55 protein-coding genes (2 of these 55 only partly in view) are annotated in these 55,837 nt (G+C 63.8%); 24 read left to right on the top strand and 31 right to left on the bottom strand.

All coding sequences use genetic code 11. From position 1 onward, the window contains the following. The 6 genes from JQ628_RS28340 to JQ628_RS28365 form a co-directional block, all read right to left on the bottom strand. Nucleotides 1-342, bottom strand: partial view of an ABC transporter permease gene (locus tag JQ628_RS28340; protein WP_212228024.1) — the start only. 456 nt of this gene lie to the left of the window's left edge; the window shows 342 of its 798 coding nt (coding positions 1-342); it begins with the start codon at nucleotides 340-342; the stop codon falls past the left edge of the window. Between the two features lie 241 nt (nucleotides 343-583). Next, a complete protein-coding gene (locus JQ628_RS28345; protein WP_212228026.1) occupies nucleotides 584-991 on the bottom strand; it encodes a F0F1 ATP synthase subunit epsilon in 408 nt (135 codons plus the stop codon). Nucleotides 992-1,103: 112 nt separating this feature from the next. Next, a complete protein-coding gene (gene atpD / locus JQ628_RS28350) occupies nucleotides 1,104-2,546 on the bottom strand; it encodes a F0F1 ATP synthase subunit beta (protein WP_212228028.1) in 1,443 nt (480 codons plus the stop codon). Nucleotides 2,547-2,581: 35 nt separating this feature from the next. Continuing rightward, nucleotides 2,582-3,457, bottom strand: a complete 876-nt coding sequence (locus JQ628_RS28355; RefSeq protein WP_212228030.1) for a F0F1 ATP synthase subunit gamma — start codon at nucleotides 3,455-3,457, stop codon at nucleotides 2,582-2,584. A gap of 87 nt (nucleotides 3,458-3,544) precedes the next feature. Further along, nucleotides 3,545-5,074: a F0F1 ATP synthase subunit alpha gene (gene atpA, locus JQ628_RS28360; protein WP_212228032.1), complete on the bottom strand. Its 1,530-nt coding sequence runs from the start codon at nucleotides 5,072-5,074 to the stop codon at nucleotides 3,545-3,547. Beyond that, a complete protein-coding gene (locus JQ628_RS28365) occupies nucleotides 5,074-5,634 on the bottom strand; it encodes a F0F1 ATP synthase subunit delta (protein ID WP_212228034.1) in 561 nt (186 codons plus the stop codon). The genes atpA and JQ628_RS28365 overlap by 1 nt, the downstream gene beginning before the upstream one ends. A 660-nt stretch (nucleotides 5,635-6,294) precedes the next feature. Between JQ628_RS28365 and JQ628_RS28370 the strand changes: the two genes are divergently transcribed. Beyond that, entirely contained in the window at nucleotides 6,295-6,801 is a 507-nt protein-coding gene (locus tag JQ628_RS28370; protein ID WP_212228036.1) for a septal ring lytic transglycosylase RlpA family protein, read from the top strand. A 251-nt stretch (nucleotides 6,802-7,052) separates the two neighbouring features. Here JQ628_RS28370 and JQ628_RS28375 read toward each other — a convergent pair whose 3' ends face one another. Beyond that, nucleotides 7,053-9,260, bottom strand: a complete 2,208-nt coding sequence (locus JQ628_RS28375) for a primosomal protein N' (RefSeq protein WP_212228038.1) — start codon at nucleotides 9,258-9,260, stop codon at nucleotides 7,053-7,055. A gap of 124 nt (nucleotides 9,261-9,384) precedes the next feature. Between JQ628_RS28375 and JQ628_RS28380 the strand changes: the two genes are divergently transcribed. Continuing rightward, a complete protein-coding gene (locus JQ628_RS28380) occupies nucleotides 9,385-10,356 on the top strand; it encodes a tyrosine recombinase XerC (RefSeq protein WP_212228040.1) in 972 nt (323 codons plus the stop codon). A gap of 101 nt (nucleotides 10,357-10,457) precedes the next feature. After that, a complete protein-coding gene (locus tag JQ628_RS28385) occupies nucleotides 10,458-11,048 on the top strand; it encodes a DUF4337 domain-containing protein (protein ID WP_212228042.1) in 591 nt (196 codons plus the stop codon). Nucleotides 11,049-11,170: 122 nt separating this feature from the next. Here JQ628_RS28385 and JQ628_RS28390 read toward each other — a convergent pair whose 3' ends face one another. The 14 genes from JQ628_RS28390 to JQ628_RS28455 form a co-directional block, all read right to left on the bottom strand. Further along, entirely contained in the window at nucleotides 11,171-11,701 is a 531-nt protein-coding gene (locus JQ628_RS28390; RefSeq protein WP_212228044.1) for a hypothetical protein, read from the bottom strand. Between the two features lie 145 nt (nucleotides 11,702-11,846). After that, nucleotides 11,847-13,244 (bottom strand): dihydrolipoyl dehydrogenase, encoded by a 1,398-nt coding sequence (gene lpdA / locus JQ628_RS28395; protein WP_212228050.1) that lies wholly within the window; start codon nucleotides 13,242-13,244, stop codon nucleotides 11,847-11,849. A gap of 34 nt (nucleotides 13,245-13,278) precedes the next feature. Beyond that, nucleotides 13,279-14,028, bottom strand: a complete 750-nt coding sequence (locus JQ628_RS28400) for an SDR family oxidoreductase (protein WP_212228052.1) — start codon at nucleotides 14,026-14,028, stop codon at nucleotides 13,279-13,281. Nucleotides 14,029-14,106: 78 nt separating this feature from the next. Then, nucleotides 14,107-15,345, bottom strand: coding sequence for a 2-oxoglutarate dehydrogenase complex dihydrolipoyllysine-residue succinyltransferase (gene odhB / locus JQ628_RS28405; RefSeq protein WP_212228054.1), 1,239 nt, complete (start codon nucleotides 15,343-15,345; stop codon nucleotides 14,107-14,109). Between the two features lie 142 nt (nucleotides 15,346-15,487). Beyond that, entirely contained in the window at nucleotides 15,488-18,445 is a 2,958-nt protein-coding gene (locus JQ628_RS28410; RefSeq protein ID WP_212228056.1) for a 2-oxoglutarate dehydrogenase E1 component, read from the bottom strand. Nucleotides 18,446-18,691: 246 nt separating this feature from the next. Beyond that, nucleotides 18,692-19,576 carry a succinate--CoA ligase subunit alpha gene (sucD, locus tag JQ628_RS28415; RefSeq protein WP_212228058.1) on the bottom strand — a complete coding sequence of 295 codons (885 nt, stop codon included), beginning with the start codon at nucleotides 19,574-19,576 and terminating at the stop codon, nucleotides 18,692-18,694. 39 nt (nucleotides 19,577-19,615) lie between these two features. Beyond that, the gene (locus JQ628_RS28420) at nucleotides 19,616-20,095 is read right to left on the bottom strand and encodes a DUF1579 family protein (RefSeq protein WP_212228060.1); all 480 of its coding nucleotides are present in this window, start codon (nucleotides 20,093-20,095) and stop codon (nucleotides 19,616-19,618) included. Between the two features lie 2 nt (nucleotides 20,096-20,097). Further along, on the bottom strand, nucleotides 20,098-21,294 hold the full coding sequence (sucC, locus tag JQ628_RS28425; RefSeq protein WP_212228062.1) for an ADP-forming succinate--CoA ligase subunit beta: 1,197 nt from the start codon (nucleotides 21,292-21,294) through the stop codon (nucleotides 20,098-20,100). A 141-nt stretch (nucleotides 21,295-21,435) separates the two neighbouring features. Then, the gene (gene mdh / locus JQ628_RS28430) at nucleotides 21,436-22,404 is read right to left on the bottom strand and encodes a malate dehydrogenase (RefSeq protein ID WP_212228064.1); all 969 of its coding nucleotides are present in this window, start codon (nucleotides 22,402-22,404) and stop codon (nucleotides 21,436-21,438) included. A gap of 294 nt (nucleotides 22,405-22,698) precedes the next feature. Then, nucleotides 22,699-23,883 carry a cell division protein ZapE gene (gene zapE, locus JQ628_RS28435; RefSeq protein ID WP_212228066.1) on the bottom strand — a complete coding sequence of 395 codons (1,185 nt, stop codon included), beginning with the start codon at nucleotides 23,881-23,883 and terminating at the stop codon, nucleotides 22,699-22,701. A 213-nt stretch (nucleotides 23,884-24,096) separates the two neighbouring features. Beyond that, nucleotides 24,097-24,633, bottom strand: a complete 537-nt coding sequence (gene thpR, locus JQ628_RS28440; RefSeq protein WP_212228068.1) for an RNA 2',3'-cyclic phosphodiesterase — start codon at nucleotides 24,631-24,633, stop codon at nucleotides 24,097-24,099. 245 nt (nucleotides 24,634-24,878) lie between these two features. Next, nucleotides 24,879-25,343, bottom strand: a complete 465-nt coding sequence (locus JQ628_RS28445) for a transglutaminase domain-containing protein (protein WP_212228070.1) — start codon at nucleotides 25,341-25,343, stop codon at nucleotides 24,879-24,881. Continuing rightward, the gene (locus tag JQ628_RS28450; protein ID WP_212228217.1) at nucleotides 25,225-25,527 is read right to left on the bottom strand and encodes a hypothetical protein; all 303 of its coding nucleotides are present in this window, start codon (nucleotides 25,525-25,527) and stop codon (nucleotides 25,225-25,227) included. Before JQ628_RS28450 ends, JQ628_RS28445 begins: the two co-directional genes overlap by 119 nt. Before the next feature lie 55 nt (nucleotides 25,528-25,582). Next, nucleotides 25,583-26,230 (bottom strand): arylesterase, encoded by a 648-nt coding sequence (locus JQ628_RS28455; protein ID WP_433996170.1) that lies wholly within the window; start codon nucleotides 26,228-26,230, stop codon nucleotides 25,583-25,585. A gap of 55 nt (nucleotides 26,231-26,285) precedes the next feature. Between JQ628_RS28455 and JQ628_RS28460 the strand changes: the two genes are divergently transcribed. The 4 genes from JQ628_RS28460 (at nucleotide 26,286) to JQ628_RS28475 (ending at nucleotide 31,236) form a co-directional block, all read left to right on the top strand. Next, a complete protein-coding gene (locus JQ628_RS28460) occupies nucleotides 26,286-27,002 on the top strand; it encodes an ABC transporter ATP-binding protein (protein ID WP_212228074.1) in 717 nt (238 codons plus the stop codon). A gap of 5 nt (nucleotides 27,003-27,007) precedes the next feature. Further along, complete coding sequence (locus JQ628_RS28465; protein WP_433996171.1) at nucleotides 27,008-29,572, top strand: ABC transporter permease; 2,565 nt, start codon at nucleotides 27,008-27,010, stop codon at nucleotides 29,570-29,572. A gap of 242 nt (nucleotides 29,573-29,814) precedes the next feature. Beyond that, nucleotides 29,815-30,606, top strand: coding sequence for a Bax inhibitor-1/YccA family protein (locus JQ628_RS28470; protein ID WP_212228078.1), 792 nt, complete (start codon nucleotides 29,815-29,817; stop codon nucleotides 30,604-30,606). 84 nt (nucleotides 30,607-30,690) lie between these two features. Further along, nucleotides 30,691-31,236, top strand: a complete 546-nt coding sequence (locus JQ628_RS28475; RefSeq protein WP_212228080.1) for a GNAT family N-acetyltransferase — start codon at nucleotides 30,691-30,693, stop codon at nucleotides 31,234-31,236. Between the two features lie 125 nt (nucleotides 31,237-31,361). On the opposite strand, the gene JQ628_RS28480 is transcribed toward JQ628_RS28475, so the two are convergent. The 3 genes from JQ628_RS28480 to acnA all read right to left on the bottom strand — a co-directional run bounded on the left by JQ628_RS28480 (nucleotide 31,362) and on the right by acnA (nucleotide 35,924). Next, nucleotides 31,362-31,733, bottom strand: a complete 372-nt coding sequence (locus JQ628_RS28480; protein WP_212228088.1) for a DUF2794 domain-containing protein — start codon at nucleotides 31,731-31,733, stop codon at nucleotides 31,362-31,364. A gap of 453 nt (nucleotides 31,734-32,186) precedes the next feature. Continuing rightward, a complete protein-coding gene (locus JQ628_RS28485; protein ID WP_212228090.1) occupies nucleotides 32,187-32,951 on the bottom strand; it encodes a DUF1223 domain-containing protein in 765 nt (254 codons plus the stop codon). A 252-nt stretch (nucleotides 32,952-33,203) separates the two neighbouring features. Then, a complete protein-coding gene (gene acnA, locus JQ628_RS28490) occupies nucleotides 33,204-35,924 on the bottom strand; it encodes an aconitate hydratase AcnA (RefSeq protein WP_212228093.1) in 2,721 nt (906 codons plus the stop codon). A gap of 232 nt (nucleotides 35,925-36,156) precedes the next feature. Between acnA and ccmA the strand changes: the two genes are divergently transcribed. The 5 genes from ccmA (at nucleotide 36,157) to JQ628_RS28515 (ending at nucleotide 39,060) form a co-directional block, all read left to right on the top strand. Continuing rightward, complete coding sequence (gene ccmA / locus JQ628_RS28495; RefSeq protein ID WP_212228095.1) at nucleotides 36,157-36,768, top strand: heme ABC exporter ATP-binding protein CcmA; 612 nt, start codon at nucleotides 36,157-36,159, stop codon at nucleotides 36,766-36,768. After that, the gene (ccmB, locus tag JQ628_RS28500; RefSeq protein ID WP_212228097.1) at nucleotides 36,765-37,433 is read left to right on the top strand and encodes a heme exporter protein CcmB; all 669 of its coding nucleotides are present in this window, start codon (nucleotides 36,765-36,767) and stop codon (nucleotides 37,431-37,433) included. The genes ccmA and ccmB overlap by 4 nt, the downstream gene beginning before the upstream one ends. Before the next feature lie 75 nt (nucleotides 37,434-37,508). Beyond that, the gene (locus JQ628_RS28505) at nucleotides 37,509-38,300 is read left to right on the top strand and encodes a heme ABC transporter permease (RefSeq protein WP_212228099.1); all 792 of its coding nucleotides are present in this window, start codon (nucleotides 37,509-37,511) and stop codon (nucleotides 38,298-38,300) included. Then, on the top strand, nucleotides 38,300-38,476 hold the full coding sequence (gene ccmD / locus JQ628_RS28510; RefSeq protein ID WP_212228101.1) for a heme exporter protein CcmD: 177 nt from the start codon (nucleotides 38,300-38,302) through the stop codon (nucleotides 38,474-38,476). Before JQ628_RS28505 ends, ccmD begins: the two co-directional genes overlap by 1 nt. Beyond that, nucleotides 38,476-39,060 (top strand): DsbE family thiol:disulfide interchange protein, encoded by a 585-nt coding sequence (locus JQ628_RS28515; RefSeq protein ID WP_212228103.1) that lies wholly within the window; start codon nucleotides 38,476-38,478, stop codon nucleotides 39,058-39,060. The genes ccmD and JQ628_RS28515 overlap by 1 nt, the downstream gene beginning before the upstream one ends. Before the next feature lie 417 nt (nucleotides 39,061-39,477). On the opposite strand, the gene JQ628_RS28520 is transcribed toward JQ628_RS28515, so the two are convergent. Together JQ628_RS28520 and ftsY are read right to left on the bottom strand one after the other, a co-directional pair. Continuing rightward, entirely contained in the window at nucleotides 39,478-40,080 is a 603-nt protein-coding gene (locus JQ628_RS28520) for a septation protein A (RefSeq protein ID WP_212228215.1), read from the bottom strand. Between the two features lie 128 nt (nucleotides 40,081-40,208). Further along, nucleotides 40,209-41,150: a signal recognition particle-docking protein FtsY gene (gene ftsY, locus JQ628_RS28525; RefSeq protein WP_212228106.1), complete on the bottom strand. Its 942-nt coding sequence runs from the start codon at nucleotides 41,148-41,150 to the stop codon at nucleotides 40,209-40,211. Nucleotides 41,151-41,178: 28 nt separating this feature from the next. Here ftsY and JQ628_RS28530 point away from each other — a divergent pair, with 28 nt between their 5' ends. Both JQ628_RS28530 and JQ628_RS28535 read left to right on the top strand, forming a co-directional pair. Further along, nucleotides 41,179-41,901, top strand: coding sequence for an RluA family pseudouridine synthase (locus JQ628_RS28530; protein WP_212228108.1), 723 nt, complete (start codon nucleotides 41,179-41,181; stop codon nucleotides 41,899-41,901). A 91-nt stretch (nucleotides 41,902-41,992) separates the two neighbouring features. Then, nucleotides 41,993-43,123 carry a DUF2336 domain-containing protein gene (locus JQ628_RS28535; protein ID WP_212228115.1) on the top strand — a complete coding sequence of 377 codons (1,131 nt, stop codon included), beginning with the start codon at nucleotides 41,993-41,995 and terminating at the stop codon, nucleotides 43,121-43,123. Nucleotides 43,124-43,147: 24 nt separating this feature from the next. Here JQ628_RS28535 and mtaB read toward each other — a convergent pair whose 3' ends face one another. Both mtaB and dapF read right to left on the bottom strand, forming a co-directional pair. Next, complete coding sequence (gene mtaB / locus JQ628_RS28540; protein WP_212228130.1) at nucleotides 43,148-44,413, bottom strand: tRNA (N(6)-L-threonylcarbamoyladenosine(37)-C(2))-methylthiotransferase MtaB; 1,266 nt, start codon at nucleotides 44,411-44,413, stop codon at nucleotides 43,148-43,150. Between the two features lie 4 nt (nucleotides 44,414-44,417). Further along, nucleotides 44,418-45,284 carry a diaminopimelate epimerase gene (gene dapF, locus JQ628_RS28545; RefSeq protein ID WP_212228145.1) on the bottom strand — a complete coding sequence of 289 codons (867 nt, stop codon included), beginning with the start codon at nucleotides 45,282-45,284 and terminating at the stop codon, nucleotides 44,418-44,420. A 173-nt stretch (nucleotides 45,285-45,457) separates the two neighbouring features. Between dapF and JQ628_RS28550 the strand changes: the two genes are divergently transcribed. After that, nucleotides 45,458-46,156 (top strand): GyrI-like domain-containing protein, encoded by a 699-nt coding sequence (locus tag JQ628_RS28550; protein ID WP_212228147.1) that lies wholly within the window; start codon nucleotides 45,458-45,460, stop codon nucleotides 46,154-46,156. Beyond that, nucleotides 46,153-46,869, top strand: a complete 717-nt coding sequence (locus JQ628_RS28555) for an SIMPL domain-containing protein (protein ID WP_212228149.1) — start codon at nucleotides 46,153-46,155, stop codon at nucleotides 46,867-46,869. The genes JQ628_RS28550 and JQ628_RS28555 overlap by 4 nt, the downstream gene beginning before the upstream one ends. Before the next feature lie 139 nt (nucleotides 46,870-47,008). On the opposite strand, the gene JQ628_RS28560 is transcribed toward JQ628_RS28555, so the two are convergent. After that, nucleotides 47,009-48,070 (bottom strand): MBL fold metallo-hydrolase, encoded by a 1,062-nt coding sequence (locus JQ628_RS28560; RefSeq protein WP_212228151.1) that lies wholly within the window; start codon nucleotides 48,068-48,070, stop codon nucleotides 47,009-47,011. A 476-nt stretch (nucleotides 48,071-48,546) separates the two neighbouring features. On the opposite strand from JQ628_RS28560, the gene ffh reads away from it, so the two are divergent. The 7 genes from ffh to JQ628_RS28595 all read left to right on the top strand — a co-directional run bounded on the left by ffh (nucleotide 48,547) and on the right by JQ628_RS28595 (nucleotide 54,473). Continuing rightward, the gene (gene ffh, locus JQ628_RS28565; protein ID WP_212228153.1) at nucleotides 48,547-50,091 is read left to right on the top strand and encodes a signal recognition particle protein; all 1,545 of its coding nucleotides are present in this window, start codon (nucleotides 48,547-48,549) and stop codon (nucleotides 50,089-50,091) included. 86 nt (nucleotides 50,092-50,177) lie between these two features. Then, nucleotides 50,178-50,510: a 30S ribosomal protein S16 gene (gene rpsP / locus JQ628_RS28570; RefSeq protein ID WP_212228162.1), complete on the top strand. Its 333-nt coding sequence runs from the start codon at nucleotides 50,178-50,180 to the stop codon at nucleotides 50,508-50,510. A 179-nt stretch (nucleotides 50,511-50,689) separates the two neighbouring features. Next, nucleotides 50,690-51,211, top strand: a complete 522-nt coding sequence (rimM, locus tag JQ628_RS28575; RefSeq protein WP_212228164.1) for a ribosome maturation factor RimM — start codon at nucleotides 50,690-50,692, stop codon at nucleotides 51,209-51,211. A gap of 11 nt (nucleotides 51,212-51,222) precedes the next feature. Then, entirely contained in the window at nucleotides 51,223-51,942 is a 720-nt protein-coding gene (gene trmD / locus JQ628_RS28580; protein WP_212228166.1) for a tRNA (guanosine(37)-N1)-methyltransferase TrmD, read from the top strand. Between the two features lie 109 nt (nucleotides 51,943-52,051). Continuing rightward, entirely contained in the window at nucleotides 52,052-52,432 is a 381-nt protein-coding gene (rplS, locus tag JQ628_RS28585; RefSeq protein WP_212228168.1) for a 50S ribosomal protein L19, read from the top strand. A 341-nt stretch (nucleotides 52,433-52,773) separates the two neighbouring features. Next, entirely contained in the window at nucleotides 52,774-54,180 is a 1,407-nt protein-coding gene (leuC, locus tag JQ628_RS28590) for a 3-isopropylmalate dehydratase large subunit (RefSeq protein WP_212228170.1), read from the top strand. A gap of 92 nt (nucleotides 54,181-54,272) precedes the next feature. Further along, nucleotides 54,273-54,473 (top strand): hypothetical protein, encoded by a 201-nt coding sequence (locus tag JQ628_RS28595; RefSeq protein ID WP_212228172.1) that lies wholly within the window; start codon nucleotides 54,273-54,275, stop codon nucleotides 54,471-54,473. A gap of 75 nt (nucleotides 54,474-54,548) precedes the next feature. Here JQ628_RS28595 and JQ628_RS28600 read toward each other — a convergent pair whose 3' ends face one another. Further along, a complete protein-coding gene (locus tag JQ628_RS28600) occupies nucleotides 54,549-55,115 on the bottom strand; it encodes a hypothetical protein (protein ID WP_212228219.1) in 567 nt (188 codons plus the stop codon). 168 nt (nucleotides 55,116-55,283) lie between these two features. Between JQ628_RS28600 and JQ628_RS28605 the strand changes: the two genes are divergently transcribed. After that, entirely contained in the window at nucleotides 55,284-55,577 is a 294-nt protein-coding gene (locus JQ628_RS28605) for a DUF1330 domain-containing protein (protein ID WP_212228174.1), read from the top strand. 4 nt (nucleotides 55,578-55,581) lie between these two features. Here the strand turns inward: JQ628_RS28605 and JQ628_RS28610 are convergent, their stop codons facing one another. Next, nucleotides 55,582-55,837 carry the 3' portion of a hypothetical protein gene (locus JQ628_RS28610; RefSeq protein ID WP_212228221.1) on the bottom strand. It continues 35 nt past the right edge of the window, so only the last 256 of its 291 coding nucleotides appear in the window; its start codon lies beyond the right edge, outside the window; it ends in the stop codon at nucleotides 55,582-55,584.

The following is a 55,837-nucleotide window of genomic DNA, read 5'->3' on the forward strand; positions in this document are numbered from 1 at the left end:
CGGAATCGGACGAACTGCTTCGACGACCGGTATCAACTGTTCGGATATTGCGGGCCACCAACCGAGAACCACACCAAGAACGGTTCCGATGGCGGCGGCGGCGGCAAAACCGACAACGACACGCTCCAGGCTCGACGCGGCATGAATCAGCAGCGATCCGTCGATCAGCATGTCCCAGAATGTCGCGACCAGCCTGCTAGGAGGCGGCAACAAAAAGGGATTGATAACGTTGAACGTGGCCAGCGCCTGCCATGCAACTATCAGTAGCCCAATTCCGATAAACCTTCGGAATGAGCCGCTCAGCCGCGTCAACTTCATTGCGTTGATTCCACGATCGCCCATTGCTGGTCCCGACAAACCAGCACGTCGATGCAAGTCCCGAGCCATACGACGGCCAGAAAGTGCGCGGAGGAGGTGAGCGAAAACCGCATCGCGCCAGCGTTGGCTGCGATCAGAAGGCCTCGCAGCTTTGAGCTGCAAAAGAATGCCCGAGGTCTTCGCGCAAAAGACTTCAGCGCCCGCCACCATGTGACGAGCGCTGGAATTTCCTTCAAACTTTTCAGGCTATCCGGCTCTCGCCGTCTTAATGCATCGCCGTCGAGCTGAGCGCGATATCGATGCTCTTGAAGTGATCGAGCCGCTCGATCTCGCGGTCGAGCTCGGAGCCGTCCTTCTCCGCGAGCTTTGCTTCCATTTCGGCAATCGTCGCGGCGAATTTGGAACGATCGAGTTCTTCGACCGAGGTCGCGGTGTCAGCGAGGACGGTGAGGCCCTTCTCCGACACTTCGGCAACACCGCCGAGCACGACGATCTTTTGACGCGTGCCGCCGGAGATGATGGTCAGGATGCCCGGCCGCACGGCCGCCACGACCGGCGCATGGCCGGCGAGCACACCGAAATCACCCTCCGCGCCGGGAACGTCGACCTGCTCGACCTCGCCGGAGAAGGCGAGCTTTTCAGGGGAGACCAGATCGAAATGGAAGGTGGCCATGGTGTTTCCGCTTTTTCCATTGTCACCCGCGGGCTTGACCCGCGGGTCCATCGAATAAGAGAACTCTTTCGAGATGGATTGCCGGGTCAAGCCCGGCAATGACGATCAATGCTTACGCCGCTTCAGCAGCCAGCTTCTTGCCCTTCTCGACCGCCTCTTCGATGGTGCCGACCATGTAGAAGGCGGCTTCCGGCAGGTGGTCGTACTTGCCTTCGCACAGACCACGGAAACCCTTGATGGTGTCGGCGAGGTCGACGAACTTGCCGGGCGAGCCGGTGAAGATTTCGGCGACGTGGAACGGCTGCGACAGGAAGCGTTCGATCTTGCGGGCGCGCGCGACCGCGATCTTGTCCTCTTCGGACAGTTCGTCCATGCCGAGAATGGCGATGATGTCCTGTAGCGACTTGTACTTTTGCAGGACCTGCTGAACCATGCGCGCGGTCTGGTAATGGTCCTCACCGACTACCAGCGGCGACAGCATGCGCGAGGTCGAGTCGAGTGGGTCGACCGCCGGATAGATGCCCTTTTCCGAAATCGCGCGGGATAGCACCGTGGTGGCGTCAAGATGCGCGAACGAGGTCGCGGGCGCCGGGTCGGTCAAGTCGTCGGCCGGCACGTAGATCGCCTGCACCGAAGTGATCGAGCCCTTGTGCGTGGTGGTGATGCGCTCCTGGAGCGCGCCCATGTCGGTAGCGAGCGTCGGCTGATAACCCACCGCCGAAGGAATGCGGCCGAGCAGCGCCGACACTTCCGAACCCGCCTGCGTGAAGCGGAAGATGTTGTCGACGAAGAACAGCACGTCCTGGCCCTGGTCGCGGAAGTGTTCGGCGACGGTCAGACCCGTGAGGCCGACACGGGCACGGGCGCCCGGCGGCTCGTTCATCTGGCCGAACACCAGCGCGCATTTCGACTTCACGCTCGGATCGGGATTGTGCGGATCGGCGTTGACCTTGGATTCGATGAACTCGTGATAGAGGTCGTTGCCTTCGCGGGTACGCTCGCCGACGCCGGCGAACACGGAGTAGCCGCCGTGCGCCTTCGCGACGTTGTTGATCAACTCCTGAATCAGCACGGTCTTGCCGACGCCGGCGCCGCCGAACAGGCCGATCTTGCCACCCTTGGCGTAGGGCGCGAGCAGGTCGACGACCTTGATGCCGGTGACGAGAATTTCGGCTTCAGTGGACTGGTCGGTATAGGTCGGCGCGTCCTGGTGGATGGCGCGCTTGGCTTCGGCCTTGATCGGGCCTGCTTCGTCGATCGGCTCGCCGATGACGTTCATGATGCGGCCGAGCGTGCCGTCACCGACCGGAATAGCGATCGGCTGGCCGGTGTCGGTCACTTCCTGACCGCGGACCAGACCTTCGGTGGCGTCCATCGCGATCGTGCGCACGGTGGATTCGCCGAGATGCTGCGCGACTTCCAGAACCAGACGGTTGTTGCCGTTCTTGGTTTCCAGCGAATTGAGAATGGCCGGCAAGTGGCCTTCGAACTGCACGTCGACGACGGCACCCATGACCTGGGTAACGCGACCGATCTGGTTGGCTGCTGTGGCCATGTGATTGTCTCCTTCGATCCGAATTTCGTGCCCGGTCAGACTGCTTCTGCGCCGGAAATAATTTCGATGAGTTCCTTGGTGATCTGCGCCTGACGCGTGCGGTTATAGACCAGCGTCTGCTTGCGGATCATTTCGCCGGCGTTGCGGGTAGCGTTGTCCATCGCACTCATCTGCGCGCCGTAGAACGACGCGTTGTTTTCCAGGAGCGCGCGGAAGATCTGCACCGCCAGATTGCGCGGCAACAGGCTGGTGAGGATCTCGTCCTCTTCCGGCTCGTATTCGTAGGACGTCGCAGCACCGTTCGCCGCGTTCTCTTCGACCACCAGCGGGATGACCTGCTGGGCGGTCGGGATCTGCGCGATCACCGACTTGAACTTCGAATAGAACAGCGTGCAGACATCGAATTCGCCGGCCTCGAAGCGCGCCAGCACCTTGTTGGCGATGTCCTCGGCATTGACGAAGCCGATCTGGCGGACCGAGCGCAGGTCGACGCGCTCGACAATCTGCTTCTCGAAGGTGCGGCGGAGCTGCTCATAGCCCTTGCGGCCGACGCAGAAGAACTTCACTTCCTTGCCCTGGGCCATCAGCGATTGCGCGCGCTCGCGGGCAAGACGCACGATCGCGGAATTGAAGGCGCCGCACAGGCCGCGCTCGCCGGTGCAGACCACCAGCATATGCACCTGATCCTTGCCGGTGCCGGCCAGCAGGGCCGGCGCGCCGGGCGAGCCTGCCGCGGCGGAAGCGATGTTGGAGATCACCGCATCCATCTTGTCGGCATAGGGCCGGGCCGCTTCGGCCGCGGTCTGGGCGCGGCGCAATTTGGAGGCCGCGACCATCTGCATGGCCTTGGTGATCTTCTGCGTCGCCTTGGTCGAGGCGATGCGGACCCGCATGTCTTTCAGTGAAGCCATTCTTCGTTCACCCCGGCGATCCGAATTCGATCGGACCGCAAGCCACTCTGTTCGGCGCGCCCGGCGTCACGCCGGGCGCTGCGCTAATCAAGCAAACGTCTTCGCAAAACCCTCGACCACCGACTTCAGCTTCGCAGCGGTATCGTCGGAGAGGTCGCGGCTGTCGCGGATGGTGTTGAGGATTTCGGCGTTCTTGCCGCGCAGCAGCGACAGCAGGCCCTCCTCGAACGCCTTCACCTTGTTGAGCGGAAGCGGGTCGAGATAGCCGTTGGTGCCGGCCCAGATCACGCAGACCTGCTCTTCCATCTTCAGCGGCGAGAACTGCGGCTGCTTGAGGAGCTCGGTCAGGCGCGAGCCACGGTTGAGCAGGCGCTGGGTCGAGGCGTCAAGGTCGGAGCCGAACTGCGCGAACGCCGCCATTTCGCGGTACTGCGCCAGCTCACCCTTGATCTTGCCGGCGACCTTCTTCATCGCCTTGGTCTGCGCGGACGAACCGACGCGCGACACCGACAGACCGACGTTCACCGCGGGACGGATACCCTGGAAGAACAGGTCGGTTTCCAGGAAGATCTGGCCGTCGGTGATCGAGATGACGTTGGTCGGAATGTACGCCGACACGTCGTTGGCCTGGGTTTCGATGACCGGCAGCGCGGTCAGCGAGCCGGAGCCCTGGTCCTTGTTCAGCTTCGCCGCGCGCTCGAGCAGGCGGGAGTGCAGGTAGAACACGTCGCCCGGATAGGCTTCGCGGCCCGGCGGGCGGCGCAGCAGCAGCGACATCTGGCGATAGGCGACGGCCTGCTTGGAAAGGTCATCATAGATGATGACCGCGTGCATGCCGTTGTCGCGGAAGTATTCGCCCATGGTGCAGCCGGTGAAGGGGGCGATGTACTGCATCGGCGCCGGGTCCGAAGCGGTAGCGGCGACGACGATCGAGTATTCCAGCGCGCCCTGCTCTTCCAGCACTTTCACGAACTGCGCGACGGTGGAGCGCTTCTGGCCGACCGCGACATAGACGCAGTACAGCTTGATGCTCTCGTCGTTCGAGGCGTTGAGCGGCTTCTGGTTCAGAATGGTGTCGAGCGCGATCGCGGTCTTGCCGGTCTGGCGGTCGCCGATGATCAGCTCGCGCTGGCCGCGACCGACCGGGATCAGGGCGTCGATTGCCTTGAGGCCGGTCGCCATCGGCTCACTCACCGATTTGCGCGGAATGATGCCGGGCGCCTTGACGTCGACGCGCATGCGCTTGTCGGCCTGGATCGGGCCCTTGCCGTCGATCGGATTGCCGAGCGCGTCGACAACGCGGCCGAGCAGGCCCTTGCCGACCGGGGTGTCCACGATGGCGCGGGTGCGCTTGACGGTCTGGCCTTCCTTGATCTCGCGGTCGGCGCCGAAAATCACGATACCGACGTTGTCGGTTTCGAGGTTGAGCGCCATGCCGCGCGTGCCGTTCTCGAACTCGACCATTTCGCCGGCCTGGACGTTGTCGAGGCCGTAGACGCGGGCGATACCATCACCGACGGACAGCACCTGTCCGACTTCAGTGACCTCGGCCTCCTGGCCGAAATTCTTGATCTGGTCCTTGAGGATCGCGGAAATTTCCGCGGCGCGGATGTCCATCAGCCTGCCTCTTTCATCGCGTTCTTGATCGAATTGAGTTTGGTGCGAAGCGAACTATCCACCATGCGGCTGCCGAGCTTGACCACAAGACCGCCGATGATGGAGGGATCGACATTCACGTTGAGCGCGACGTCCTTGCCCGTCACTGACTTCAGTGCGGCCTTCAGCGCGTCGAGATTCTTTTCATTGAGCTGTTCGGCGACGGTGACGTCGGCGGTCGCCTCGCCCCTGAATTTTGCCACCAGCGCGCGGAAGGCGCGGATCGTATCGGCCACCGTGAAGAGCCGGCGATTGGAGGTGAGAACCTTGAGGAAGTTGGCGGCAATGCCCGAAATGCCTGCCTTCTCCAGCACTGCGGTGAGCGCTTTCAACTGCGCGTCGGCCGAAAACACCGGGCTGCGAACGAGGCGCTTCAGATCGGCGCTGTCGTTGAGCAGGGCCTCGAATCGTTCGAGGTCGGCCTTGACGGCGTCGATGGATTTTTCATCGCGCGCCAGTTCGAACAAAGCCGTTGCGTAACGGCCGGACACTCCGGAGACGGACGGATCTTCTACAGCCACAGACACGCTCTTTTTTAGCTGTCAAATTCGCAAGGGAAAAACCGTCGCCACGAAGCGGCGCCTAGCGATCCAAGCCCTTGGAATTCAAGCGGGACTTCGATTTTCGACCGGCACGTGACGTGCCAAGACCGTTAAAATCGCGGCTTTGCTAACATAGCGAGCGCGCAGGTGCAACATGACGCGCTTGTGAGCGATGGCTTGTCGCAGACCGATTTTTCGGCGCGGCAAGACGGCAAATTTTTAGGACCGAATCACCCCTCGGATACGGCGCGCCTGCCGCCGTTACACCCTCGGCTCCCGGCCACGGCGCCCTGCGGTCCTCCCGTTCCATAGAAAATTGCATCGGCGAAATGACGGTTTGTGCCGGAACGAATGCGGCTTTCACCTCCACTTGAGCATTACTTGAACAAGTCTTCGCGGCGCAGCATTCTATTATTCAATTCAGTAAACCCAAGTATTGTATTGGTTAATAATTAGTTAAAATGAAGAATTACGGAACATTCCCTGATTATCCAATCGAGTCACAAGATATTTCAGCCTGAGACATTTTGGATTTACTGCCCAATTCATGCCGCATTGCGAAATCAAACGGCGCACCTCTCAACTGGGACGGGGGTTCCACTGGCCACAAATGTGGCAATACTATCAAGGGACTATAGTATGCTCAAAACCAAGAAGAAGTCGGCGCTGGGAAGGGCAACCCGGTCGCGCACCGCGTTCGGTCTCCTTGCCGCAACTCTCCTGGTCGGTGGCAGCGTCACCGAAGCTTCGGCCAAGTCCAGGCACCATCGGCATCACCACCACCATCACCATGTGGCCAAGGCCAAGCCGAGCTCTTCCAACAATTCCTGGCGCGACGCCAATGCGGCTGTCACGTCGGGCGGCGGGCGCAGCTTCTCGGGCGTTGCCTCGTTCTACGGCAATGAATCCGGCAGCAAGACCGCTTCCGGCCAGCGCTTCAACGAGAATGCCATGACGGCGGCTCACCGGTCGCTGCCGTTCGGCACCAAGCTGCGCGTCACCCACAAGGGCCGCAGTGTCGTCGTCACGATCAACGACCGCGGCCCCTTCATCAAGGGACGCGTGCTCGACCTCTCGACCGGCGCCGCGCGCGCGGTCGGTCTGACCTCCTCCGGCGTGGGTCATGTGACCGCCGAGGTCATGTAAGACGACTCACCAGGCGCCGTTTTCCGATTTACAGGAGTTCGGTAAGCGTTGCGTAGCGTAAGGCCGCAGGAATGCTGCGTGCCAGGAAAGCCTGCCGTTGTAATGACGGCAGGCTTTTCGTCGTTATTCCGCGGTCTCTTTCCTCGTCATTGCGAGCGAAGCGAAGCAATCCAGCTTCCTTGGGCCGCGACAAGAAAGATGGATTGCTTCGTCGCTTCGCGCCTCGCAATGACGGCGGAGAGGGCAGCGCGCTACAAAAAGCTCTGCGGATCGATGTCGACTTCCAGCTTCAGATTGCCCTTGGTCTTCGGGCCGCCGGCGAGCCATTCGCGCAAATATTCCGACAGGTCGACATTGCGCAGCGATTTCACCAGCAGGCGGAAGCGGTAGCGGCCCTTGATGACGGCGAGCGGGGCTTCGGCAGGGCCGAGCACCTGGATGCGCTCGTCGAGCGGCGCGACGGCGGCAAGGCGGCGCGCAAAGCTCTCGGCCGTCGGCCGGTCGCCGGCGGAAACGATCAGGCTCGCGAGCCGGCCGAACGGCGGATAGCCGGCGCGTTCGCGCTGCTCGATCTCGCTGGCGTAAAACGCCTCGCGGTCGCTGGCGACGAGCGCCTTCATCACGGGATGTTCGGGCTGATGGGTCTGTAAAAAGCCGACACCGCGGCCCTGCTCGCGGCCGGCGCGGCCGATCACCTGGTTGAGCAGTTGAAAGGTCCGCTCGGCGGCGCGCGGATCGCCGTTGCCGAGGCCAAGATCGGCGTCGACCACGCCGACCAGATTGAGCCGCGGAAAGTTATGGCCCTTCGCCACCAGCTGCGTGCCGATGATGATATCGACGCGGCCTTCGGCGATTTCGTTCAGCTCGGCGCGCATGGTCTCGATCGAGGTGATGAGATCGCTCGACAGCACCATGGTGCGCGCATCCGGGAACAGTGCGGCGGCCTCCTCCTGCAAACGTTCGACGCCGGGGCCGATAGCGGCCAGCGACTCTTCGGCCGCGCAGTTCGGGCAGATGTTCGGGCGCGGCATCGAGAAGCCGCAATGGTGGCAGACCAGGCGCTGGCGGAATCGATGATCGACCAGCCAGGCGTCGCAGATGGTGCAGGCAAAGCGATGGCCGCAGGCGCGGCATAGCGTCAGCGGTGCATAGCCGCGGCGGTTGAGGAACAGCAGTGCCTGCTCGCGCTTTTCGATCGCGAAACGGATCTGCTCGGCGAGCGGCGGCGAGATGAAGCGGCCGCGCGGCGGCGGCGCGCGGCGCAGGTCAATCGCCTCGATCTGCGGCATATGCTGGCCGCCGAAGCGCGAGGGCAGCGCCACGCGCTGGTAACGCCCCTTGCGCGCGTTGACCTCGCTCTCGATCGACGGGGTGGCGGAAGCCAGCACAATCGGGATTTTGGCGATATGCGCGCGCACCACCGCCATGTCGCGGGCATGGTAATGCGCGCCGTCATCCTGCTTGTAGGCCTGGTCGTGCTCTTCATCGACGACGATGAGGCCCAAATCCGCATATGGCATGAACAGCGCCGAACGCGCGCCGACCACGACCGGCGCCTTGCCTTCCGAGATCGCCGCCCAATTGCGCGCGCGGGTGCGCGGCGTCAGCTCCGAATGCCACTCGATCGGGCGCACGCCGAAGCGCTGCGCAAAACGGTCGAGGAACTGGCCGGTGAGCGCGATCTCCGGCATCAGGATCAGCGTCTGCTTGCCGCGCCGGATGGTTTCCGCGATCGCCTCGAAATAGACCTCGGTCTTGCCCGAGCCGGTGACGCCGTCGAGCAGCGCGACATGGAAGCTGCCGCTGGCGGCGAGCGCACGCATCGCATCGACCGCGCTGCGCTGCTGGCGCGAGAATTCCGGCTGGGCGTAATCCGGATCGGGCGGCGGCGGGGGCGGCGCCGGCGGCATCGCCTCCACCTCCAGTGTACCTTCGTCGACAAGGCCATCGATCACGCCGCTGCTGACGCCGGCTTCGCGCGCGGCTTCCGACTTGCCGTGCAACAATCCGTCCGACAGCACCTCGATCAGCCGCCGCCGCGCCGGCGTCATCCGCCGCGGCGGCTCGCCAGCCAGACGCACACCGGTACGCATCCGCTCGGGGCCAAGATTCTCGCCCATGCGCAGGGTCATGCGCAGCACCATGCCGCGGGCCGAGAGCGTGTAGGTGGAGACCCAGTCGACCAGTGCGCGCAGCTCCGGCTTGAGCGGCGGCACGTCGAGCTTTTCGCCGACGTCCTTCAGGCGGTTATGCAGCCGCGGATCGGGTTTTGGATTTTGCGCCCAGACCACCGCGATCACCTCGCGCGGGCCGAGCGGCACGGCGACGACATCGCCCGGCTCGAGCTCCATGCCGCGCGGCACCCGGTAGGAATAGGTCTGGTTCAGCGCGACCGGCACCAGCACATCGACGACGCGTGTCGATGTGGACGTGGAGCTTTCGCGGGTGACGTGATCCATCGCAGAATCGGGCCTTTTGGGGCAAACAGGCTACCGCCGCCGGTTCCGCTTAGCGAACGGTAAACGAAAGAGGTGCGATATAATCAGAGGAATCACGGCGTCCATAGCCCCGGGCATTTGAACAATGGCCAAACCGGATCAGGTCATTCAGGCAATCGAGCTCGATTGCGCCGACGACACGCTGGCGATTGCGATGGCGCAATGGCTGTCGCATCTGCGCGCCGAGCGACGACTGTCGCCGAAGACGCTGGAGGCCTATGCCCGCGACCTGCGCCAGTGCCTTGCGTTTCTCGCCGAGCACTGGGGCGCGCAGGTGACGCTGAAGGCGTTCTCCTCGCTCGAGGCCGCCGACGTCAGGGCCTTCATGGCGATGCGCCGCGCCGACGATATCGCCGGGCGCTCGCTGATGCGGGCGCTGGCGGGCCTGCGTTCCTTCGGTCGTTTCCTGGAGCGCGAGGGCAAGGGCAAGGTCGGCGCATTGTCGGCGATCCGCGCGCCCAAGGTGGCAAAGAGCCTGCCGAAGCCGATCCAGATGGCGTCTGCCAAACGTCTGGCCGATGCCGACGAGCGCGCCGGCGAGACGCGGGAGACATGGATTCTGGCGCGCGATGCCGCCGTGATGGCGCTGCTCTACGGCTCCGGCCTGCGCATCTCCGAAGCGCTCGGCCTGAAACGCCGCGAGGTACCGAAGCCGGGCGAAGGCGATGTGCTGGTCGTCACCGGCAAGGGCAACAAGACCCGGATGGTGCCGGTGCTGCACAATGTGCTGACGCTGATTCAGGAATATGCCGAGATGTGCCCGCATCCATTGCCACCGCAGGGGCCCATGTTCGTCGGCGCGCGCGGTGGGCCCCTGAGCCCGCGGATCATCCAGCTCGCGATGGAGCGGCTGCGCGGCGCGCTGGGGCTGCCTGACAGCGCCACGCCGCATGCGCTGCGACATTCATTTGCGACGCATTTGTTGAGCCGCGGCGGCGATTTGCGCGCGATCCAGGAATTGCTCGGCCACGCCTCGCTTTCCACGACGCAGATCTATACCGGCATCGATTCAGAGCGGCTTCTGGAAGTCTATCGCACCGCCCATCCGCGAAGCTGACATACCCTCGTCACACGGTTGACAGCGTAAGCTGACCTCTTGCGTCCGCCATATTGTTCGGTCAATCGTGGAACCGGGACACGGCCAGCGAGGAGGAATTCATGGGCGCCCACGAAAGCATGGAGCATGCCGAACACGCCGAGCACGCTTCCGGCTCCAACAAGAAGATCGCGTTGCTGATCGCCGTCATCGCGTTGTTCCTGGCACTGTCGGAAACGCTCGGCAAGGGCGCGCAGACCGAAGCGATCAGCAAGAACGTCGAAGCCTCCAATCTCTGGGCGTTCTTCCAGGCCAAGAGCATCCGCCGCACGGTCGTGCAGGCGACCGCCGAGCACGCCAAGCTTAGCCTCGGTCCGATCGGCGACGAAGCCGCCCGAGCGGCGCTGCAAAAGCAGATCGACGACTGGAACAAGACCGCAGCACGCTACCGCTCGGAGCCGGACACGCAGGAGGGTTCGGAAGAGCTCGCCAAGCGCGCCAAGCATGCGGAGCATGAGCGCGACGAGGCGACGGCGAAATACCATCATTATGAGATCGCCTCCGCGCTGTTTCAGATCGGCATCGTGCTGGCGTCGGCCACCATCATCACCGGCATGATCGTGCTGGCGTGGATTTCCGGCGTGCTCGCGATCGGCGGCATCGTCATCACCGCGCTCGGGCTGTACTCGCCGCATTTGCTGCATTTGCATTGAGCATTCGGCCTCGTGGTTCGAGACGCGCGGCGTTGCCGCGCTCCTCACCATGAGGGGTCCAAGACCTCATCCTGAGGAGCACGCGCAAGCGTGCGTCTGGAAGGATGAAGCCACGCTGGCGTCTACCGCGCCTCGTGCACGCTCTTGCGAAAGCGCTGGATCAGCCGCAGCGTGCGAGCCGACCAGCCCTCGCCATTGCCGGCGATGAGTTCGCGGATGCGCTGCTTGATCGGGGCGACGAGCTCGCCGGCCTTGGCGCGGATCCACAACACGTAGTCATAGAGCCACTTGAACCAGCCCATCTGCAAGAGCTTCTCGCGCGTCACATCGAAGATGAAGGCGGTGACGCCGAGGCCGGCGAATTTGGCGAACGCATAGACGCAGATCGCGCTGAGCCAGTACTCGTGCGCGAGCAGCCACAGCCCGATCAGCTTGAGCGGAAACAGCGGGATCACGGGGACGGCGAAAACGATCAGCGTCATCGCAGGCGAGAGCGAATCGACACGGTCGGACAGCCACTGCTTGAACTGGCGCAGCGGAATCCACGCGACCACCTTCGCCACGACAGGCTCGAGGTGATCCCACAGCCATGCTTCGATCAGGAAGATGACGGCGAGCAGAACCCAGAGCGGCTGAAGCAGTCGGCGCATCATCGATCGTGTTCCCAACGGCTCAGGTTACCCCAAACCGTCCCTAAAGCGAGATGACTTTCTTCGAATGTCATCTCGCTCTAGCTTTTTGTTTGAGCATGATCTTTTCGGAAAACCGGTGTCCACTTTTCCGGATCATGCTCGGCAATCACATATGGATGGCGCGTTTGCCGACCGCAAGCGCGGCTTCCTTGATGGCCTCGGACCGGGTCGGATGAGCGTGGCAGGTTCGCGCCAAATCCTCCGCGGAACCGCCGAATTCCATCAGGACGCAAGCTTCATGAATCATTTCGCCGGCTTCGCGGCCGATAATGTGCACGCCGAGCACGCGATCCGTCTTCGCATCCGCGAGAATTTTTACAAACCCTTCCGTGGTCTGGTTGACCTTGGAGCGGCCGTTGGCGGTGAACGGGAATTTTCCTGATGTATAGGCAATGCCTGCCTGCTTCAGTTCTTCCTCGGTCTTGCCGACGGACGAAACTTCCGGCGTTGTATACACAACACCTGGGATAACATCGTAGTTCACGTGGCCCGCCTGTCCCGCGAGAATTTCGGCGCAGGCAACGCCCTCGTCTTCCGCCTTGTGCGCGAGCATCGGCCCGGCAACGACGTCGCCGATGGCGTAGACGCCTTTCACGGAGGTCGCGAAATGCGCGTCGATCTGCACGCGGCCGCGATTGTCGAGCACGACTCCGGCTTCCTTCAGGCCGAGCCCATCGGTGTAGGGCACGCGGCCGATGCAGACGAGCACGACGTCGGTCTCCAGCGTCTCAGCGGCCCCGCCCGCGGCAGGCTCGACGCTCGCCTTCAGCATATTGCCCGACGTGTCGACGGCAGTGACCTTGGCGCCGAGCTTGAATTTGAAGCCTTGCTTTTCAAGCATGCGCCGAAACTGCTTTGCGATCTCGCCGTCCATGCCGGGCAGGATGCGGTCCAAAAATTCGACCACGGTGACTTCGGCGCCGAGGCGATGCCATACCGAACCGAGTTCGAGGCCGATCACGCCGGCGCCGACGATCAGGAGTTTGCCCGGCACCCTGTCGAGCGACAGCGCGCCGGTCGACGACACGATACGCTTTTCGTCGATCTCGATGCCCTTCAGCCGCGCGATGTCGGAGCCGGTCGCGATCACGATGTTCTTCGTCTCGACGACTTGCGATTTGCCGTCGGCCGACACCTCGACCTTGCCGGTCCCGAGGATTTTTCCGGTGCCGTAGAGAACATCGATCTTGTTCTTCTTCATCAGGAACTCGACGCCCTTGACGTTGCCGTCGATGCCCTGCTGCTTGAAGTTCATCATCGAGGGCAGATCGAGCTTTGGTGCGGAAACGGAAACGCCCATCTTGGCAAAGGAATGCCCGGCTTCCTCGAACATCTCTGAAGCATGCAGCAGCGCTTTTGACGGCATGCAGCCGACATTGAGGCAGGTGCCGCCGAGTGTCGGATTCTTCTCGACCACGGCGACCTTCATGCCGAGTTGCGCCGCGCGCACGGCGCAGACATATCCGCCGGGTCCGGTGCCGATGATGACGAGATCGTAGGCCATATCGAAATCCTGTAGCTAGGATGTGTGACAGCTATTAGCGCCCGCCCGACACATCAAGAGTGGTACCAGTCACGTAGGAGGCTTCATCCGACATCAGCCAGACGATCGCGTTGGCGATTTCCTCGGCTTTGCCGACGCGCTTCATCGGCACCATCGGCGCAAGGCGCTGCGCACGATCGGGCTCGCCGCCGGAGGCGTGGATGTCGGTATCGATCAAGCCGGGACGAATGCCGGCCACGCGAATGCCGTCGGTCGCGACCTCGTGGCTAAGACCGACCGTGAGGGCATCGATCGCGGCCTTCGAGGCGGCATAATCGACATAGGTGTTGGCCGAGCCGAGCCGAGCAGCGACCGACGAGATATTGACGATGACACCGCCCTTGCCGCCGAATTTGGTCGACATGCGCTTCACCGCCTCGCGCGCGCATAAAATGGCGCCGGTCACATTGACCGCCATCATTTCCTGTATCCGCGCGGCCGTCATGTCTTCGACGCGCACGCCGCTCTTGCCGACGATGCCGGCGTTGTTGACGAGTGCGCCAAGCGTGCCGAATTCGTCGGCGGACTTGAACAGCGCAAGGATATCTCTCTCGTGGCCGACGTCGCATTTCACGGCGATCGCCTTGCCGTTCTTGCCTTCGATCATGCCGACGACTTCGTCGGCGGCCGCCTCGTTGCTGGCGTAGCCGACCACAACGCGATAGCCGCGTGCGGCGGCGGCAAGTGCGGCTGCACGGCCGATGCCGCGGCTACCGCCGGTGATGATCACAACCTTGTCCGTCAAAATCGCCCCCGATAACTCAACGAAACCATGCAATGAAAACTCCGGCCGCGAAGGCCGGAGTTGATGAGGCGTAGCGCCTTAGAGATCCAGCACCAGCCGCGCCGGATCCTCCAGGCTTTCCTTCACGCGCACCAGGAAGGTGACCGCTTCCTTGCCGTCGATGACGCGGTGATCGTAGGACAGCGCCAGATACATCATCGGGCGCACCTCGATCTTGCCGCCGACCACCATCGGGCGCTCCTGGATCTTGTGCATGCCCAAAATGCCGGACTGCGGCGCGTTCAGGATCGGCGTCGACATCAGCGAGCCGTAGATGCCGCCATTGGTGATGGTGAAGGTGCCGCCCTGCATCTCGTCGATCTTGAGCTGGCCGTCGCGGGCGCGGCGGCCGAAATCGGCGATCGATTTTTCGATGTCGGCGATCGACTTCTGATCGCAGTCGCGCACCACGGGCACGACGAGGCCCTTGTCGGTGCCGACGGCGATGCCGACGTGATAGTAGTTCTTGTAGATCAGATCGGTGCCGTCGATCTCGGCGTTGACGGCCGGAATATCCTTCAGCGCCTGCACGCAGGCCTTGGTGAAGAAGCCCATGAAGCCGAGCTTGGTGCCGTGCTTCTTTTCGAACACGTCCTTGTAGTGCGAACGCATCGCCATCACGTTGGTCATGTCGACCTCGTTGAAGGTCGTCAGCATCGCCGCAGTGTTCTGCACGTCCTTGAGGCGGCGCGCGATGGTCTGGCGCAGCCGCGTCATCTTCACCCGTTCTTCGCGCGCGGCATCGTCGGCAGGTGACGGCGCGCGGACCTGCACGGCCGCGGCGGGCTGGTTGACCGGGGTCGGCGCGGAAGCCGCCTTCTCGATCGCGGCCAGCATGTCTCCCTTGGTGACGCGGCCGTCCTTGCCGGAGCCAGGAACGGTCGAGGCATCGATGCCGCTTTCGGCCGAGAGCTTTCGCACCGAGGGCGCGAGCGGCGCATCCGACGGCGGCGCCTTCGGCGCGGCGGTCGCGGGAGCCGGTGCGGCAGCAGCGGGTGCGGGCTTGGCAGCGGCAGGCGCAGCAGCGGGTTTGGCGGCGGCCGCGCCGTCATTGATCATGCCGAGCAGCGCGCCGACCGCGACGGTGTCGCCGTCCTTTGCAGCGATCTCGCCGAGCGTGCCGGCCGAGGGCGCCGGGACCTCGATGGTGACCTTGTCGGTCTCGAGCTCCACCAGCGGCTCGTCCACCGCTACGGGATCGCCGGCCTTCTTGAACCAGCGGCCGATGGTGGCTTCCGTCACGGATTCGCCGAGCGTTGGAACGCGGATTTCAGTCATGATGTGTTTCCTCAAAAGAACCCTTTGCAGTCATCGCCCGCGAAGGCGGGCGATCCAGTACGCCGTGCAGCCAGTGATCGGTTTGAACAGCGCGGAGTACTGGATGCCCCGCCTTCGCGGGGCATGACGGTGTTGAAAACTGTCAGTTCAGGGCGTCGTCCAGCAGCGCCTTGAGCTGCGCCTGATGCTTGGACATCAGGCCGGTGGCGGTGGCGGCCGATGCGGCGCGGCCGGCGTAGCGCGGGCGCTTGTTCGGCGCGTGGATCTGGTTCAGCACCCATTCGAGATAGGGCTCGATGAAATGCCACGAACCCATGTTGCGCGGCTCTTCCTGGGCCCAGACCAGCTCGGCGCCCTTGAAGCGGCCGAGCTCCTGCACCAGCGCCTTCAGCGGCACCGGATAGAGCTGCTCGACGCGCATGATGTAGATGTCGTCGATGCCGCGCTTCTCGCGCTCGTCGTACAGGTCGTAATAGACCTTGCCCGCGCACAGCACGACGCGGCGGATCTTGTTGTCCGGCGCCAGCTTTATCTTCTCGTCCGGCAGCATTTGCGCATCGTCCCAGAGGATGCGGTGGAACGTCGTTCCCGTGCCGAGCTCGTCGAGGCGCGACACCGCGCGCTTGTGGCGCAGCAGCGATTTCGGCGTCATCACGATCAAGGGTTTTCTGATCTCGCGATGCAATTGCCGCCGCAGCATGTGAAAATAGTTGGCGGGCGTGGTCGGGTTGACCACCTGCATGTTGTCCTCGGCGCACATCTGGAGGAAACGCTCGAGGCGAGCCGAAGAGTGTTCCGGTCCCTGCCCTTCATAGCCGTGCGGCAGCAGGCAGACGAGGCCGGACATGCGCAGCCATTTGCGCTCGCCCGAGGAGATGAACTGGTCGAACAGCACCTGCGCGCCGTTGGCGAAATCGCCGAACTGGGCTTCCCACATCGCAAGCGCATTCGGCTCGGCCAGCGAATAGCCGTATTCGAAGCCGAGCACGGCTTCTTCCGACAGCAGCGAGTTGATGACTTCGTAGTGGCCCTGATCGCCGCCGAGATGATTGAACGGCGTATAACGGCTCTCGTCTTCCTGATCGATCAGCACCGAGTGGCGCTGCGAGAACGTGCCGCGCTCCGAGTCCTGGCCGGACAGGCGGACGTGGCGGCCCTCCTGTAGCAGCGTACAGAACGCCAGCGCCTCGCCGGTCGCCCAGTCAATGCCGGTGCCGGTGTCGATCGCTTTCGCGCGGTTGTCGAGGAAGCGCTGGATGGTGCGGTGAACGCGAAACCCGTCCGGCACCTTGGTGATCTTGCGGCCGATCTCCTTGAGCACGGCGGCGTCGACGCCGGTGACACCGCGCCGGGCATCCTCTTCCTGATCGGCAAGCTTGAAGCCGGCCCATTTGCCGTCGAGCCAGTCGGCCTTGTTCGGCTTGTAGCCGCCGCCGGCCTCGAACTCGGCGTCCAGCCGGGCGCGCCAGTCGGCCTTGGCCTTGTCGACCTCGCCTTGCGTCATCACGCCGTCGGCGATCAGCCGCCTGGCGTAGATTTCCAGCGTGCTAGGGTGCGCGGCGATCTTCTTGTACATCACCGGCTGGGTGAATGCCGGCTCGTCGCCCTCGTTGTGGCCGTGGCGGCGATAGCAGAACATGTCGATCACGACCGGCTTGTGGAATTTCTGCCGGAACTCGATCGCGACCTTGGCGGCGAACACCACCGCTTCCGGATCGTCGCCGTTCACGTGGAAGATCGGCGCATCGATCATCTTCGCGACGTCAGACGGATAGGGCGAGGAGCGCGAGTAGCGCGGATAGGTGGTAAAGCCGATCTGGTTGTTGACGATGAAATGCAGCGAACCGCCGGTGCGGTAGCCCTTCAGGTCCGACAGGCTGAAACATTCCGCCACCACGCCCTGACCCGCAAAGGCCGCGTCGCCATGCATCAGAAGCGGCAGCACCGAAATGCGCATATCAGGCGGATCGCCATGCTGATCCTGCTTGGCGCGCACTTTTCCGAGCACGACGGGATCGACGATCTCGAGGTGCGACGGGTTCGCCGTCAGCGACAGATGGATCTTGTTGTTGTCAAACTCGCGATCGGACGATGCGCCGAGATGGTATTTGACGTCGCCGGAACCCTCGATGTCGTCAGGATTGGCAGAGCCGCCCTTGAACTCGTGGAACAGCGCGCGGTGCGACTTGCCCATCACCTGGGTGAGGACATTGAGGCGGCCGCGATGCGGCATGCCAAGCACGATCTCCTTTACGCCGAGATTGCCGCCGCGCTTGATGATCTGCTCCAGCGCGGGGATCAGCGACTCGCCGCCGTCGAGGCCAAAGCGCTTGGTGCCGGTGAACTTGGTGTCGCAGAATTTCTCAAAGCCTTCGGCTTCGACCAGTTTGTTGAGGATGGCGCGGCGCCCTTCGGGCGTGAAGCTGATCTCCTTGTCGGGACCTTCGATGCGCTCCTGAATCCAGGCCTTCTGCGCGGCGTTGGAGATGTGCATGAACTCGACGCCGAGCGTCTGGCAGTAGGTGCGTTCGCAGATCGCGACGATCTCGCGCAGCGTGCCCCATTCCAGGCCCAGGACGTGGTCGAGGAAAATCTTGCGGTCGAAGTCGGCCTCGACAAAGCCGTAGGAGCGCGGATCGAGTTCCTCGCGGTCGCGCGGCGCCTCAATGCCGAGCGGATCGAGCTTGGCGTGGAAATGGCCGCGCATGCGGTAGGCGCGGATCAGCATCAGCGCGCGGACGGAATCGCGGGTCGCCTGGTGGACGTCGGCGGCGGAGATTTCGGCAACCGCGGCCTGCGCCTTGGCGGCGAGCTTGCCGCTGACGGCCTTTTCCACCTGCGCCCAGTTGCCGTCGAGCGCGGAGGTCAGGTCATCGCGCGGCGTCAGTGGCCAGTTATCGCGTCCCCAGGAGGCGCCCTCGGCGTTCTTTTTGACGTCGGCGGGGGTGTCTTTCAGGCTCTTGAAGAATTCCTGCCACTCGGCATCGACCGAGGAAGGGTCCTGTTCATAGCGGGCGTAGAGGTCGTCGATATAGGCGGCGTTGGTGCCCTGCAAAAAGGAGGAAAGAGCAAAAGCGGCGTTCGCGTCCTGACGAGACATGATGGCGTCCTGGTGATTTTCGTTCGCGCATGGAAAACGGCGCGTGCAACCGGCCCAGTGAGGGACCAGCGGGTAGCGGTGACCTTTACCCTATTTGCGCCGAATGTTCGCGCCGAAAAGAACCAAGCGGCGAACCGAAGTTCAAATCTTTGAAAGCAGCCGCTCTTTGGCTCTTTCCGACGAAAAAGGCCCCGGCTTCGCTGCCGGAGCCTTCTGTTCTCTATCTAGTACGCCGCGGTCGCGATGCTACCCGCGCAGCGCTTCTACCAGCGTCTTGCCGAGACGGGCCGGCGACGGCGACACCCGGATACCGGCGGCTTCCATGGCCGCGGTCTTGGAGCCGGCATCGCCCTTGCCGCCGGAGATGATCGCGCCGGCATGGCCCATGCGGCGGCCGGGCGGTGCGGTGACGCCGGCGATAAAGCCGGCCATCGGCTTCTTGCGGCCGCGCTTGGCCTCGTCCTTGAGGAACTGGGCGGCGTCTTCCTCGGCCGAGCCGCCGATCTCACCGATCATGATGATCGAGGTGGTCTTGTCGTCGGCCAGAAATTTCTCCAGCACGTCGATGAACTCGGTGCCCTTCACCGGGTCGCCGCCGATGCCGACCGCGGTGGTCTGGCCGAGGCCTTCCTGGGTGGTCTGGAACACCGCCTCATAGGTCAGCGTGCCCGAGCGCGACACGATGCCGACATTGCCGGGCTTGAAGATGTTGGCCGGCATGATGCCGATCTTGCATTCGCCCGCGGTCATCACGCCCGGACAGTTCGGCCCGATCAGGCGCGACTTCGAGCCGGAGAGCGAGCGCTTCACCTTCACCATGTCGAGCACCGGAATGCCTTCGGTGATGCAGACGATCAGCGGAATCTCCGCATCGATCGCCTCGCAGATCGCATCGGCCGCGCCCGGCGGCGGCACATAGATCACGGTCGCATCCGCGCCGGTCTTGTCACGCGCTTCTGCGACGGTGTCGAAAACGGGCAGGTTGAGATGCTTGGTGCCGCCCTTCCCCGGCGAGGTGCCGCCAACCATTTTTGTGCCGTAGGCGATCGCCGCCTCGGAATGGAAAGTGCCGTTCTTGCCAGTAAAGCCCTGGCAGATGACCTTTGTGCTCTTGTCGATCAGAATAGACATGACTGGGATTTACTTTCGCGAAGCGGTCAGTGAGGGGTTTTAGTTGATGCGCCGGTACGTGCCCGTGAGCACGTCGTTCCAGCCTTCGGCGTCGGGCGAGAATTGGATTTTCATGGTGTAGGTTTTGTCGTCGACGACTTCGTAGACGTGGCGCGCGTTGCCGCGCAGCGAGCCGCGCACCAGGATCAGCGTCTTGCCAGCGGTCCAGCCGCCGGAAGCGGGCGACGGCGGGTAGTAGCCGAGCGAGTCGTGCCAGAACAATTTGTAGAGCCGGTCCTCACGGTCGTAGGTGAACACGCCGTGGGTGGCAAAACTCTCCTTACCGTCGCGCATCTGCACGGTGTCCTGGATCAGGTAGAAGCCGTTGAGCGCCATGCGCGCCACCACCTTCGAGGTCGCGGGACCGCCGGCGTTCCAGCGCGACGGAAAGACCATTTCCTCGCCGGCCCATTCGCCCGCGAAAACCGCCAGCTTGCGGTGTTCTTCGAGGGCTGACGGAGCGTCGAGATGGTCGGCCATGGTCAGCCTCCGTTGACGGCTTTCACGATCTTCTGCGCGGCATCGTCGAGATCGTCGGCCGGCAGCACGTTGAGGCCGGACTCGCGGATGATCTTCTTGCCGGCGTCGACATTGGTGCCTTCGAGGCGGACCACCAGCGGCACCTTCAGGCCGACTTCCTTCACCGCCGCGACCACGCCCTCGGCGATGATATCGCACTTCATGATGCCGCCGAAGATGTTGACCAGGATGCCCTTCACGTTGGGATCGGCGGTGATGATCTTGAAGGCCGCCGCCACCTTCTCCTTGCTGGCGCCGCCGCCGACGTCGAGGAAGTTGGCGGGCTCCATGCCGTAGAGCTTGATGATGTCCATCGTCGCCATGGCAAGGCCGGCGCCGTTGACCATGCAGCCGATGGTGCCGTCGAGCGTGACGTAGTTGAGATCGTATTTCGACGCCTCGATTTCCTTGGCGTCCTCTTCAGTCTCGTCGCGCAGCGCGGCGACCTCGGGATGCCGGAACATGGCGTTGTCGTCGAACGACACCTTTGCGTCGAGCACGCGGAGCTGGCCCTGCTTGGTGATAACAAGCGGATTGACCTCCAGCATCGCCATGTCCTTGGCGATGAAGGCGGCGTAGAGCTGGTTCACCAGCTTCTCGGCCTGCTTGGCGAGATCGCCGGAAAGGTTGAGCGCCTTGGCCACGGTGCGGCCGTGATGGGCCATGATGCCGGTCGCCGGATCGACCGAGAAGGTGACGATCTTTTCGGGCGTCTTGTGCGCGACTTCCTCGATGTTGACGCCGCCTTCGGTCGACACCACGAACGAGACTTCAGAGGTTTCGCGGTTGACCAGCATCGACAGGTAAAACTCCTTGTCGATGTCGGAGCCGTCCTCGATGTAGAGGCGGTTGACCTGCTTGCCGTGCGGACCGGTCTGCACCGTCACCAGCGTGGCACCCAGCATCTGCTTGGCGAATTCGGCTACCTCGCCGGTGGACTTGGCGATGCGGACGCCGCCCTTGTCGCCAGCGCTGGCTTCCTTGAACTTGCCCTTGCCGCGGCCGCCGGCATGGATCTGGCTCTTCACCACCCAAACCGGGCCGGGGAGTTGTTTGGCCGCTGCTTCGGCATCCTCGGGCTTGAGAACCGGCACGCCCTTGGAGATCGGCACGCCGAACTCGTTCAGCAGGGCCTTTGCCTGGTATTCGTGAATATTCATCGAGGCGCTCCCCAACCCTGTTGTGGTGAGTGTTGCGTGTTCACCGGTCTTTCGTCTGGCATACCATATACCAAAGGAACTGCAAGCCCCCTCCCGAGGGCTCGACCTTTCGGCCGAACCCCAAGGAAAACTAGCGCGAGATCAACGGCCTAGCAGATCCGGAGCGATCTTCTTGCAGGCGTCGACGAGGCCCTGCACAGCACCGACCGATTTGTCGAAGGCTTCGCGGTCCTTGCCGGACAATTCGATCTCGACAATACGCTCGACGCCCTTTGAGCCGATGACAACGGGCACGCCGACATACATGTCCTTCACGTTGTACTCGCCGTTGAGGTAGGCGGCGCAGGGCAACACGCGCTTCTTGTCCTTCAGATAGCTCTCGGCCATCGCGATCGCGGAAGCGGCGGGCGCATAGAAGGCCGAGCCGGTCTTCAAGAGGTTGACGATCTCGGCGCCGCCGTTGCGGGTGCGGTCGACGATCTCGTCGATGCGCGCCTGCGAGGTCCAGCCCATCTTGACGAGATCGGGCAGCGGGATGCCGGCGACGGTGGAGTAGCGGGTCAGCGGCACCATGGTGTCGCCATGGCCGCCGAGCACGAAGGCGGTGACGTCTTCGACGGAGACATTGAACTCGTCGGCGAGGAAGTAGCGGAAGCGCGCGGAATCCAGCACGCCCGCCATGCCCACCACCTTCTTGTGCGGCATGCCGGAAGCCTTTTGCAGCGCCCAGACCATCGCATCCAGAGGATTGGTGATGCAGATGACGAAGGCGTCAGGCGCATACTTTTTGATGCCGGCGCCGACCTGCTCCATCACCTTCAGATTGATGGAGAGAAGATCGTCGCGGCTCATGCCGGGCTTGCGCGGCACGCCGGCGGTGACGATGCAGACCTTTGCGTTGTCGAGCGCCTCATAGGAATTGGCGCCGACGAGCTGCGAGTCGAAGCCGTCGACCGGCGAGGACTGCGCGATGTCGAGTGCCTTGCCCTGCGGAATGCCTTCGGCGATGTCGAACATCACGACGTCGCCGAGCTCCTTCAGGCCGATGAGGTGAGCCAGCGTTCCGCCGATCTGACCGGAGCCAATCAAAGCAATCTTGTCGCGCGCCATGGGAAATCTGTCCTTTGAACAGGGGTAGCAGGAGAGGAAGGTGCTTTCGGGAAGGGTGGTTATCCCTTTAGCCGGAAGGGTTCAAGTCGCGGCATGCCCAATCCGCAGCGCTGCCTTGATTTAGGTCAGGTATGCCAGCCGCCATTCCGGGATGCGCCGAAGGCGCAGGCCCGGAATCCATAATCACAAGCCTGAGTTGGTCGAAAGAAGGCCGTCACCAGTCTTCAAGACAACGACGGCTGCGGCGTATGGATTCCGGCCTCGCGCCGAGTGGCGCGCCCCGGAATGACGGAGCTAGGTTTCCACCAACCCCGTCGTCGCACCGCTGGCGGAAGAGTCCTTCCGGCCGTGCGGCAACGCCAGGTAGGATTCCGAGCTCATCTCGATCAGGCGCGAGGAGGTGCGTTTGAATTCGTTGGCCTCCACGCCTTCAGTCGCGACGTACAGCGACACCGGATCGGCCTCGGCTGAGGCCATCAGCTTCACGCCATTGTCATAGAGCGTATCGATCAGCGAGATGAACCGTTTTGCGGCGTTGCGCTCGGCGTAGTCCATGACCGGAATGTGGTCGATCAGCAGCGTGTGGTAATCGCGCGCGAGCCGGAGATAATCGCTCGCCGCCAGCGGCTTCTCGCAGATGTCGGCAAAGGAAAACCGCGCCACGCCATGCGACGAGCATGGCACATGCAGCTTGCGGCCCTTGATCGTGATGTCGCGCGGCTTGCAGGGTGCATTGCCGGTCATCCTGGCCCACGCCTTGTTGATCGCGAGATCGGCTTCGCCATCCGCCGGCACCAGCCACATCTTTGCGCCGGCCAGTTTTTCCAGGCGAAAGTCGGTGCGTGCATCCAGCCGCAGCACGTCCATGTGCTCGGAAATCTGCGCGATGAACGGCAGGAACAGCGCGCGGTTCAGGCCGCCCTTGTAGAGATCGTCAGGCGCCACGTTTGACGTCGCCACCACGACGGTGCCGAGATCGAACAGTTTTGCAAACAGACGGCCGAGGATCATCGCATCCGCAATGTCGGTGACGTGGAATTCATCGAAGCAGAGCAGCCACGCCTCGTCGAAGATCGCGTTCGCCGTCAGCACGATCACGTCGGCGTCGCGCAACTCGCCGCGCGCGATGTTCTGGCGGTAGGCGTAGATGCGCTCATGCACCTCGGCCATGAATTCGTGGAAGTGCGCGCGCCGCTTGTGCTTGACCGGGCTCTGCTGGAAGAACAGGTCCATCAGCATGGTCTTGCCGCGGCCGACCTCGCCATGGACATAGAGCCCGCGCGGCGGCGGCTCGTCCTTGTCGGCGAACAGACGGCCGAACAGGCCCTGCTTCTTGGTCGGCTTGTAGCCGGACAGCCGCTGTTCCAGGTCGGCGAACGCTTCGGCGGCCTGTGCCTGCGCCGGATCGGCCTCGATCGCACCTGATGCGACGAGGGCCTTGTAGTGGGCATGGAAGGAGGCAGGCGAGGTGGACAGCATGGCCTACCTTTCCGCCCTAGCCGGATGGAAATTGCAAGCCGTCAATTAGAGGTGGGGCTATGCAGGCGGGCGCGCCCCACACACTCGCTCGTCATACCCGCGAAGGCGGGTATCCAGTACGCCGCAGCTTCACGGCTCCAGCACTACGGTTTCTGGAATACTGGATCGTCCGCCTTCGCGGACGATGACAGTTCGGACGTGGTGACGGCGTGCCTACGCACTCAGCGCGTAGGCATCCTCGACCACATAGGGGCCGCCGCCGGTGGAGGCGCGGGAGGAGAACAGCACGAAGCGATCGGCGGTAAACACCTTGCTCGGGAAATAACCGCGCACCGAGAGATAATCGGCGACGTCCCGGCTCGAGGCATCATGCAATCGCGCCAGCGTCACATGCGGCGTGAACTTTCTCCCTTCCGGGTCGAGCCCGAGGCGCTGCATCAGGCGCTCGAGCTCGGCCTGTAGCTCGATCAGCTGCCGGCTCGGCTCGACCGAGGCGACCACCGCGCGCGGTTTCTTGCCGCCGAAGCTGGTCAGGCCCTGCACCTTCACCTCGAACGGTTTTCGGTTGACCCGAAACAGCATCGAGGCGATCTCGTTGGCGGAAGCGCCGTCGATATCGCCGATGAAGCGCAGGGTGACGTGATAATTTTCGGGATCGATCCAGCGGGCGCCGGGGAGGCCGCCCCTCAAGTTGGAAAGCGTCTGGCCGATCTCGGCCGGGATTTCCAGTCCAGTAAACAAACGCGGCATCGCATGACTCCCGATGCTTGGTCATGACCTTAAAAAGGGCCATGTCCTGTAACAGCGCCCCGGTGACGAATCACCGATAGCTATTTTCTACCCGACTTATGTGACTCTGCGAAGCACGTGACGTTTACGGACCGGTAACCTCCTGGATATTGCCTATTTTTCAACTGCCCTGCCCCGGGATAGTGCCGGAAAATGCCTGCGGGTCGGGCATTCCGCGGCCTGATCGAGCCTTCACCGCAGAAACGTCATCCGTTGGCGAACTCGCCCGCACGAATCGCTGCATGGGCTCTTGGATAGAGCCTCGGCATTTCCACAGCCAGGAACCGTGCCGGCACATCGTGGAAGATACCATGTATTCTGTCGTAACTCATGAAGGCGCGCCCGTCGGCATCGAATGGCTGCAGATGGGCGTCGGAGGCGCCGTCGAACTCGAGGGCTTTGACTCCCATGCGCTTGCACAGCGGGGCGTCAAACGTGGGACTCACTTTGACCCATCGGCCGCCCAGCAGAACTTCGGCATAGCCGTGCCAAGCGAAAATTCCTCCGCCCATCAGTTCGAGCGTCCGCGGCGTGGCAAGATGGTTGGTGACGTCAGCGAAGGCCAGCCGCGCGGGCAATCCCGCCGCCCGACAAAGCGCAGCGAAGGCTGCTGCTTTCGGTACGCAATACGGAACCTTCCGCCAGAAGTGTGCTCGCCTTGAACGAAGCAAGGCGGTCGAAGTCCGGCGCGCCGTAGCGGATATCCCTTACGGCGTAGAAAATCCGTTGTGCGATGGCCGCCGGCGTCGGCTCACCGCTTACCAAACGTTCGGCAAGCTCCTTGACGCGGGGATGGTCGCTATCGACGTACTCCGCGGGCGCGAGGAAAACGGCATTCGGCTCTGTCGCAATCAAGGATTGGCTCCACTCGTTATTCCAGATTCGCCCTTGGGGATTAGTCCGCTATTCTTCAACTGCGTTGCCCCGAAATCTTGCCGAGAAACGCCTCCACACTGGGCAGAATATTTTTCACGATGATGTCTACACCCTCCGCGGTTGGATGGATGCCGTCGGCCTGGTTGAGCTTTGCATCCGCCGCGACGCCCTCCAGGAAGAACGGGTAAAGCGGCACGTCGAGGGACTTTGAGAGCTCCGGATAGATCGCATTGAAGCGCGCGGCGTAGTCGGCGCCGTAGTTCGGCGGCGCCAGCATGCCGCACAACAGGACGGCGATCTTGCGCGCCTTCAGGCGGGTGATGATGTCCGATAGCGCTGTGCGGGTGACATCGGGATCGATGCCCCGCAGGGCGTCGTTGGCGCCGAGCTCGAGAATCACGGCCTCGGTTCCATCCGGCACCGACCAGTCGAGCCGTTCGCGGCCGCCCGAGGTGGTGTCGCCGGACACCCCGGCATTGGTCATCTCGACCTTTATCCCCTTGGCTTCCAAGGCTTTTTGCAGACGGGCCGGAAACGCCTCGGCGCCGCCGAGGCCAAGGCCGGCGCTTAGCGAATCGCCCAGCACAACCATCTTGATCGGTTTGGCCGGCGCCGCAGCGGGGGTTTGTGCACAGGCGAATCCTGCCGTCATCAAGCCCAAACTCAACACAAGTATGTGCACGAAGATTCCAACCCGGCTCTCGACCGCACCAGCGGAAGTGCCATATGACCGAACCATGGACAGCCTCATCGCATCCTCGCACCTCACCGGCACCGAGCCGGACACCATCTCCATCAGGAACGTCAATCTCTCGCTGGGATCGGGCGCGGCACGCGTTCATATCCTCAAGGATATCAGCCTGCGCGTCGCCCCGGGCGAGGCGATCGGCCTGATCGGACCTTCAGGCTCCGGCAAGTCGACGCTCCTGATGGTGATGGCGGGGCTGGAGCGCCCTGACAGCGGAGAGGTGGTAGTTTCAGGCACGCCGTTCAATGCCCTCGACGAAGACGAGCTGGCGCGCTTCCGCGGCCGCCAGGTCGGTATCGTGTTCCAGTCGTTTCATTTGATCCCGACCATGACGGCGCTGGAGAACGTCGCAGTGCCGCTGGAGCTTGCCGGCAATCCCGATGCGGCCAAACGCGCGGCGCAGGAGCTCGCCTCGGTCGGGCTCGGCGATCGCCTGCACCATTATCCGACGCAGCTTTCCGGCGGCGAGCAGCAGCGCGTCGCGCTGGCCCGCGCGCTGGCGCCGGATCCGGCCATCCTCGTCGCCGACGAGCCGACCGGCAATCTGGACGAGGCCACCGGCAAGCAGATCGTCGACATGTTGTTCGCAAAACACTCAGAGCGCGGCATGACGCTGGTACTGGTGACGCACGACTCATCGCTGGCGCAGCGCTGCGACCGCGTGGTGCGGCTGCGCTCCGGCCGGATCGACGGGCAAAGCGCTTGACCACCATCGCCCATGAGACCGCCTACCAGGCCCGCACCTCGTCGCTGGCGTTCCGCTACGCCTTGCGCGAATTGCGCGGCGGCCTGCGCGGCTTCTATGTGTTCATCGCCTGCATCGCGCTTGGCGTGATGGCGATTTCAGGCGTCGGCTCGGTCGCCGCCAGCCTCGGCGATGGCCTCGCGCGCGAAGGCCGCACGCTGCTCGGCGGCGACGTAGCGTTCTCCCTGATGCAGCGCGAGGCCAAGCCGGACGAGCTCGCATTCCTGCGCTCGCGCGGACAGGTCTCATCCGCCGCAAAGCTGCGCGCGATGGCGCGCGCCGGCGACGGCCGCCTGGCGCTGGTCGAAATGAAGGCGGTCGACGGCAGCTACCCGATGCTCGGCGAACTCTCGCTCGAGCCGAAAATGCCGCTGGCCGATCTGTTCGCAGAACGCGACGGCGCGTTTGGTGCCGCGGTGGAATCGACGCTGCTGGCACGGTTCGACCTCAAGCTCGGCGACCGCGTCACCGTCGGCAACGCCACCTTCCAGCTCCGCAGCGTGGTCGTTTCGGAGCCGGACAAGCTCGCCGGCAATGTCGGGCTCGGGCCGCGCTTCCTCGTCAGCGAGGCCGGGCTGCGCGCCACCGGTCTGCTACAGCCGGGCAGCCTGGTGCGCTGGATCTATCGGGTCAAGCTGCCCGACAATGCGGCCGACGATCGCGCGGCTGGCGCCTTCATCGACGAGGCGCGCGCGGCTGCGCCGCAAGCGGGATGGGAAATCCGTAGTCGCGCGAATGCCTCGCCGCAGCTCGAGCGCACCATCAATCGCTTTACGCAATTCCTGACGCTGGTCGGCCTCGCCGCGCTGCTGGTCGGCGGGGTCGGCGTCGCCAACGCCGTCAAGAGCCACATCGACCGCCGCCGCGACGTCATCGCGGCGTTCAAGGCGCTGGGCGCGACCGGCCGCGACGTCTTCACCATCTACACTACGCAGGTGATCGTGCTCGCCGCGATCGGCTCGGTGATCGGGCTCGCCGCCGGCGCCGCGCTGCCCTACGTGATCGTCGGCCTGTTCGGAAAAATCCTGCCGCTGCCGGTGGTGCCGGCGCTACACTGGGATGAGCTGACGCTGTCCTTCATCTATGGGCTTCTCACCGCGCTCGCCTTCGGCCTGTGGCCGCTCGGCCGGGTGCATGACGTGCCGGTCGCCGCGCTGTTCCGCGAGACCGTGACCAACAGCCTTCGGCGGCCGCGCTGGCTCTATCTTGCGCTGATGGCGGCCGTCATCGCCGCGCTGATCTCGGTGGCGATCGGGCTCGCCTACGACAAGCGCGTCGCCGCCGTGTTCGTCGCTTCCTCGATCGCGGTATTCGCCCTGTTGCGCCTGATCGCGACCGGCCTGATGGCGCTGGCGCGCCGCCTGCCGCGGGCGCGCATCACCATGCTGCGGCTGGCGATTACCAACATCTACCGGCCCGGCGCGCTGACGCCGTCGGTAGTGCTGTCGCTCGGCCTTGGGCTCGCCGTGCTCGTCACCATCACCCAGATCGACGGCAATCTGCGCCGGCAATTCCTCGCCTCGCTGCCGGAGCGCGCGCCGGCGTTCTATTTCCTCGACATACCCAGTTCGGAAGCCGACCGGTTCGGCGCCTTCCTCAAGCAGATCATGCCGGACTCCTCGATCGAGGACGTGCCGATGCTGCGCGGTCGCATCGTCTCCGCCCGCGGCATCAAGTCCGAAGACCTCAAGGCCTCGGTCGATTCCGAATGGGTGCTACAGAGCGACCGCGGCCTGTCCTACACCGGCGAGATTCCCAAGGGTTCCAAGATCGTCGAGGGCGAATGGTGGGGCGCGGACTACAAGGGTCCGCCGCTGGTCTCGATGGAAAAGAAGATCGCCGACGGGCTGGGCCTGAAGATCGGCGACGAGATCGTCGTCAACGTGCTCGGCCGCGAGATCCCGGCAAAGATCGGCAATCTGCGCACCATCGACTGGCAGGGCCTCGGCATCAATTTCGTCCTGGTGTTCTCGCCCAATGCCTTCAAGGGCGCGCCGCACAGCCACATCGCGACCCTGACCGAAGGCCATCCCGATCCCGCCGATGATGCCAGGATCATCAAGCAGGTCGCCGACGCCTTCCCGATGGTCACGAGCGTCCGGGTCCGCGAGGCGCTGGAGACTGTCGGTACTGTCGTAAGCAATCTGGCGCTGGCGATCCGCGGCGCCAGCGCGGTGACGCTGATCTCGGCGATCCTGGTGCTCGGCGGCGCGTTGGCCGCCGGCCACAACCACCGGGTTTACGATGCTGTCATACTCAAAACGCTGGGCGCCACCCGCGCACGGCTGCTCGGGGCCTATGCGCTCGAATATCTGATGATCGGTTTCGCCACCGCGGTCTTCGGCGTGATCGCCGGCTCCATCGCGGCCTGGATGATCGTGACGCGGCTGATGACGCTGAGCTTTGTCTGGCAGGCCGGCAGCGCCGCCGGGGTGGTGGCGGCAGCCCTCATCGTCACCGTCGGGCTTGGGCTTGCGGGAACACTGCTGGCGCTGAACCAGAAGCCGGCCAGCGTGTTGCGGAATTTGTGACAAAATGTAGCGGGCACCGCCGCAGGGTTAACGCGGTTTTGCCCGCGAAACTTGTTGCAGAGCGACATTCAGCCGCGCGTGGAAGCTTGCTTTGAATGTGTTAGTTTCCCACATACCAGCCAAGGCAGACGCCCGGTTTGATGACAACCATTTAATGTCGGCAAATCGCGGGTTTCTGAGATAGATTTCTTCCCGGCAGCGCAGGCCTTGCGTCGTGCCGGACAACCAGCGGGAATTCGACCATGTCGGACCTAGACCGTAACTATGCTTCCCCCTTCGGCCGGGCAGCCGGGCGTGTTGATGCCGCGACCGTCGATGCCGGCCTGCGCGCATATATGCTGCGCATCTACAACTACATGAGCATCGGACTGGCCATCACCGGCCTCGCCGCGCTCGGCGTCTACATGGGTGCGGTCACCACCGACCAGACCGCCGCCGCTGCGCGGTTCGGCAACGCCTACCTGACGCCGTTCGGCTACGCGCTGTATGTCAGCCCGCTGAAGTGGGTGTTCATCCTCGCGCCGCTCGTGATGGTGTTCGCGATCTCGTTCGGCATCAACCGCCTCAAGCCCGCCACGGCGCAATTGCTGTTCTGGGCATTCGCGGCGCTGATGGGCATTTCGCTGTCGTCGATCTTCCTGATCTACACGCACACCTCGATCGTGCGCGTGTTCTTCATCACCGCGGCGACCTTCGGTGCACTGAGCCTCTGGGGTTACACCACCAAGCGTGACATCAGCGGCATGGGCTCGTTCCTGTTCATGGGCCTGATCGGCATCATCATCGCGAGCCTGGTCAACCTGTTCCTGGCGAGCTCGATGCTCCAGTTCATCGTCTCCGTGGTCGGCGTACTGGTGTTCGCGGGCCTCACCGCCTGGGATACCCAGCGGCTGAAGAACGACTACATCTACGGCTATGCCTCGCAGGGCGGTGACATTGCCGAGCGTGCGGCGATCTCCGGCGCACTCTCGCTGTACCTGAACTTCATCAACCTGTTCACGCTGCTGCTACAGCTCCTCGGCCAGCGCGACTAAGCGCCGAGCGGAGAGACAAGATAGAAGCCCCGGCCCTCGCGCCGGGGCTTTTCTTTTGTGGAGAGCGAAAATAGTCTCGCCGCCATGTCCGCTCCCGAAATCCGGCCCACCATCGAGGCCGACCTTCCCGCCATCACGGAAATCTACGAACACGCCGTCCGCCACGGCACCGCGACGTTCGAGCTGATCCCGCCGGATCTTGCTGAGATGACGCGCCGTTTTCGCGCGCTGATCGATGGCGGCTTTCCCTATTTCGTCGCCGAGGTAGAGGGCGAAGTCGTCGGCTACGCCTATGCCGGTCCCTACCGGCCGCGGCCGGCCTATCGTTTCACGGTGGAGAATTCGGTGTACCTGCGGCCCGCGATTCACCGCCGGGGCATCGGCCTATCGCTGATGCAGCGGCTGATCGCCGAATGCGAGGCGCGCGGCTATCGCCAGATGATCGCGGTGATCGGCGATTCCGCCAATGCCGGGTCGATCGGCGTTCATACCAGATGCGGCTTCCAGATGATCGGGACACACCCTAATGTCGGCCTCAAATTCGGCCGCTGGCTGGATACCGTGATGATGCAGCTCGCGCTCGGCGAGGGCGCGGCGACCGTGCCGGGGAATGAGCATGGAGCGCGGTAGCCGCTCTCAACCCTCATGGTGAGGAGCGCGAAGCGCGTCTCGAACCATGAGGCCCCCGATGTCGCCTGTGGCCCATCCTTCGAGACGGCGCTGACGCGCCTCCTCAGGATGAGGGGTGTTCGTGGTCACACCACCGCCAGCTTGCGGTCGATCACCAGCAGCACACGATCGAGCTCGTGCCCGCGGCGCAGGATCAGCCCGGTGGCCGAGATCACGCTGTACATGCCCTGCTTGCGGGCGAGCCGCGGATCCTTCTCGATGCGATAGAGCGGAACTTCGGACGAGCGGCGGAACACCGAGAACACCGCGCGGTCCTTCAGGAAGTCGATGGCATAGTCGCGCCATTCGCCATCGGCGACCATGCGGCCGTAGAGATTGAGGATGCGGTTAAGTTCGAGACGGTTGAACGTGACGCGGTTGGGTGGAGGGTTCGCAGCGGCAGGCCGGGCCGCTGCGCGAAGTTCGCTTGGATCGATGTCCTCCGAAATAATGCTCATGGAGCGCCTCCAATCAGCTCAGGCACAAAGGCCAGCGCCGCGCCGCCGGGCTGGTTCAAGCCTGATGTCATCCGGGTGACATGATTGCGCCGACGGCTTCCGGCCGCAAGGGGCGCGTTGAAAATACCCGAAAAGCGCGGCGATTTGGCCAAGTGCCCGTGGAACTACGGGTCACGGGATCGTTAGCCGAATCTTATTGCTGCCCCACTTCCGCCAACCGCCCGCCCCTCTGAATTGCGAGAAAGAATCACTGCGTTGGCCCGGTCCTTTCGGTTCCGGATTCCTCAGCCCCCAGCCCCCCGGGGCCGTCGGGATCGGGCCTGTCGCAGGGGAGTAAAATCCCGAGACTGGAGGACCAACGTGAGTTGGTCCTTTTTTCGTTTTGGGAGTCACGCAACGTCGCGCTTCGCCTGGACCTTGTAGCCAAACGACGTTAGCTGAAAATTCCGCGGATCAGTGAAGCGACGTGTAAGCCGCGCCCAGCATCGGCCCCGGCTTGTCGCGATTGCCGTCCTGCACATAGACCACCGCTGCATCGACGCCATCGCGCGAGATGTTTTCGAGCGGCACCGTCCAGCTTCCTGAACTGCCGTTCCAGTCGCCGACCTTGAGCAGGTTGCGCACCACGTTGTGGTAGGTGACTTCGCGGCCGCGATTTTCGCCGCGCGAAATCGTTATCGGCACGGCCTTTGCGACCGAGCAGAGCCACACTTCGCCATGAGCCGTAGCGGTCGCGCCCTTGGCGGCTTCAACGGAGACCGTGAGCTGCTTGCCGGACACGCTCATCTTGACCGGCACACTCATTACGCCGTCGGCCTTTTTGGTTTCGATCATCGCGCCTTCGATGCTGGCGCGGTCGCTGCCGATCACATGCTTCGACCCGTTGACGACCGCTTGCGGCGTGTAGACGTCGCGATCGCCGCGCATGCGCGAATAGGCCTTTTGCCGCGCGCTGAAGCGCGAGTCCGCCAGCGTGTCCTTCCAGCCAAGATAATCCCAGTAATCGATCGGCAGGCTGAGCGCGATCACACCCGGGTCCTTCGCAAGCTCGCCGATGATCTGATCGGCCGGCGGACAGGACGAACAGCCCTGCGACGTGAACAGCTCCACCACCGCGCGGGGCTCTGCATGCGCGGGACGCGCCACCACAACGATCGCGCATACGCCGAGCGCGCCCGACCATCGCGAAATCGAACTATAGGCCATCATCGCTGTCATTCCGTGAACCGTATCGCCGCCGTTAATGATCCGTATTCTTACGGGTCCCTCCGGACCCTTAACGCGCGAAGGCGGCCCTTGATAGGCCGCCTTCTTTTCTCTCGCTACTCACTTCGAAGTGAGCCACCGATCACAAATCCGCGTTGGAGCATGATCCGGAAAAAGCCTGCCACGCACCTGATGCGTGGTGAGACCGGGCTTCCCTCGCAACAAACGCAAGCGTTTGCACGGAGATCATGCTCAAACAAGGGACTAGGCCGCCAGCTTGCGCAGCACGTAATGCAGGATGCCGCCGTTGCGATAGTAATCGAGCTCGTCGAGCGTATCGATCCGGCAGAGCAACGGCACGCGTTGCAGTGCACCGTCGTTCGAGACGATTTCCGCCGTCAGGATCTGGCGCGGCTTCAGATCGCCCTGTAGGCCTCGAATAGTCACCTTCTCGTCGCCCTTCAGCCCGAGCGACGTCCAGGAGGTGCCTGGCTCGAAGGTCAGCGGCAGCACGCCCATGCCGACCAGGTTGGAGCGATGGATGCGCTCAAAGCTCTGGCAGATCACGGCGCGGACGCCGAGCAGGCGGGTGCCCTTGGCGGCCCAGTCGCGCGAGGAGCCGTTGCCGTATTCGGCGCCGGCAAACACCACCAGCGGCACGCCCTCGGCCTGATACTTCATCGCGGCGTCGTAGATCGACATCTGCTCGCCGTCGGGCCAGTGCTTTGTGAGGCCGCCTTCCGGGATGTTGCCGTCGGCGCCCTTGAGCATGAAATTCTTGATGCGGATGTTGGCAAACGTGCCGCGCATCATGATCTCGTGGTTGCCGCGACGCGTGCCGTACTGGTTGAAGTCGGCGGGACGCACCTGGTGCTCGCTGAGGAATTTGCCGGCAGGCGAAGTCAGCTTGATCGAGCCGGCCGGCGAGATGTGGTCGGTGGTGATCTTGTCGCCGAACATCGCGAGGATGCGCGCGTCGATCACGTCGGTGATCGGCTCCGGCGTCTTCTTCATGCCTTCGAAGTAAGGCGGGTTCTGCACATAGGTCGACGACATATTCCAGCGATAGGTCTCGCTTTCGGTGGTCTTGATCTTGCGCCAGTTGGTGTCGCCCTTGAAAACGTCGGCATACTTCTTCTTGAAGATCGTCGCGGTGACGTACTTCTTCATGAAAGCGTTGATTTCCTTGGTGGTCGGCCAGATGTCCTTCAGATAGACCGGCTTGCCGTCCTTGCCGGTGCCGATCGGCTCGACCGCGAGATCCTTGGTCACGGTGCCGGCGAGCGCGTAAGCGACGACCAGCGGCGGCGAGGCCAGATAGTTGGCCTGCACGTCCGGCGAGACGCGGCCTTCAAAGTTGCGGTTGCCCGACAGCACGGCGGCAGCGACGATGCCGTTGTCGTTGATCGACTTCGAAATCTCCTCCGGCAGCGGGCCGGAATTGCCGATGCAGGTGGTGCAGCCGAAGCCGACGAGGTTGAAGCCGACCTTGTCGAGATCGGTCTGCAAGCCGGAATTGGCGAGATATTCCGCCACCACCTGGCTGCCCGGGGCCAGCGAGGTCTTTACCCACGGCTTGGCCTTGAGGCCCTTGGCGGCCGCGTTGCGCGCGAGCAGGCCGGCGCCGATCAAGACGCTCGGATTCGAAGTGTTGGTGCAGGAGGTGATCGCCGCGATCACGACATCGCCATGGCCGAGATCGAAATCGCGGCCTTCGACCGCGTAACGATGCGAGGCGTCGTCGCCCTTCTTGTATTCGCTGGTCATCGCCGAGGAGAAGCCGGTGGCGACCGCCGGCAGCGCGACACGGCCTTCGGGACGCTTCGGTCCGGCCATCGACGGCACGACGTCGGCAAGATCGAGCGTCAGCGTGGTGGTGAAGACTGGATCGGGCGATTTGGCGGTGCGGAACAGCCCTTGCGCCTTGGCATAGGCGGAGACCAGCGCGACGCGCGGCGCGGCACGGCCGGAGGTCTTCAGGTAATCGATAGTCGCGGCGTCAACCGGGAAGAAACCGCAGGTCGCGCCATATTCCGGCGCCATGTTGCCGATGGTCGCTTTGTCCGCGACCGAGAGATAATCGAGACCGGGCCCGAAGAATTCGACGAACTTGCCGACCACGCCCTGCTTGCGCAGCATCTGCGTCACCGTCAGCACGAGGTCGGTCGCGGTGACACCTTCCTTGAGCGCGCCCTTGAGCTTGAAGCCGACCACTTCCGGCAGCAGCATCGACAGCGGCTGGCCGAGCATGCAGGCTTCCGCCTCGATGCCGCCGACGCCCCAGCCGAGCACGGCAAGGCCGTTCACCATCGTGGTGTGCGAATCGGTGCCGACGAGCGAGTCCGGATAGGCGACCTCGAAGGTGCCGGTCTTCTTGCCGACCGTCATCTTCTCTTTCTTCGTCCAGACGGTCTGGGCGAGATATTCGAGATTGACCTGGTGGCAGATGCCGGTGCCGGGCGGCACGACGGAGAAGTTCGAAAACGCCTTCTGGCCCCACTTCAAAAATTCGTAGCGTTCCTGGTTCTGCTTGTATTCCTCGACCACGTTCTTGGCGAAGGCCTTGTTGTCGCCGAAGAAGTTCACGATCACGGAGTGGTCGATAACGAGATCGACCGGCACCAGCGGGTTGATTTTTTCGGCATCGCCGCCGAGCTGCTGCATGGCGTTGCGCATGGCGGCGAGATCCACCACCGCCGGCACGCCGGTGAAATCCTGCATCAGGACGCGCGCCGGGCGGAAGGCGATCTCATGCTCGAGCTGCCGCTTCCTCAGCCACTTCGACACCGCGACGATGTCTTCCTTCTTGACGGTGCGGCCGTCCTCATTGCGCAGCAGGTTCTCCAGCAGCACCTTCATCGAATAGGGCAGCTTCGAAATTCCCTTCAGACCATTCTTCTCCGCCGTGGGCAGGCTGTAATAGACGTAGGTCTTGGCGCCGACCTTGAGGGTCTTGCGGCATTTGAAGCTGTCGAGAGAGGTCATGTGAGGAAATCCCAATTGATCGTAGCACCCGATAGGGTATTAAAGTACCGCTAAGCGGATTGGCCTGATTTGCTTGCAGCCGCGGAACATGTGCTGCATCAAGTTCCGGGTATAGAATCTTTCTATTGTGATCGCCACACTCACGATTGCGCTGCGGCATTGCAGACCCACAAATTCTGCTGCGCTACCCCAAGAATTTCTGGGGCAAATCAGAGGGCTGTAAAGAGGCAAGATGCGGCTCTCGGGGCGCGGTGTCAGATGTGTGCGGGGCGGCCGCGAGGTGTTTTCCAGCCTCGATTTCGAGGCAGCGTCCGGCGAAGCCGTGGCCGTCACCGGCCCCAACGGCGCGGGCAAGACCTCGCTGCTGCGGCTGATCGCGGGCCTGCTGGCGCCCGCCGGCGGGAGCATCGATCTGGAGGGCGGCGAGGCCGAGCTCACCTTGCCCGAACAGGCGCATTACCTCGGCCATCGCGATGCGCTGAAGCCGGCCTTAAGCGTTCTGGAAAATCTTTCCTTCTGGCGGGATTTTCTCGGCAGCAGTGGTGATGCCGGCCAGAACCTCGCCCGGGTCGGGCTCGATCATGCCATGCATCTGCCGGCTGCATTCCTCTCGGCGGGACAGCGGCGGCGGCTTTCGATCGCGCGCCTGCTCAGCGTGCGCCGGCCGGTCTGGCTGCTGGACGAGCCGACCTCGGCGCTCGATGCGGCCGGCCAAGCGATGTTTGCGGGCGTGATGCGGGAGCATCTTGCCGCGGGCGGGCTGATTGTAGCTGCCACGCATGCGCCGCTCGGGATCGAGGCCAGGGAATTGCGGATGGAATTGCGGATCGGAGGCGCGGCGTGACGGCGCTGGCTGCCCTCATTCGCCGGGATGTCCGCATCGCCCTGCGCGTTGGCGGCGGGGCGCTGATCGGCGTGCTGTTCTTCCTGACGGTGGTGGTGCTGATGCCGTTCGCGATCGGGCCGGATATTCCGCTGCTGACGCGGCTGGGGCCGGCGATCCTCTGGCTTGGCGCGCTGCTCGCCAGCCTGCTCACGCTCGACCGGCTGTTCATGGCCGACCACGAGGACGGCTCGCTCGACCTGATCGTGATGGGACGGACGCCGCTGGAACTCGCCTGCGCCGCCAAAGCGCTGGCGCACTGGCTGGCCGCCGGGCTACCCCTCGTCGTGGCAACGCCAGTGCTGGGGCTGCTGCTCAATCTCGACGCCACCGCCACCTCGGCGGTGGCGCTCACGCTGCTGGTGGGAACTCCGGCGCTGACCTTTACCGGCATGATCGGCGCCGCGCTGGCGGTGACGCTCCATCGCGGCGGGCTATTGCTGGCCGTGCTGGTGCTGCCGCTGTCAGTGCCCGTGCTTATATTCGGCGTGGCCGCCTCGCAGGCGGTGATCGTGGGCCCGACGCCGTTTGGAACCCCGTTTTCGATCCTCTGCGCCATCTCGCTGGTGAGTTTCGTGGTCGGACCGTTTGCCGCAGCCGCGAGCCTCAAACACGGACTCGACTGATTTGACGCCGATCAACTCTTACCGAGACGCTTTGGGCCAATTGCTTGCGGCGGCCAGCCCCATTATCAGGATGCCATGACGCTGATCGACCTTGCCAATCCGACACGTTTTCTCGCGCTGACGGCGCGCGTGTTGCCGTGGCTGATCGCGGCCACAGCGATCCTGCTCGCGGCCGGGCTCTATCGATCCGCGCTGGCGCCGGACGACTATCAGCAGGGCGCCACCGTCAAGATCATGTTCATCCACGTGCCCAACGCCTGGCTATCGATGTTCGTCTGGGGCGTGATGAGCATCGCCTCGCTCGGCACGCTGGTGTGGCGGCATCCGCTCGCCGATGTTGCAGCGAAGGCGGCAGCCCCGATCGGCGCGGCCTTCACGTTCCTGGCGCTGGTGACGGGCTCGCTATGGGGCCGGCCGATGTGGGGCACCTATTGGGAATGGGATGCGCGGCTGACTTCCGTGCTGGTGCTGTTCTTGATGTATCTCGGCCTGATCGCGTTGTGGCGCGCGGTCGAGGATCCCTCGCGCGCGGCGCGCGCGGCTGCCGTGCTGACGCTGGTCGGCGCGATCAACATTCCGATCATCAAGTTTTCGGTCGACTGGTGGAACACGCTGCACCAGGGTGCCTCCGTGTTCCGGGCGGACGGCCCGACCATGGACCGCGCGTACCTGATCCCGCTGCTGATCATGGCGGTGGCGTTTACGCTGTTGTTCGTGACGCTGCACCTGGCGGCGATGCGCAACGAGATCCTGCGGCGGCGGGTGCGCAGCTTGCAGATGATGCAGGCGAGCCGCGTGGCGTTTTCCAGCGAAACGGGCGCCGGTTCGCGTGAAGCAACCGCGTCAAAACAGACCGGAGCAGCATGATGTCGCTCGGTCCGTACGCCTCCTTCATCGCGACGTCCTATGCGCTGGTGACGGCCGTGGTGCTGATCCTGATCGGCTGGATCGCGCTCGACTACCGCAACCAGAAGGCCCGTTTGCGCGAACTGGAAGCAAGCGGCATCGCGCGGCGCTCCGGCCGCGGCGCAACGGATTTCTGATGAGCACGCCCGTAACCGACGCCCCGCCGCGCAGCCGGCGCTGGCTGGTGGCGCTGCCGCTGATTTTCTTTGCGATCCTCGCGGCGCTGTTTCTGGTGCGGCTCTATGGCGGCGATCCCTCAAAACTGCCGTCGGCGCTGATCGGCCGACCTGCGCCGCAGACCGCATTGCCGGCACTGCCCGGCCTGGTGCGAGACGGCGTGCAAGTGCCCGGACTCGATCCCGCCGACTTCAAGGGCAAGGTCAGCGTCGTCAATGTGTGGGCGTCCTGGTGCGTGCCGTGTCACGACGAGGCGCCGCTGCTGACCGAGCTCGGCAAGGACAAGCGCCTGCAACTCGTCGGCATCAACTACAAGGATTCGCCCGACAACGCCCGCCGCTTCCTTGGCCGCTACGGCAATCCGTTCAACATCGTCGGCGTCGACGGCAACGGCCGCGCCTCGATCGAATGGGGCGTCTACGGCGTGCCGGAAACGTTCATCGTCGGCCGCGACGGCACCATCGTCTACAAGCTGGTGGGGCCGGTGACGCCTGCAAATTTCGATCGCGTGCTGAAAGCCGAGATCGAGAAAGCGTTGAAATAATACTCTCCGTCATTCCGGGGCGTGCGAAGCACGAGCCCGGAATCCATACGCCGTGACCGTTGTTGTCGGAAAGACAAGTCAACGACCTTCTTTAGCCAATGTCCGCCTGTGGTTATGGATTCCGGGCTCGCGCCAAGTGGCGCGCCCCGGAATGACCGAGAGAGTCGTTACAGAAAAATAATGCGCGTTTAGCTGCCGTTCATTTCACGGCCATCCGGACGACATGATCGCGGACAGAATCAATCCTACCCAGCGCGGCGGGTGGGGGAAGTCTGTCACAGAGTTTGCGTCGTGACGGCGGCCCCCACCCTGTTTTTCTTGAGCATGATCTCCGCGCAAACGCTTTGCGTTTGTCGCGAGGGAAAACCGGCATCCACCCCGCATCAAGTGCGGGGCAGGCCTTTTCCGGATCATGCTCTATCCCTTCCTGATGTCGCCCGCTTCGGCTTCGCTGGTTTCCAGCGACGCCGGCTCCAGATGATAGCGCTTGACCAGCGGCATCTGGCTGACGGCAAAGGCCATGGTCAGCGGCAACACGCCGAATGCCTTGAAGCCGACCCAAAAATCCGTGCTCTGCGTGCGCCAGACGATCTCGTTCAGGATCGCCATCGCGACAAAGAACAGCGTCCATCGCATGGTGAGGATGCGCCATCCCGCGGGCGTCAGGTTGAACACCTGATCGAACATGATCGCGATGAAGGAGCGGCCGAACAGCAGCCCGCCGCCGAGCACGGCGGCGAACAGGCCGTAGACGATGGTCGGCTTCATCTTGATGAAGGTCTCATCGTGCAGCACCAGCGTCAGCGTGCCGAACACCAGCACGACCACGCCGGTGACCAGCGCCATGATCGGCACGTGCTTCGTCACTACATAGGACGCGATCATCGCCGCCACGATCGCCACCATGAACGCGCCGGTCGCGGCGAACAGGTTGAATTTTGCGTTCACGGCAAAGAAGACGATCAGCGGACCGAGCTCGGTCGCGAGCTTGAACAGCGGATGCGGCTGGGTCTTGTCCATCATTGGTCCATCAAATCTCGTCTGCCGCCATCCTTCGAGACGGCGCTTCGCGCCTCCTCAGGATGAGGACTTCCGTATCTCTCCCTCATCCTGAGGAGCGCGCTCTTGCGCGCGTCTCGAAGGATGAGTCACTCGATTCCCGCGATCGCCTTCGCAAAATCACGTGCGGTGAACGGCGCAAGATCGTCGATGCCTTCGCCGACACCGATGAAATGCACCGGCAGTTTGTGCTTCTCGGCCAGCGCGACCAGAATGCCGCCGCGCGCCGTGCCGTCGAGCTTTGTCATCACGAGACCCGTGACGCCAGCGGTACGATGAAATGCCTCGACTTGCGACAGCGCATTTTGTCCCACCGTGGCATCCAGCACCAAGAGCACCGCATGCGGCGCCGACGCGTCGACCTTGCGGATGACGCGCACGACCTTTTCGAGCTCGTTCATCAGCTCGGCCTTGTTCTGCAAACGGCCGGCGGTGTCGATCAGCAGCACATCCTTGCCCTGCTCTTTCGCTGCGGTCAGCGCGTTGAAGGCGAGGCTTGCGGAATCGGAGCCTTGCGCGCCTGCAATCACCGGCACCTTGTTGCGCTCGCCCCAGACTTTTAGCTGCTCGATCGCCGCGGCACGGAAGGTGTCACCGGCGGCCAACATCACCTTGCGTCCGTCGGCCGAAAATTTCAAAGTGAGCTTGCCGATTGTCGTGGTCTTGCCGGAGCCGTTGACGCCGACCACGAGAATGACGAACGGCTTTTTCGCTGCGTCGATCTCGAGCGGCTTTGCCACCGGCGCCAGCACCTTTTCGACTTCGCTCGCCACCACGTTCTTCACTTCATCGGCCGAGATCGCTTTGTCGTAGCGTCCCTTGCCGACGGCTTCGGCAATGCGCACCGCTACTTCCGTGCCAAGATCGGCGCGCAGCAACACATCCTCGATATCGTCGAGCATGGCGCGGTCGAGTTTTCGCTTGGTGACGAGGTCGGCGACCGCAGAGCCGAGCGAACTCGATGTCCGCTTCAGCCCGCTGGAGAGCCGCCGCCACCAGCTCAATTTGGGGGCATCATGGGTATCGTTCATGTGGGGGACGTGTTAGCCGTTTCACGCCATGAGCGAAAGCCTTGACCGCCCCATCGATGTTCCCGAATTGACCGCGGACGAAATTCTGTCACGCGTGCTCCATCGCGACGGGCTGATGCTGATTATCGACAAGCCGGCGGGCCTGCCGGTGCATCGTGGCCCCAAGGGCGGCGCGAATCTGGAAGCCTCGTTCGACCATCTGCGCTTCGGCCTGCCGCGGCCACCGGTGCTGGCCCACCGGCTGGACAAGGATACGTCCGGATGCCTCGTGCTTGGACGGCACCGCAAGGCGACCGCCTCGCTTGGCCTGTTATTCAAGCACGGCAAGGTTTCAAAGACCTATTGGGCCGTGGTCGAAGGCGGGCCGGCCGAGGACGAAGGCACGGTCGATATGCCGCTTGGCCGCCTCAACGCCGAACGCGGCTGGTGGCAAAAGCCGGATCCCGAGGGACAAAAGGCCGTGACCAACTGGAAAGTGCTGGGACGCGGCGGCGGCGTTGCGTGGCTCGCCATGGAACCGGTCACCGGCCGCACCCATCAATTGCGCGTGCACACGTCCGCGATGGGCTGGCCGATCGTCGGTGACAATATCTACGGCAACGGCCCGCGTTTTGGCGAGCCGCGCCTGCACCTGCATTCGCGCGAGATCGGCGTGCCGATTTCCCGCAACAAGCCGCCGGTGCATGTGGTGGCGCCGGCGCCGGAGCATATGCGGGAGCGGCTACGCGCGTGCGGGTGGAACGGGGAATAGGCTTTCCCATTCCTTTACGGAACGTTCAGGCCTGACCGGTAGAACTGCAAATTGGCTTAGAACAAGCACCCGAATCGGCTCAGGATGAGTAATGCCTAATCATGGGCAAGCGATCGCCGATGAGATCGAGGCTGCGATCCGCGGCGGATCGACACAAAAGCGCCTGGACACCGCCAGACGCGTCACCAATCTTTTCCTGGCGTCCGCCGGCAGCTTCAACAATGAGCAGGTGGAGCTGTTCGACAATGTGCTCGAGCGCCTCGTCAAGGCGATCGAGCTGCGATCGATCGCCGACATCAGCGCCCGCATGGCGCTTACCGAGATAAGCACGCAGCTCGCGCCGATCGCCCAGGCGCCGCCATCCGTGATCGGCCATTTCGCAAGGCACGACGAAATCAGCATCGCTGCACCCGTCTTGCGGGAGTCCGCGCGCCTGAGCGAGGAAGACCTGATCGAGATCGCGGCAACCAAGAGCGAGCAGCATTTGCTGGCGGTCTCCGGCCGCTGGTGGCTGAAGGAAATTGTCACCGATGCGCTGCTGGGCCGCCAATATCCAAGCGTCAGCCGCCGCATCGTCGCAAATCCCGGCGCGCGGGTTTCCGCGTCAGGGTTTGCAATCATTGTGGGACAGGCGGAAACCGATACCGACCTCGCGGTTGAGGCCGGAATCCGGATGGACTTGCCCTCGGCGCTGCGCCGTCAGCTTCTGAGCAGTGCGACGGAAGAGGTTCGAACGCGGCTGTTGTCACGCGCGCCGCCCTATCTGTTCGAGGATATCCGCAACGCAATCGCAGCCGCGGCGGCCGGCGCCGATCGTGAAATGTCCAGGGTCCGCGACTTTGCCGCAGCGAGGGACTTTGTGGCGAAGCTGGCGGAAGCCGGCGAGCTCGACGAAGCGACGCTGTTCGAATTCGCCAGCCAGAAGCGGTATGAGGAGACGGTCGCCGCACTGGCGGAACTGTCGGAATCCGCCATCGAGGTCATCCGCCCGCTGATGCAAAGCCTGCGCGACGATGGCGTACTGGTTGCCTGCAAGGCGGCGGGCCTCACCTGGGATACGACGGCCGCCGTTCTGGAGTGCCGCTACTCGACGGGATCGCCCGATGCCGCTGAGCTGGCCAGGGCTAAGCTTCACTTCGCGCGGACGAGCACCGAAAATGCGCGGCGGATGCTGACGTTCTGGAAAGTGCGGTCGACACCGGCGGCTTCGCGGATGAATTGACCTGCGATCGCAACGCCAGCCGGCTCACACGGTGAGCCGCATGCCGTCATTCCCCGCCATCACAAACGATCGCACCGTCCCCGGGGCTTCGCCGTGGATTGCGACTGGGAGGAAATGTTCGGTGCGGCCTTGCTTGTCGCTTTCGATCAGCACCTCGCGCACCCTGCCGGTCTCCGCTTCCAGCCGCTTGCGTAGCGCCGCTTCACCCGTCAGGCGCAGGCGTTTCGCCCGTTCCCTGATCTCGACGCCCGGCACCTGCGGCATCCGCACAGCCGGCGTGCCCGGGCGCGGCGAATACGGAAACACGTGGAGGAAGGTGAGGCCGCACTCGTCCACGAGATCCTGCGAGCGTGAAAACATCTCTTCCGTCTCGGTCGGGAAGCCCGCGATGATGTCGGCGCCAAACGCGATGTCCGGCCGCAACCGCCGCACCTGATCGCAGAACGCGATCGCGTCTTGCCGCAGATGCCGCCGCTTCATCCGCTTCAGGATCATGTCATCGCCGGATTGCAGGGACAGATGCAGATGCGGCATCAGCCGCGCATCGTCCGCGATCACGTCGAGCAGATCGCGATCGGCCTCGATCGAATCGATCGACGAGATCCGCAGGCGCTTCAGCTCGGGAACATGCCGCAGGATCTGCTTGGTCAGCATGCCGAGTTTCGGCGCGCCCGGCAGATCGGCGCCGTAACTGGTGAGGTCAACGCCGGTGAGCACGATCTCGGCATGGCCGCGCTCCACCAGCGTCCGCACCTGATCAACCACCGCGCCCATCGGCACCGAGCGCGAATTGCCGCGGCCATAGGGAATGATGCAGAAAGTGCAGCGGTGATCGCAGCCGTTCTGCACCTGCACGAACACGCGCGGCAGACCGCGCTGATAGCCTTCGAGGAGATGCGGCGCCATCTCCCTGACCTGCATGATGTCGGCAACCGCGATCTTTTCGGTGTCGGCAATGCCGAAGCCGGCATCGAACGCTGCGCCCGTCTCGCGCCACGCCTCGCCCCGCATCTTCTCGTCATTGCCGAGAACGCGGTCGACCTCCTCCATCCCGGCAAACATTTTTGCCTGGGTCTGCGCCGCGCAGCCGGTGACGACGATGCGCAGTCCAGGCCGCTCACGCTTGATCCGCCGGATCGATTGCCGCGCCTGCGCGACAGCTTCGTTGGTGACGGCGCAGCTATTGATGACGATGGTGTCGGAAAGGCCCGCGCGCTCCGCCTCGCGCAGAATCACCTCGGATTCGAAGGCGTTGAGGCGGCAGCCAAAGGTGACGATCTCGACGCCCATGGTCTCAGGCGACGGAGGCGAACAGCGCCGGATCGAAGCGGCCTTCGTACTCGAAATCGGCGGTGCCGGTCATCAGCACGTGATCGTCGCGCTCGCGCCACTCGATCATGAGCTTGCCGCCGGGCAGCGTGATCTCCACCGTGCGGTTGGCGCGCTTGAGCCGCGCCGCCGCCACCGCGGTGGCGCAGGCCGCCGAGCCGCATGCCTTGGTCAGCCCCGCGCCCCGCTCCCAGGTGCGGATGGTGATGTGATCGCGATCGGCGACATGGGCGAGCGTGATGTTGGCGCGCTCCGGAAAGATCGGGTGATTTTCCAGCAGCGGCCCGAAGCGCTCGAGGTCGTAGGCGTTGACGTCGTCGACCCAGAAGATCGCGTGCGGATTGCCCATCGAGACGACGGAGGGCGAATGCAGCACTGGCGCATCGATCGGCCCGATCTGCAATTCGATATAGCGGGTATCGCGAAACTCTTCGGCCAGCGGAATGTCCTGCCAATCGAACTTTGGCGCGCCCATGTCGACGGTGTAGAGATCAGGCTCGGGACCCTGCCAGCAATTGAGCAGGCCAGCCCTGGTCTCGAAGGTGACCGCGGTCTGGCCGGTCTTCTCGAACAGGCGCCGCACCACGCAGCGCATGCCATTGCCGCAGGCGCCGGCTTCCGAGCCGTCATTATTGTAGATGCGAATGAAGGCCTCGGTGCCGGCAAGCCGCGGCGGTTGCAATACCATGAGCTGGTCATAGGGCACGCTGGCCGCGACCGCGCGCGCGGCATCCGCCGTCACCGCGGCCGGCGCGTCGCGCACATCGACGACGACAATCTCGTTGCCGATGCCGTTCATCTTGGCGAAGGCGTGGTTGGCGAGGCCGCTCATGGAATTACCTGATTTCTGCCTGCCTTATATGGCCAATGATGCCGGATTGACCAGCCCGCAGGCAGGCATGACGCATCTGTCATGGGACGAACGTCAGGCTTGCGTGTTAGGGATGAGCGGGCCGCACGGCAGGGGCACGACACGCCGGTGGCATGGGGACGATGGAGAACCGAATGAACCTTTCCCAGCCTTTCCGGATGGCTTTGATCGCGCTGGTTGCGGTCGCGCTGGGCGGCGCCGCATGGGCGCAATCGCCGGCGCCGGCGGCTTCTCCGACGCCCGCGCCGTCAGCCACGCCCGCCCCGGCCGCAAGCCCCTCCCCGGTGCCGCCGCCCGCCGAAACCAAGTCCCCGGCCGACACGCCCGCCGCCCAGGCGCCTGCTCCCTCTGCGCCCGCCCCGGTGCAGGCGGCCGATCCCTTCGGCGAGGAGTTTTCGCTGGAATCGAAGAAGGTGGTGGTCATGCGGGGCAAGGCCAATTGGGACGCTGCCTTCGACAGCCTGATCGATTCCTTCAAGGCGCTGGCGGCCGTGCTCGACAAGCAGGGCGTCAAGCCCGCCGGCAATGTGATGGTGGTCTACACCTCGACGGACGATACCGGCTTTACCTTCCTCGCCCAGGTTCCGGTCGAGCAGGACGTGAAAAACCTGGCCAAGGACATGAGCATGGGCAAATCGCCCGACGGCAAGGCGCTGAAATTCGTCCACCGCGGGTCCTACGACAACATGGACAACACCTATGAGGCGATCACCAATCACCTCGAGGAGAAGAAGCTGGAAGCCAAGGATACCTTTATCGAGGAATATCTCACCGATCCGCTCAAGACCGCGGAGGACAAGCTGGTGATCAACGTCTATGTGCCGCTGAAATGACCAGACAGTTTTTCTCACACGTTATTGCGCTTGCAACGCTCGCTTTTGTTGCGGCGCCGGCCCTCGCGCAGAACCCGCCGCCGGCGATCTCGGTGAGCGGCGAAGCCAGCGTTTCGGCCGCGCCTGACCTCGCGCAGGTCGAGGGCGGCGTGACGTCGGAAGCCAAGACCGCGCGCGAGGCAGCCGATGCCAACAATGCTGCGATGGGCAAGGTGCTGCTGGCGCTGAAAGGCGCCGGAATCGACGAGAAGGATTACCAGACCTCGCGGCTGTCGCTCTCGCCGACATTTGCGCAGCCACCGCCGAACCGTGCCGGACCGCCGCAGATCACCGGCTACCGCGCCGGCAATCGCGTCATCATCAAGGTGCGCGACATCACCAAGGTCGCCAACGTGATCGATGCGCTGGTCGGCGCCGGCGCCAACGAGATCGGCGGCATCAATTTTATTGTGACACAGGCCTCGAAAGCGCTCGACGAAGCCCGCACCAAGGCCATCGCCGACGCGCGCCGCAAGGCGGAGATTTATGCCAAGGCGGCGAACGTCACGCTCGGCGAGCCGATCAGCATTTCGGAAGAAGGCGCCGCGCCCCCGCCGGTGTTCCGCGGCAAGGTGGCGGCACCGATGGCGATAGCGCCGACGCCGGTCGCTCCGGGTGAAGAGATGCTGTCGGTCACGGTCAACGTGACCTGGGCGATCAAGGCGGCGCAGTAAAACTCCGCCGTCGTCCCTGCGAAAGCAGGGACCCATAGCCATAATTGCTCGTTGTTAAAAAAAGCCGGCTGCCACTGCGCCTCAAGATGGGCCGCGGCGTATGGGTCCCGGTCGCGCTTCGCTTGCCCGGGACGACGAGTTAAATCTCGAACACCTGCCCCGGCTTCAGCGCCGCGAACTTGTCCCGCGCTATCTCTGCCTCATCCAGCGCCTCGCCGAGCGCGACGACAGGCGCATCGATCGCTTCGTCCGTGAGCTGGAACGTGCCGTAATGATGCGCCAGCGCCTGCTCGGCGCCGCAATCGACCAGTGCCTTCACTGCATCCGACGGATTCATGTGCTGGTCGCGCATGAACCAGCGCGGCTCGTAGGCGCCGATCGGAAGGATCGCCAGCCGCAACGGGCCAAACGCTTCGGCGACGCGCCGGAAATGCGTGCCGTCGCCGTAGCTGGAATCGCAGACGATGTAGAGTTTGCCCGCCGGCGTCTCCAGCACGAAGCTGGCCCACAGCGCCTTGTTGCGGTCGAACAGCCCGCGAGCCGACCAGTGCCGCGTCGGCACCAGCGTCACCGCAACGCCATTGCCGAGTTCGACGCGATCCTTCCAGTCGAACGCTTCCGTCTTGATGGCGGGATCGGCATCGCGCATGGCGATGTCGTTGCCGAGTGGCGTGATCACGCGCGGCGAGAATTTTGCGGCGAGCCGCGACAGCGTCGGGATATCGAGATGGTCGTAATGTCCGTGCGACACCAGCGCGACGTCGATGTCGGGCAGAGCGTCGAAGGCGATGCCGGGAGCACAGTGCCGCTTCGGTCCCGCAAAGCTCACCGGCGAGACGCGCATCGACCACACGGGATCGACGAGGATGTTGAGGCCGGCAGTCTGGATCAGCCAGCTCGCATGGCCGACAAAGGAAAGGCGCACCTTGCTGCCCTCGACGCGCGGCGGTGGCGTATCGGCATGCTCATTCACCACCCATTCGGGCCAGGCTGCGCGCTTGCGCTCGCCGAATTGCCAGCGCAGCACCTCGTCCAGTCGCTTCGGCGGCATGCCGTCGCGGTCGAAGAACCGCTCCCCGTCGAAATGATCGGAGATCGGGCCTTCATAGGTCTTCATGCGCGAAATCCAGACGGTCGGCGCGCCGACGGCGGCGGCGGTACCGGCAAGCAGGGCGAGAACGCGGCGGCGGGTGATGGACATGGTTGGAATCGGTGATGCTGAAACTGAGGAAATTATATGGGGCGGGCGTTGCCGCAGGGTACTCGGACCCGCCAATAAATTTGCCATTCGACAAATCCTGCATAATTACAATGCCTTACTACTCCTACTAAAATACCGCCAGTCGAGTTTCCTTGACTTTCGCAAGCTGCGGGTATTTAACCCCGCCACTTCTCGAAGAGGCTTTCTTTTCGATCCGCCGCCCGGTCCCTGAGGCCGGAGGCCAACGCCCGACAGCGCGATGCGCCCTCGGGCGTAAAACTGTTTGGACGGCCGTCTTGGCGCTCTTCGGCCAAGACATAGAGGTCGTCATCACCCGCGAAAGCGGGTGATCCAGTATCCCAGAGCAGCTCGGATTGAGCCGAGAAGCTGCGGCGTACTGGATACCCCGCTTTCGCGGGGTATGACGGGTGTGCGGAAGGCAGCACCTGCGACATGCAGGGCAAAGGACAACGGCATTGTTCGACAATCTGTCGGAAAGGCTTGGCGGCATCCTCGATCGTCTGACGGGGCGCGGTGCGCTGTCCGAAAAGGACGTCGATGCCGCGATGCGCGAGGTGCGCCGCGCGCTGCTGGAGGCCGACGTCTCGCTCGACGTTGTCAGAAGCTTCATCGACCGCGTGCGCGAGCAGGCGATCGGCGCCACCGTCGTCAAGTCGGTGACACCCGGCCAGATGGTGGTCAAGATCGTCCATGACGAACTGGTCGCCACGCTCGGCTCCGACGGACAGACCATCGACGTCAACGCCGTGCCGCCGGTGCCGATCATGATGGTCGGTCTGCAAGGCTCCGGCAAAACCACCACCACGGCAAAGCTGGCGCGCCGGCTCGTGCAGCGCGACAAGCGCAAGGTGCTGATGGCCTCGCTCGACGTCTACCGCCCCGCGGCGATGGAGCAGCTTGCGGTGCTCGGCCGCGATCTCGACATCCCGACGCTCCCGATCGTCGAGGGACAGAAGCCGCCGCAGATCGCCAAGCGTGCGCTGGAGGCTGGCAAGCTCGGCGGCTACGACATCGTGCTGCTCGACACCGCCGGCCGCACCACGCTCGACGAAGAGATGATGAAGGAAGCGGCCGACATCAAAGCCGTTGCCAATCCGCATGAAGTGCTGCTGGTCGCGGACTCCCTCACCGGCCAGGACGCCGTCAACCTCGCCCGCTCGTTCGACCAGCGCGTCGGCCTGACCGGCATCGTGCTGACGCGCGTGGACGGCGACGGCCGCGGCGGCGCGGCGCTGTCGATGCGCGCAGTGACCGGCAAGCCGATCAAGCTGATCGGCACCGGCGAAAAGACCGACGCACTCGAAGATTTCCATCCCTCGCGCATCGCGGGCCGTATCCTCGGCATGGGCGACGTCGTGTCGCTGGTCGAGCGCGCCGCCGCCAATATCGATGCGGAGAAGGCCGCGCGCACCGCCGAGCGGATGCGCAAGGGTCAGTTCGACCTCAACGACATGCGCGAGCAGCTTCAGCAGATGGCCAGCATGGGCGGCATCGGGGGCCTGATGGGCATGATGCCCGGCATCGCCAAGATGAAGAACCAGATCGCCGCCGCCGGGATCGACGACAGCATCCTGAAGCGCCAGGTCGCGATCATCGATTCGATGACGCGGCAGGAACGCAAGAATCCCGACATCCTCAAGGCCAGCCGCAAGAAGCGCATCGCCGCCGGTGCTGGCCAGAACGTCGAACAGGTCAACAAGCTCCTCAAGATGCACCGGAACATGGCCGACATGATGAAGGCCATGGGCTCCGGCAAGCGCGGCCCGCTCGCCGGCATCGCGCAGGCGATGGGATTTGGCGGAGGCATGAAGCCGCCCTCGCCGGAAGAGATGAAGGCGCTTCAGGAAAAAATGCAGAGCGGTGCCGGCGGTATGCCCGCGCTGCCGAAAGATCTTCCCGCTGGCCTGCGCTCGGGCCTGCCGAATTTGCCGGGGCTTACGGGCCTTTCCGGCAAGCCGACGCTGCCGGGACTCGGCGGCTTTCCGGGGAAGAAGAAATGACTCCCTTTCGTCATTGCGAGCAAAGCGAAGCAATGACGGCGTAACCGACCAACACACACTTCAATTCAACACTTAAGGAGAACTCAATGTCAGTCGTTATCCGCCTTGCGCGCGCGGGCACCAAGAAGCGCCCGGTCTATCACGTCGTCGTCGCCGACTCGCGCTTTCCGCGCGACGGCCGCTTCATCGAGCGTCTCGGCCACTTCAATCCGCTGCTGCCGAAGGACAATGAGTCGCGCCTCAAGCTCGACATGGACAAGGTGAAGTCCTGGCTCGCCAAGGGCGCGCAGCCCTCGGACCGCGTGTCGCGCTTCCTCGATGCGGCCGGGGTTGCCAAGCGCACCCCGCGCAACAACCCGGAAAAGGCCGTGCCGCGCAAGGAGCGCAAGGCGCAGGCCGAAGCCGCCGCCAAGGCGTAATTCGCAATGATCCGGGCCTCGTGCTTCGAGACGCACGGCATCCGCCGTGCTCCTCAGCATGAGGAGCTACTTTGGCTCTCCGCGGCCCGGTCTCTCTCTCCTCATCCCCGCGCAACGGTTTTGCCGTTGTCGCGCGAGGAGCGGCGTCTTCGCCGCGTCTCGAAGGATGAGGCCGGCTGATGGCACCGCCGATCTGCGTCGCCCGCATCGGCGCTGCGCATGGCGTGCGCGGCGCCGTCAAGCTGTGGACCTTCACCGAAGATCCACTGGCCGTGCAGGGCTACGGCCCGCTGATGACCAAGGACGGCGCGCGCCAGTTCGAGATCGCTGGCGTGCGCGAGGCCAAGGATCATCTGGTCGCGACCTTCAAGGGCGTTGCGACCCGTAACGATGCCGAAAAACTAAACGGCATCGAACTCTACGTGCCGCGCGAAAAATTGCCGGCAACCGATGACGACGAATATTACCACGCCGATTTGATCGGGCTTGCCGCAGTCAACGCCACTGACGAGCCGCTCGGCCGCGTCATCGCCATCCATAATTTCGGCGCCGGCGATATTATCGAGATCGCGCCACCCAAGGGCGCAACCCTCTTGCTGCCGTTCACCAATGCCGTGGTTCCGACCGTCGATCTCGCCGGCGGCCGCGTCGTGATCGAGCTGCCGCAGGAAATCGAGGGCGAAGAGCCCACGCTGACATAGCGGGGTTTGCAATGACCTGGCGCGCCACCGTCCTCACGCTGTTTCCGGAGATGTTTCCGGGGCCGCTTGGCGTCAGCCTGGCTGGCAAGGCGCTGGCCTCCGGCCTGTGGGCGCTGGAGGCTCGCGACATCCGCGCTTCCGCCACCGACAAGCATCGCAGCGTCGATGACACGCCGGCCGGCGGCGGGCCCGGCATGGTGCTGCGCGCCGATGTGCTGGCGGCCGCGATCGATGCCGCCGAGATCGCCCCGGATCGGCCGCGCCTGTTGATGAGCCCGCGCGGTCGGCCATTGACCCAGTCCCGCGTGATGGAACTCGCGGCCGGCTCCGGCCCGCTGATCGTTTGCGGCCGGTTCGAAGGCATCGACCAGCGGGTGATCGAGGCCCGCGGACTCGAGGAGGTTTCGGTCGGCGACTACGTGCTGTCCGGCGGCGAGATCGCCGCGATGGCGCTGATCGACGCCTGCGTCCGGCTGCTGCCCGGCGTGATGGGCAAGGAAGCTTCCGGCGCCGAAGAGAGCTTTGCCGAAGGATTACTGGAATACCCCCAGTATACCCGGCCCCAGGTCTTTGAAGGCCGAACCATCCCGGAAATCCTGACTTCCGGGGATCACGCCAAGGTCGCGGCCTGGCGCAGGGCCGAGGCCGAGGCCCTGACCCGCTCCCGGCGGCCGGATTTGTGGGCCCTTAACGCTCGCCAAAAACGCCCAAAAAACACGACAGACGGGTGACAAGCGCGCTCCGATGCCTTATACGGGCGCCAAATCCGCATACGCGCAGGATAGATGGACGATAGCGCAGCCCCCGAAATGGCTGGGCGCGCCGCCGATGGAGATTTCTATGAACCTCATTCAGCAGCTCGAAAAAGAGCAGTTCGACAAGCTCTCCGCCACCAAGGAGATTCCGGAATTCGCGCCGGGCGACACCGTGATCGTCAACGTGAAGGTGGTCGAAGGCGAGCGCACCCGCGTGCAGGCCTATGAAGGCGTCTGCATCGGCCGCTCCGGCCAGGGCCTCAACGAGAGCTTCACCGTTCGCAAGATCTCCTATGGCGAAGGCGTCGAACGCGTCTTCCCGGTGATGTCGCCGATGATCGACTCGATCAAGGTGGTGCGCCGCGGCAAGGTCCGCCGCGCCAAGCTCTATTACCTGCGCAACCTGCGCGGCAAGTCGGCCCGCATCGTCGAAAAGACCGAGCGCGCCGCCGCCGTCGGCGAGTAAGTTTCCTCACACGAGCGTGTGACGAAAAGCGCGGGGCTTGCCCCGCGCTTTTTTGTTGCGGGTTCCTATATCTCCCGGTGCGCCGCATAACCGATTGATTGCGGCCATCTCTGTGTTAGAAATTTAAAATGGTTCCAGATCAGACCAGCCCCGCCTGCCGGCGCGTCGCACCCATCGTGATCGACGATCGCTCGCGGCTGCCTGGCCGATTCTTCGGACGTTTTGCAACGTCGGCAACGTCAGAGCTTAGCCGCGCAGCCTGATGCTGCGCTGACGCCTCGCTGCCCGGCGCGTGAATGCGCGCCCAATCGCTCACACGGAATCCTTTGGAGCTCACGCTCATGACCAAACCGACCACGCTGTACGACAAGATCTGGAACGACCATCTGGTGCACGAAGCCGAGGACGGCACGTGTCTTCTGTATATCGACCGCCACCTGGTGCACGAAGTCACCTCGCCGCAGGCGTTCGAAGGCCTGCGCGCCTCGGGCCGCAAGGTGCGCGCGCCGGAAAAGACGCTCGCCGTCGTCGACCACAACATCCCGACCACCGACCGCTCGAAGCCGAATCCCGATCCTGAAAGCATCGAGCAGATGCGGGTGATGGCGGAGAACGCGAAAGAGTTCGGCGTCGAATATTACAATGAGTTCGACAAGCGCCAAGGCATCGTGCACGTCATCGGCCCCGAGCAGGGCTTTACCCTGCCCGGCACCACCATCGTGTGCGGTGACAGCCACACCTCGACACACGGCGCGTTCGGCGCGCTGGCGCACGGCATCGGCACCTCGGAAGTCGAGCATGTGCTGGCGACGCAGACGCTGATCCAGAAGAAAGCCAAGAACATGCGCGCGGTGGTCGACGGCAAATTGCCCGACGGCGTCACCGGCAAGGACATCATCCTCGCCATCATCGGCGAGATCGGCACCGCCGGCGGCACCGGCTACGTGCTGGAGTATGCGGGCGAGGCGATCCGTGCGCTCAGCATGGAAGGCCGCATGACGGTCTGCAACATGTCGATCGAAGGCGGCGCGCGCGCCGGTCTGGTCGCGCCCGACCAGAAGGCGTTCGATTTCCTGCGCGGCCGCCCGAAGGCGCCGAAGGGCGCCGATTGGGATGCGGCGATGCGCTACTGGGAGACGCTGCGCTCCGACGACAACGCGCATTTCGATCACGAGATCAGGCTCGACGCCGCCAAGCTGCCGCCGATCGTGACCTGGGGCACAAGCCCTGAGGACGTCATCTCGGTCACCGGCTTCGTGCCCGATCCAGATAAGATCGAGGACGAGGCCAAGCGGCTGTCGAAGCATCGCGCGTTGAAATATATGGGCCTGACCGCCGGCACGAAGATCACCGACATCAGGCTCGACCGCGTCTTTATCGGCTCCTGCACCAACGGCCGCATCGAGGATTTGCGCGCGGTGGCCAAGATTGCCGAAGGCAAGACCGTCAACGCCAACGTCAACGCCATGATCGTGCCGGGCTCCGGCATCGTGAAGGAGCAGGCGGAAGCCGAAGGCCTCGACAAGATCTTCATCAAGGCCGGCTTCGAATGGCGCGAGCCGGGCTGCTCGATGTGCCTTGCCATGAACCCCGACAAGCTGAAGCCGGAAGAGCGCTGCGCCTCCACCTCGAACCGCAACTTCGAGGGCCGCCAAGGTTTTAAGGGCCGCACGCATCTGGTCTCGCCCGCGATGGCGGCGGCCGCGGCGATCGCCGGGCACTTTGTCGACGTCAGGGAGTGGCGTTAACCACGCTTGCCTAGACATCGAGGCGTTTTCGAAACGGCTCGTTAATGGCCGAGGCGCACACTGGCTCCCTGCGGAAACGCATGGAGCCGGTCATGGCCGACAAGCCGGAATATGTCGATATGATCAGCGAGGCGACGCGGCAGAACCGCCGCCGCGTCACTCCGGTCATCGTTGAGCGCGAAGCCAAGGAAACATCACGCCTCGCCCACCGCTCGGGACGCATGGACCAGTGGCGGACGGAGATGTTTACGCCGTGGAAGCTGAAGCCCTGGGGCATCAAGCACTGGGACTAGCAACTGCACCCGGCAAACGAACAACAGGCGCCCGCTCGGGCGCCTGTTTCGTTTCAAGAGAAACGGTTCAGCAGCTCACCAGTAGACCCGGTACGGATTCCAGTAATAGTTGCGATACCACGGCCGGCAGATGCGGCGCGGACCGTAATAGGTCCAGACAATCCGACAGCGGCGCGGATAGCCGTAGTAATAGGACGAGTAGTAGGGCCGGTAGTAGAACCGGCGGTGAAAATGCCGGTGACGGTGAAAGTACGGCCGATGGTAGGCGTGGCGAAAGCCGCCGTAGCGAAAGCCGCCGCCTCGATAGATGTGCCCGGCCCGAAAGCCGCCGCCACGGAACGCCATGCCACCGCCGCGGAAACCGCCGCCGTGGAATGCACCGCCGCCTCTAAAGCCGCCGCCATGAAAGCCGCCACCGCGAAAGCCTCCGCCACCACCACCGCGGAATCCGCCTCCGCCGCCGTGGCGCACTTCGATCGTCAGCGCTTCCGATGCATACCTGGCTGCCGGCACGGTGCCCGGGCTCGCCAGCGACAGCGCTTCGGCGCGCTGTTGTGTCGCGGCCGACAACGCGAGCACTGCGGCAGCCGCCAGTCCCGCGCGGCAGACAATGCTCCGCGCGGCACCTGAAATCGTCTTCATTGTCTGAAACCTCCCGAATGGTGCCGACGGCTCGCCCGTCACCGGCACTCCCATTTGCGGTCGCTCCCGACATGAAGCTAGAGATAGCGAGGTGAATGCGGAATGAATGAGCCGACCGCAGAGATGAACGACTGCGGCGAGCAAATCTTCCATGACCGGAATCGTTCAATGACCGTCTATGTGATCGTGCAGCTCAAGATGATCGACCGTGCCGCCTATGACCGCTACCAGGCGCGTTTCTTCGACGTGTTCAGGAAATTTCAGGGACGGCTGTTGTCCGCCGACGAAAGCCCGGCCGTGCTGGAAGGCGAGTGGCAGCGCGACAAGGTCGTGCTGATGTCGTTTCCGGACGAAGCCGCCTGTCGCGCATGGGCGGACTCGCCGGAATATCAGGAAATATCGAAGGACCGCAAAGCCGGCGCGAGCGCGACCGTGCTGCTGGCGAAGGGATTCGGAAGCTAGGTTCTCACCACCACGGACCGTAACCGATGCCAAATACGAAGGGCGCAGGCACGGAATAGGGATACGGCCGGTAGTACACGGGACGCGCGTAGTAATAGACCGGAGTGTACGGACGATAGTAGGGACGCGAATAAGAACGATAGCCGAAACGATAGTCGCGGCGGTATGCGCTGACGCCGGTGGCATCCGATCCGGCTTGCGATTTCGCCCGCGGGGCCCCTTCCGCGGCGACGACGGCGGGCCCGCTCAATGTCAAAGCT

The organism is Bradyrhizobium lablabi (assembly GCF_018129385.1).
In the GTDB taxonomy this organism is placed as follows: Bacteria; Pseudomonadota; Alphaproteobacteria; order Rhizobiales; family Xanthobacteraceae; genus Bradyrhizobium; species Bradyrhizobium lablabi_C.

Excerpts from the sequence above, each read along its gene's own strand:
- JQ628_RS28345 (WP_212228026.1), bottom strand. The coding sequence starts at position 991 with ATGGCCACCTTCCATTTCGATCTGGTCTCCCCTGAAAAGCTCGCCTTC.
- atpD (WP_212228028.1), bottom strand. The coding sequence starts at position 2,546 with ATGGCCACAGCAGCCAACCAGATCGGTCGCGTTACCCAGGTCATGGGT.
- JQ628_RS28355 (WP_212228030.1), bottom strand. The coding sequence starts at position 3,457 with ATGGCTTCACTGAAAGACATGCGGGTCCGCATCGCCTCGACCAAGGCG.
- atpA (WP_212228032.1), bottom strand. The coding sequence starts at position 5,074 with ATGGACATCCGCGCCGCGGAAATTTCCGCGATCCTCAAGGACCAGATC.
- JQ628_RS28370 (WP_212228036.1), top strand. The coding sequence starts at position 6,295 with ATGCTCAAAACCAAGAAGAAGTCGGCGCTGGGAAGGGCAACCCGGTCG.
- JQ628_RS28375 (WP_212228038.1), bottom strand. The coding sequence starts at position 9,260 with ATGGATCACGTCACCCGCGAAAGCTCCACGTCCACATCGACACGCGTC.
- JQ628_RS28380 (WP_212228040.1), top strand. The coding sequence starts at position 9,385 with ATGGCCAAACCGGATCAGGTCATTCAGGCAATCGAGCTCGATTGCGCC.
- JQ628_RS28385 (WP_212228042.1), top strand. The coding sequence starts at position 10,458 with ATGGGCGCCCACGAAAGCATGGAGCATGCCGAACACGCCGAGCACGCT.
- JQ628_RS28390 (WP_212228044.1), bottom strand. The coding sequence starts at position 11,701 with ATGATGCGCCGACTGCTTCAGCCGCTCTGGGTTCTGCTCGCCGTCATC.
- lpdA (WP_212228050.1), bottom strand. The coding sequence starts at position 13,244 with ATGGCCTACGATCTCGTCATCATCGGCACCGGACCCGGCGGATATGTC.
- odhB (WP_212228054.1), bottom strand. The coding sequence starts at position 15,345 with ATGACTGAAATCCGCGTTCCAACGCTCGGCGAATCCGTGACGGAAGCC.
- JQ628_RS28410 (WP_212228056.1), bottom strand. The coding sequence starts at position 18,445 with ATGTCTCGTCAGGACGCGAACGCCGCTTTTGCTCTTTCCTCCTTTTTG.
- sucD (WP_212228058.1), bottom strand. The coding sequence starts at position 19,576 with ATGTCTATTCTGATCGACAAGAGCACAAAGGTCATCTGCCAGGGCTTT.
- JQ628_RS28420 (WP_212228060.1), bottom strand. The coding sequence starts at position 20,095 with ATGGCCGACCATCTCGACGCTCCGTCAGCCCTCGAAGAACACCGCAAG.
- sucC (WP_212228062.1), bottom strand. The coding sequence starts at position 21,294 with ATGAATATTCACGAATACCAGGCAAAGGCCCTGCTGAACGAGTTCGGC.
- mdh (WP_212228064.1), bottom strand. The coding sequence starts at position 22,404 with ATGGCGCGCGACAAGATTGCTTTGATTGGCTCCGGTCAGATCGGCGGA.
- zapE (WP_212228066.1), bottom strand. The coding sequence starts at position 23,883 with ATGCTGTCCACCTCGCCTGCCTCCTTCCATGCCCACTACAAGGCCCTC.
- thpR (WP_212228068.1), bottom strand. The coding sequence starts at position 24,633 with ATGCCGCGTTTGTTTACTGGACTGGAAATCCCGGCCGAGATCGGCCAG.
- JQ628_RS28460 (WP_212228074.1), top strand. The coding sequence starts at position 26,286 with ATGGACAGCCTCATCGCATCCTCGCACCTCACCGGCACCGAGCCGGAC.
- JQ628_RS28470 (WP_212228078.1), top strand. The coding sequence starts at position 29,815 with ATGTCGGACCTAGACCGTAACTATGCTTCCCCCTTCGGCCGGGCAGCC.
- JQ628_RS28475 (WP_212228080.1), top strand. The coding sequence starts at position 30,691 with ATGTCCGCTCCCGAAATCCGGCCCACCATCGAGGCCGACCTTCCCGCC.
- JQ628_RS28480 (WP_212228088.1), bottom strand. The coding sequence starts at position 31,733 with ATGAGCATTATTTCGGAGGACATCGATCCAAGCGAACTTCGCGCAGCG.
- JQ628_RS28485 (WP_212228090.1), bottom strand. The coding sequence starts at position 32,951 with ATGACAGCGATGATGGCCTATAGTTCGATTTCGCGATGGTCGGGCGCG.
- acnA (WP_212228093.1), bottom strand. The coding sequence starts at position 35,924 with ATGACCTCTCTCGACAGCTTCAAATGCCGCAAGACCCTCAAGGTCGGC.
- ccmA (WP_212228095.1), top strand. The coding sequence starts at position 36,157 with ATGCGGCTCTCGGGGCGCGGTGTCAGATGTGTGCGGGGCGGCCGCGAG.
- JQ628_RS28505 (WP_212228099.1), top strand. The coding sequence starts at position 37,509 with ATGACGCTGATCGACCTTGCCAATCCGACACGTTTTCTCGCGCTGACG.
- ccmD (WP_212228101.1), top strand. The coding sequence starts at position 38,300 with ATGTCGCTCGGTCCGTACGCCTCCTTCATCGCGACGTCCTATGCGCTG.
- JQ628_RS28515 (WP_212228103.1), top strand. The coding sequence starts at position 38,476 with ATGAGCACGCCCGTAACCGACGCCCCGCCGCGCAGCCGGCGCTGGCTG.
- JQ628_RS28520 (WP_212228215.1), bottom strand. The coding sequence starts at position 40,080 with ATGGACAAGACCCAGCCGCATCCGCTGTTCAAGCTCGCGACCGAGCTC.
- ftsY (WP_212228106.1), bottom strand. The coding sequence starts at position 41,150 with ATGAACGATACCCATGATGCCCCCAAATTGAGCTGGTGGCGGCGGCTC.
- JQ628_RS28530 (WP_212228108.1), top strand. The coding sequence starts at position 41,179 with ATGAGCGAAAGCCTTGACCGCCCCATCGATGTTCCCGAATTGACCGCG.
- JQ628_RS28535 (WP_212228115.1), top strand. The coding sequence starts at position 41,993 with ATGCCTAATCATGGGCAAGCGATCGCCGATGAGATCGAGGCTGCGATC.
- mtaB (WP_212228130.1), bottom strand. The coding sequence starts at position 44,413 with ATGGGCGTCGAGATCGTCACCTTTGGCTGCCGCCTCAACGCCTTCGAA.
- dapF (WP_212228145.1), bottom strand. The coding sequence starts at position 45,284 with ATGAGCGGCCTCGCCAACCACGCCTTCGCCAAGATGAACGGCATCGGC.
- JQ628_RS28550 (WP_212228147.1), top strand. The coding sequence starts at position 45,458 with ATGAACCTTTCCCAGCCTTTCCGGATGGCTTTGATCGCGCTGGTTGCG.
- JQ628_RS28555 (WP_212228149.1), top strand. The coding sequence starts at position 46,153 with ATGACCAGACAGTTTTTCTCACACGTTATTGCGCTTGCAACGCTCGCT.
- JQ628_RS28560 (WP_212228151.1), bottom strand. The coding sequence starts at position 48,070 with ATGTCCATCACCCGCCGCCGCGTTCTCGCCCTGCTTGCCGGTACCGCC.
- rpsP (WP_212228162.1), top strand. The coding sequence starts at position 50,178 with ATGTCAGTCGTTATCCGCCTTGCGCGCGCGGGCACCAAGAAGCGCCCG.
- rimM (WP_212228164.1), top strand. The coding sequence starts at position 50,690 with ATGGCACCGCCGATCTGCGTCGCCCGCATCGGCGCTGCGCATGGCGTG.
- trmD (WP_212228166.1), top strand. The coding sequence starts at position 51,223 with ATGACCTGGCGCGCCACCGTCCTCACGCTGTTTCCGGAGATGTTTCCG.
- rplS (WP_212228168.1), top strand. The coding sequence starts at position 52,052 with ATGAACCTCATTCAGCAGCTCGAAAAAGAGCAGTTCGACAAGCTCTCC.
- leuC (WP_212228170.1), top strand. The coding sequence starts at position 52,774 with ATGACCAAACCGACCACGCTGTACGACAAGATCTGGAACGACCATCTG.
- JQ628_RS28595 (WP_212228172.1), top strand. The coding sequence starts at position 54,273 with ATGGCCGACAAGCCGGAATATGTCGATATGATCAGCGAGGCGACGCGG.
- JQ628_RS28600 (WP_212228219.1), bottom strand. The coding sequence starts at position 55,115 with ATGAAGACGATTTCAGGTGCCGCGCGGAGCATTGTCTGCCGCGCGGGA.
- JQ628_RS28605 (WP_212228174.1), top strand. The coding sequence starts at position 55,284 with ATGACCGTCTATGTGATCGTGCAGCTCAAGATGATCGACCGTGCCGCC.